We start from the raw sequence: 53,717 nt of genomic DNA, 5'->3' as shown, positions 1-53,717 counted from the left end.
AGGGGGGTTCGGGCCTCGTCGATCAGGATCGAGTCCACCTCGTCGACGATCGCAAAATTAAACGGCCGTTGGACCATGTTCTCGCGCGAATATTTCATATTGTCGCGCAAATAGTCGAACCCCAGCTCGTTGTTCGTCGCGTAGGTAATGTCGGCGTTGTAGGCGTCGCGGCGTTCCTGGTCGGAGAGGTTGGGAACGATGACCCCCACGGTCATTCCGAGGAAACGGTAGATCTGGCCCATCCATCCCGCGTCGCGGCGGGCGAGATAGTCGTTGACGGTAACGACGTGGACACCCTTGCCTTCAAGCGCGTTGAGATAGGTCGCCAGCGTCGCGACGAGCGTCTTTCCTTCACCCGTCTTCATCTCGGCAATTTCACCGCGGTGAAGCGCGATGCCGCCGATCAGCTGCACGTCATAGTGGCGCTGGCCAAGAACACGGATCGCCGCCTCGCGAACGGTCGCGAATGCCTCGGGAAGCAGATCGTCGAGCCGCTCGCCGCTGGCGAGACGCTGCCGGAACCGCTCAGTCTGCCCCCGGAGCTCGTCATCGGTCATTGCGGAAATGTTCGGCTCGAAGCCGTTTACCGCATCGACATATTTGCCAAGCCCGCGAACATAGCGATCGTTGGCCGATCCGAAGATGCTTTTTGCCAGTCCGGCGATCATGGAAATCCCTTAAAAACCCGCGCGTTCAGGATTGGGCGGAAACCTCTCGCCGACGCTCTGGGAAACTGTCGCGGGCGATGTAAGGAGCGCCCTAGCCGTAGTCAATTAAGGCAAGGTAATCGAGATGAGCCAAAGCGGCGGATGCATGTGCGGCGCAGTGCGCTACGAGCTCAGGAGCGAACCGTTCGACTGCGGCTGGTGCCACTGCCGCACCTGTCAGTTGAACAGCGGTGCTCCGGCTATGGTTTTCGCCAGCGTGCCGGACGGAGACCTCGTCTGGACCAAGGGCGCGGACAAGGTGAAATCGGTGCCCTCATCCAGCTTCGGGCATCGTGAATTCTGCGGCGAATGCGGGACGCCCTTCCTGATGAAGGTCGACCACCAGCCCGAAACCGTGGACTTCAGCGTCGTCACACTGGACGATCCTGAAGCGGTACAACCGGGCTTTCACATTTTCTGGGGAAGCAAGATCGGCTGGTTCGAACCCAAAGACGACCTACCGCGGCATGAGAAATTCAGGCCGGAAACCCGGGGACTCAGCGGAACCGAGCCCCCGGGCGAATAAGTTCTTAGAGGTTACCTTCGAGCCACTGCTGGATCTGGCTGCGGGGCGCGGCGCCGACCTTCTGCGCGACGGGCTGGCCGCCCTTGAACAGAAGCATCGTCGGAATACCACGCACGCCATAGCGGCCCGGGATGTCGGGATTTTCGTCGATGTTGAGCTTGGCGACGGTAACCTTGTCGCCAAGGTCGTTCGCAATCTCTTCGAGCGCCGGAGCGATCATCCGGCACGGTCCGCACCATTCCGCCCAGAAATCTACCAGGACGGGCCCCTCGGCCCCCAGCACATCGTTCGCAAAGCTCTGGTCGGTGACGGTCTTGGTGGCCATGGCGGCGATTCTCCGTGTCAAAAGTTAAGAGAGATATGGGCGGTCGTGTGTCGCCTCTCAAGACGGCAGTTCGAACAGTTTCGGCCCGGCGGTATAGAGAAGCGCCGCACGGACCTCCCGGCTTGGAAAGATCACGCGGAGAGCAGCCACATAAGCGTCCATTTGCGCCAGGTGCGCGGCCGGGATCATGCCTTCCCGCTCAGGAACCCGGCCGGTTTTGAAATCGAGGACAGAGACGCGGCTATCCTCGATCAACAGGCGGTCCGCGGTGCCCGCGACGACGCGGCCATCCGGCAGGGTCGCGGCGAGCGGTGCTTCGGCAAGTGAGCCCGGCCCAAAGAGTTGCGAGAAGCGGTCGTCAGAAAGGACGCTGCACACCTGATCAGCGATCTCAAGTCGCTGTGATGCCTCGTCGAGCCCGGCCGAATGCTGAAGCCAATCGAGCGCCCTCTCCCGCCGCTCCTCGGGCGCAACATCCGCCAGACGTTCGAGCAACTGATGGATCAGCGTACCGCGACGAGCTGCATCGCGTGACGCTGGCGTAGGGGGTGGCGAAGGTTCGCGATCCTCGGCCAGTTGTGACGGCGCCAGTGGACGCGGCGGTCGCGGCTCGGCCGGCGCCGGCAATTTGGTCCACTCCGGCAGCGAGAGTGGCGGCTGCTGCGTTCGCGAAGACTTCGCCGCTGTAACCTTCGGCACGATGCTCCCGCGATACTGCCAAACAGCGCCCCAGCGCGGGTCTTCCTGCGCCGCTACGCCCAGCGAAGTCAGCGCATGCTCGACCCGCTTGTGCCAGCTGTTCTCGGGCTGCCCTCGACTGGGCTTGATTCCGGCCACCAGGAGCCGCTCACTCGCTCGCGTCATCGCGACGTAAAGCAGCCGCCAGTGCTCTTCGAGGTCCTTCGCCTTCTCATCCACAGCGATCGCATCGAACGGAGCGACCAGTTCCGCCTTTCTCGGCCGCAGCACGGGCACCTTCTCGCCTTCGACCGGAAGATCGAGAGGCGGGTTGCGCTGACCCAGGTTGGCCGGGTCAGCAGTCGCGTCCGCGAGGATGACATAAGGCGCTTCGAGGCCCTTTGCCCCGTGCACGGTCATCACCCGCACCGCATTGGCGCGCTCCGAGGGGTCCCGCTGGATTTCGACTTCGCCGCGAGAGAACCACGCCTGGAAGCGCTCGAGGGACGGCACTTCGTTGCGTTCGAACTCCAGAGCGGCGGTCATCAGCTCATCGATTGGATCACGAGCCGCGAGCCCGAGGCGGCTGTACAGCTTCCGCCGACCTTGCATCGGGCCGGACAAGATCGTCTCGAGGAAGCGCGAGGGCGGTGTGTAGTCGGCCATCGTCAGCAACTCGCCGAGCAGCGCGTGAGCACTGGAGAAGTCTGCACGTTCGCCGACCCGCTCGCGCAGGGCGCGCCACAGCGGCTTCTTCTCACGACCGTAAGCGAGATCGAAGAGCTGCTGCTGGTCCCATCCGATCAGCGGCGAGACGAGCAGGTTCGCTAGGTTAAGGTCGTCGAGCGGTTGCACGGCAAAGGTCACCGCTGCAAGCAAGTCGCGCACGGCAAAGGGCTTCGACAGGAAGAGTCGATCGATGCCCGCCACCGGAACTCGGCGCTGAAACAATCGCGCAACGATCAGCGAGGCGAGTTCGCCACGGCTACGCACAAGGATCAATATGTCGCCGGCGGTCAGCGGCCTCTTGGTCGAATCGAGCACGGGCGCTTCGTCGATCCACTCCCGAACCTGCTCGGCTATCAGGTCGGCGTATTGTCGGGCGTCTTCGTCGAGCCAGCCCTCCTCGCCCTCGTCGCCATTCTCGTCGCCGTCGAGCGTGAACGGCCTCCAAAGCTCTACGACGCCGGGCCTGCCGGAATGATAAGCGACGTGCGGGGGCGGAAGCTCCGGCAGGCCCATCTCACGGAAACCGACATCCGCAATCACTGCATCGACAGTATCGAGCACTGCCTGCGCCGACCGATAGCTGGCGTTGATAGAGAGGTCGCGGAATTCGGTTGCTGCATCCTCATCGAACAGATTCGACTGCGAACGCTCACGGATTTCCGACCGCATCTTTTCGAACTCGCGCGGATCGGTCCCCTGGAAGCCGTAGATCGCCTGCTTAAAATCCCCGACCATGAAGAGGGTGCGCACGCGCCGCTCAGTCTCGGGCGAGCCACTGAAATATTCCTCGGTCAGCGCGCGGACGATGTCCCATTGCGCCGCGTTCGTGTCCTGCGCTTCATCGACCAGGATGTGGTCGGTGCGCTGATCGAGCTTGTAGCGCACCCACTCACCCATCCCCGGCTGTTCGAGCAGGTGCCGGGTCCAGCGTATTAGGTCGTCGAAGTCGGCGACGCCCGCTGCGCGCTTCGCCCGGGCATAGGCATCGGCGAAGGCTTGTCCCGCGCGAAGCCCTGCCGCCATGTCGGCTCCCAGGCGAGCGCCGTTCTGAATCTGCAGCAGCTCTCCAATGAGGATCGCAAGGCGGCCCGCATGCGATTCATAGTGAGGCTCGGCCTTCGCCTGGCCGGCTGAGATGCGAAGCGTGTCCTTCTCGGTGAGCACGACTTTCCGCAGCGATGGAAGAGCGGCCGCACGCTCGATCGGCGTGAGGTTGAGCCAATTTTCGATCACGTCAGCGTGGCCCAGCCCGGTCTGCGCACCCCAGCGCCGGTTCGCGTCGGCGACGGCACGCAGCAGATCGCAATCGAAGCGATCGTCTCCGCAGTGATGCGCGACGTAATCGTCGAGCGATTCATCAGGCAGGCCCATGAGTGTGCGAAGCTTCGGCTCGATGCTCTGGGCTGAGCCAAGTCCGGCGAGCGCCTCCTGCGCTCTCGCGCAACGCATCAAATAATCGACAGCGGCCGCTTCACCGAGCCTGAGGCTAAGCGTCTGCACATCGCCGATGAGCCGCTCGTTGCCGCTAGCCTCAGCGTCGGCCAGCAAGTTGGCGAGCGTGGTGCGCGCAAGCTCCTGCTCAGCCCTGCCCTCCAGCGGCTGGAATCCCGGCGCGATGCCCGCCTCCGCCGGGAAGGAGGCCAGCAACGTCTGAGCGAAGGCATGGATCGTCTGGATGCGAAGGCCGCCAGGCGCTTCGAGCACCTTAGCGAACAGCCGGCGCGCGCGCTGCATCGTAACCGGGTCGTTCGGCTCGCTGAGCGCGAACAGGTCCTTCTTGAGGTCCGCATCCTTCATTCGCACCCATGCAGCCAGACGTGCACCGATGCGGTTCGCCATCTCCGCCGCGGCAGCCTTGGTGAAGGTAAGGCAGAGGACTGTCTCAGGCGCAGCGCCCGAGAGCAGCAGGCGAAGCACGCGGCCCGTCAGGACCTGCGTCTTCCCTGTCCCCGCCGAAGCCGATAGCGCCGCATGAGCGCGCGGATCGGCAGCTCGCGCCTGGTCGCCCTGAAGCTGGTGGAGCGCCTTGATCCGGTTGGACATCAGGCGGCCGCTTTCATAGAGGTGCGGCCAAGGAGCAAAAGATGACCGACGACAATAACGAGAACGAACAGCGGCGCACGAAGCTGGTGAAGGCCGGCGTTGCCGTCGGGATCGGCTCCGCGGCCATCGTCGCCGCCCTGCTCTACGCCTCGAAGATCAAGAAGAAGCCTCGGCGCTAACCTCATTCGCGGCCGTACCATTCTTCGAGCCGCATCAGCTGATCATAATCGCCATAGGGTGCGTAGGCGGGGTTGAGCTTCGCCGTGAACGGTTCGCTGCCGGTCAGCCACTTCGCCGCCGCTTCACGGAAATTCGCCTCGGCGTGAGCGAGAAACTCGCCAGCGCCCATCTTCTTGTCGGGAATGACGCGCTTGCCGAAGCGATCGCGATCCTTCGTGAGTGACCAATATTCGTGAGCGCGCGGTTCGCCGGTGACGTCGGGAAAGCCGCCAGCACGAGCGATCAAGCCAAGGAGACCAAGCTGAAGTGCGAATCCCGCATCGACGGCTTTCTGCGCCGGTGCCTTGCCCGTCTTATAGTCGACGATCGCGAGACCCTTATTGGGAAGCAGGTCGATGCGGTCGGCCTTGCCATGCACCGTCACCCCATCGATCTTGGTCTCGCCGGTGATCTCCGCCTTGAGGGGCACGCGGCCCTCCTCCCGGTCCTCTTCGACCTGCTCCTCGATCCACTTGATCGCTTCGATCAGCCGCGGCGCCCAGAGTGCGCGAAGCATCGGATGGATGGACTCATTTTGCAGGAGAGCCTGCGCCCGCGGCAGGAGCTTCTCGGGCGCGCAATCGTCCTGACGAAGCCACTCTTCCAGCACCTTGTGGACGGCGGTGCCTTTCCATGCAGCACTGTGGTCGGCGTCGATCGGATCGAGCCTTCGCAGCTCGAGCATCGCCTGCGCATAAAAGGCGAAAGGATCAGCCTTCAGCCGATCCACAGACGTTACGGAGATGCGCCGAGGCCTTTGCTCGGCCGCAGGCTGCGGTCGTGGCCTGTGCGTAGGCTCGGCCACGCCCGGATCGTCCAAGGCGCTGACCAGCCGTTCGAGGCGGGTGTCGCGCGTAATTCCACCGGTCATCGCCTCCAGCCGCAACCAGAAACGCGACGCGACAGTGGGCGAACGCTCGTTCCGCCGAGCCCTGGTCACAAGAACCTGGGGAGCGCCGAGTGCGCTCGCGAAGTCGTGGGCCGATAATCCAGTCCGGAATTCGAGGCCCGGCAGCTTCAGGTTCGCGCGGATCTTCGGCGCGAGCCATGGATCGGGCGCCGGAGCAGCGGGCCATACGCCCTCGTTCAGCCCACCAAGAACAACCAGGTCAGCCTGCTGCAGGCGGGCTTCGAGCAGTCCCCAGATCGAGATTCGCGGATGCCCGCCATAAGGTGGGCGCACACTCTGCTGATCGAGGAGATCACGGAGCACCGGAACCGCGTCCTCGGGAGTCAGCACCATCGCCCTGGCGCCGTCGGCAACCTCCAACTCGGCGAGGAGATCGGCCGCCACCCGGCCTTCGGAACCGCTCCAAACCAGATCACCGGCGAGCTTCGTCGCTGTCGCTCCAAGCTGCCGCGCAAACTCAGAAAGGGTCAACGGACGAGCCAGCAGCTCGCCAACAATCTCTGCATAGGGGCGAACGGATGCCCAAGCCCTTGCGGCCGGGGTCTTGCTGAGATGCTCGTCCAATCCCTCAAGGCCCGCCGCCGGCCGAGGTCCGCGCAAGGCAAGGTCGACCGACCTCACTGCGTCCAGCCAATTGAGGCGATCCTCGCCCCCGCCGCCCACCAGTGGATGCTTCAGCAACGCCAGCAATGGGATTGGCGCGAGTTCCTCGGCAGCAGCTGCAGCGATTGCCAACAACAGGGTGCCCGGAGGCGTCTCAGACAAAGAGCGGCCCGCACTGTCGTCCGCCTCGATGCCCCAACGGCGGAGCAAGGCCGATACACGCCGCGCCAGCATCCGATCGGGCGTGACCAACGCGGCCGTCTTGCCGGGAGTCTCCCTGGCCTCGCGGAGCGCAAGCGCGATGCCCTGCGCCTCGGCGGCAGCATCGGCGAACTCGGCAGCACGCACACCGCTGAGCCGTCGATCCGAAGGCTTGAGCCCGCTCCATTTGTCGCTGAAGTCCGCCGCCGTCATCGCGTTGGCCACGGCACGAGCGCGAACCGCTGGTGATGCTGCGCGGCCCGACGTGGGCCAGACGTCAACCTCGCCGCGTGCAACACCGATGCGGTCCAGCAGGAGCTTCAAATGATATTGCGGATGAGTCTGTTCAGCACGTCCATGTTCGTCGGGGCCGAGCGCTTCCCATTCCTCGTCCGGAAGAGTGTCGGACAGGCTAAGTGCCGGTAGGACTACCATTCCCTCCGGCATGCGCGAAACGCGGTGGAGTAGAGCCGCCACGGCAGGCGCAGTGGTCGTAATACCCGCGGCAATGGTGAACCCCGTCGGTGGGCGTTCGCGCCAGCGCTCGGCAAGGCGCTTCAGGAGACGATTGCGGCGCTCAGCCAGATCGATGTGACCGACCTCGTTCAGCTGGCGTGGCCAGAGCTCCATGATCGCGCGTAGTCGTTCGAGTGACACCTGCCAGTGAATCGCCAGCTCGGGAGCGTCGGCGGCAGCTTCGGCCAGACGCTTCGGATCAACCTGCTCAACGACCAACGTGTCGAGCGTACGCGCGAGATCCTGGGCAAGCCGCAGGGCCTCGGCGCTATTCGTACCTTCGTTCCGGACTAGGTCGGCAAGGATCAGGAGCCGCTGCAACGGTTCAATCGCGGGAGGCACCTGATCGCCGCTGTCGAGCGGCTCCAGCGCCCCTCCGATCCGCTCGTCCAGCTCCGGATCGCCCACCGGGATCAAGCGCGGCAGGAGCAGACCGCTGCCGCTAGCCCGAACGAAGGCCTCCGTGACCGTCCGCACAGCACGATTGTTCGGAAGCAGGATGCGCCCTCGCGCCAGCCCCAGCGGGTCCTTGCCGAAGCGCTGGATCAGGCCGACCGCCAGCGCATCCGCGAAGGAGCGGTGGGACGGGATGGTGAAGACGGTGGGAGCCTGACTCCCGTCAGGCATTCTCTAGCGCCGCTTCCGTCATCGGGATCGACTTCGGCGTGCCGACATCGAACCACAAGCCCTGGTGGACCGCGCCATAGCAACGGCCTTCCTCAATCGCCCGGTCCCACAAGATGTTCGTCGAGAAAGGCCCTTCCGGCGCTTCGCGGAGCAGGCGCTTCGAGACCATCTGGACGCCCGTGAAGACGAACGGCGCGACGTGGCTTCGGTCGCGCCGCCGAAGCTGCCCGGTTCGGGCCATGTGGAAGTCGCCCATGCCCTTGTGGTTCTCGGCGCGTGCCAGCGGAACCAGCAGCAGCAGCGCATCCATCTTCGAATCGTCCCAGTGAGACGCGAGCAGCTTTAGCGTGTCCGCAGGCCCGTCGACCCAGAGATTGTCGCTATTGACCGCCAGAAACGGGTCGCAGTCGATGAGTTGCTCCGCCTGCACCATACCGCCGCCGGTCTCCATCAACAGCCCGCGCTCATCCGAGATCACGACCTCCAGCCCATGCGGGCGCGTGGCTAGATGCGCTTCCACGGCATCAGCGAGATAGTGAACGTTGACGACGACTTTCTTCACGCCAGCCGCTTTGAGCCTCTCAAGGACGTGATCGAGCAGCGGCTTCCCTCCAACCTCGATCAACGGCTTTGGCTTGGTCGCCGTAAGGGGCCGCATGCGCTTCCCGAGGCCAGCAGCCATGACCATGGCCGTATGGGGAACTTCGGCGGGAATCTCCGCCTTTAGGCTGAGAGCCCGCTTCGCTTTGTTCACGCCGCCTGCTTCCACGGTTCGCGCCTGTGCTCAGGCAGGATGTTCGCGTCAAACCAATCCCGCACCGGTTTCAGGTGCGGCTGGGCAAGATCGCGTTCGAGAAGTCCCCACATTCGAGGCTGGAAGCGCCGGTAGCCCGGCTTGTCGTCGCGCTTCCACAGCCTGGTGAAGACACCGAGTATTCGCGTGTTCCGCTGTGCGGCCAGCGACCAATAGGAGCGCTCGAACGCCTCCCCCTGACCCGTTGCGGCGACGTAGCGGTCGATCATGGCGCGCTCGATGTTAGGCGACACGTCACGGCGGGCGTCCTCAAGCACCGACGCAAGGTCGTACGCGGGGTGGCCGGAAAGCGCGTCCTGGAAATCCAGCAAACCGAAATGAGCAACACCTTCCCGATCCCCAACGAGCATGATGTTCTCCGCATGATAATCGCGAAGAACCGTGACGGGGCCAAGCCCGTCGCTCGCAACCGGCTCGAGAACTTGCCTCCAGGCGTCACGATAGGTCTGCACGTGCACGTCAACGCCCACCGTGGGGCAATACCATTCGGTGAAGAGTTCCAGCTCCGTTAGCCACTGTTCCAGGCCATGGACTGGCAGCCCATCCATTGGCCGATGACGGTGCAGCTGAACCAGGACGTCGGTAGCAAGCTCGTACAGCTCACGCTCGCGCTGCGGATCGCTGTCCAGCGTTTCGCGGAGGCGGACATCGCCGAAATCGCCCAGCAGCAGGAGGCCCCGCTCAAGATCTCGAGCCAGAATGTCTGGGGCGCTGAGACCGGTAGAAACCAACCATTCGGCCACGGCAATGAACGGCCGCGGGTCCTCATGAGGCGGCGGCGCATCCATCAGCACCGCGCTCCGATCGCCATTCACGACCCTGAAGTACCGGCGGAACGATGCATCTCCTGCGAGCGGCAGGATCTGCGCTCCCTGCCACCCGCAAGAAGCAAGGAATTCATTGGCATAGGGAGGCGGAGTCATCGGGGAAGCCATCGTCCCTCCCATGACGGGGGCACATTCGCTGTCAAGATTCTGTCGCCATTCTGTCCGAAGTCCAGGGTCAGGTTGAGTGCTTCCGGCCACAGATTGGGCCCAGCCCGCTCGGGCCATTCGACGAGAAGCACCGCGTCGGTTGCGGAATCGAGTCCCAGCTCCTCAATCTCGGACGGGTCCTCGATGCGGTACAGATCGACATGCCAGACCGGCGGGTCCAGGTCTTCGTAGGGCTGGACGATCGCGAAACTTGGGCTCGGCACTTCGCCGGCGTGTCCCCTTGCCGCCAGGAAGCCGCGGGCCAACGCCGTCTTTCCTACGCCGAGCGGTCCTGAGAGAGTGATTACGTCTCCTCCCTTGGCCGCAGTCGCCAAAGCCGCTCCCACGGCGACAGTGTCTTCCTCACTGGACAGGATCATTTCGAACCGCGCGGGATCGTCAGAGTGACGGTCGTGCCCTTATCCTTCTTCGACTGGATCTCGACGGTTCCGCCGTGCGCCTCGATGAACTGGCGCGTCAGCGGGAGACCGAGGCCAAGCGCCGCTTCTCCGCGCACACCCGCTTCAACGACGCGGTCGAATCGGTCGAAGACGCGCGGGAGGTCTTCAGGCGCAATGCCGGAACCGTTGTCGGTGATGCGGATGATCGCCTTTTCCTCGTCCCCTTCGGCAGTCAGTACGATCCTGCCCTTCCGGTCGCTGTAGGCGATCGCGTTGGCGAGCACATGCTCGACGGATTCGCGCAGCCGGCGCGCATCACCGAAAACGTATCCCGCCGAGACAGAAATCTCCGCCTCGAGCTTCTGCGATTTCTCGGCTGCAGCGGCGCGGCCCGCCTCCAGCGCAGCCCGGCACAAGCCGGCCACATCCACACGTTCGTGCTCAAGGGCGATGCCACCCGTGTCGGCCGTCGTGAGATCGAGCACATCGTTGATCAGCTTGGAGAGACGTTCCACGGATTCGAGGATCGCAGCGACGTAGTCCGCGCCCTTGTCCGACAATTTACCGGCGTAACCGCCGCCGAGCAGTTCAGCGAAGCCGCCGATCGACGTCAGCGGCGTCCGCAATTCGTAGCTCATGTTAGCGACGAAGTCGGTCTTCACGCGATCTGCCTCCTCGAGAGCAGCTGCGCGTTCACGTAGCGCTGCCTCGATGCGGGTGGAGGCAGTCACATCGACCATCGTGAAGAGCGCATTTCCGTCCGGCAGCGGAACCGCCGCGAACTGAAAGTGACGACCATCGGTCATCGAGATGCGGCCGTTCGACGACTGGCGCTCATTCGTCGTCTGACGAACCATCTCGCGGATCTGCGCGGCCGCCGTCGGATTGACCAGCTTGCGGGCCATCGCCGGCACAAGCTCATCGACTCGCGGATGCTCGGCGAGCCATTCCTCGTCCAGCTCCCAATCCTCCAGGAAGCGGCGGTTCCAAAGGTATAGCCGTCCATCGCTGGCGAAAACGCTGATCGCTTCGAACAGATTGTCGAAGGTCGCCGCCCGGACGCGAAGGAGCGTATCCCGAGCGGAAGCGAGACGAAGTTGCTCGGTCCGATCCTCTAGGAACAGCCTAAGCCCGCCGTCCGGAAGAGCCTGAGCGACCACGCGGACGTGATCGCCGTCGGGAAGCGTCCACTCCTCCTCCACCACCTCCTCAGCGCTGGTAAACCAGTCGCGGCGCTCATTTCGCCAAGCCGGGAAGTCGCGGACCTCAGGAAGCCGGTGATTGTCGCGCATGCGTTCGAGAATGCGGTCGAACTCTGGCCGCTCGGCCAGCCATTCCGGATCGAGCTGCGACATCACCGCAAACGGACGATTGAAGAAGCTGAGGCTACGATCGGCATCGAACTGCGCCGTTCCCGCGGTCATACGATCCGCGAGCTCCCGCTGCGATTCCATGTGCCGGGCAAGTTCCGTGCGAGCGTCTTCCAGATCCTGCACATCGACGGCGAACCCAGCGACTGCGCCCGTCGATAGGGGCACATTTGTCACCCTGAGCATGCGGCGCTCGCCACGGATGATCGCGGGCTGCATGCGGGATACAATGCGGCCCGTCTCCTGCGCCTTTCGAGCGGTTGCGGCGGCGCTGTGTTCGCCTTCCTCGTCGACCAGCTCGAAGCCCCGTTCGATGACTTCACTCGCGTCGTTCGCTTCGACAGCGTGAACGAAAGAGCTGTTCACCAGGCCGAGCTTGAGGTCAGGGCCACGGTACCACATTGGAAACGGCGCCGCTTCGATCAGATGGGTCAGTGAATTGAGTGCACCCTCCGTCTGACGAAGGCGCAACGCCAGGCGCGACCTTTCCTCCTCGCCGACGCTCGTGTCGAAAAACCAGAGCAGCAAAGTTCCTGCCGGCTCGGAAGAAGGCGCTGGTCCGCCGCGCACCTCAAACACGCGACCCGACGCGATTGCTCGAACCTTGCGCGCAATGCGGCCGGCGGACGCCCGAGCAGCCTCGACGTCCTCGTTCAGCGCTTCGAGATCCTCGCGCGATAGGCCGCTGTCATTGCCCACCAGATCCTTAAGGCGCGCCGGTTGCTCATGAAGACCGAGCTCGCGGACCAGTTGGACATCCGCCTCGATGCGCATGTCCGGACGGATCAGCAGTGGCCTTGCAGGCGTCAGCTCGAGCAGCGTCGCATTTGCACGGGCGGCACCCAGAACGTCCTCGGCAAGCCGGAAGCGACGGGCCGCATGAATCGTGATCGCGACCGCAAGCGCCAGCCAAAGCAGCGCCAGAGCCACGATCCAAATTGTCATTGCGCCAAGAGCGCTCATGAAGCCCGCGAGTTACCCCCTCGGTCAAACTCATACGGCGAAGCGCTCAACAAAAGAAAGGGTGGGAAGCCAGCGACTTCCCACCCTTCGATCAACTCGTATCTGTCGAGCTTAGTAGCGGTAGTGGTCCGGCTTGAACGGGCCCTCGGTCGGAACGCCGATGTAGGACGCCTGCTTCTCGGTCAGCTTCGTCAGCTTGACGCCGAGCTTGTCGAGGTGAAGGCGCGCAACCTTCTCGTCGAGGTGCTTCGGCAGCACGTAGACGTCGTTCTTGTACTGGTCCGAACGGGTCCACAGCTCGATCTGCGCCAGGACCTGGTTGGTGAAGCTAGAGCTCATCACGAAGCTCGGGTGACCCGTGGCGTTGCCGAGGTTCACCAGGCGGCCCTTCGACAGGACGATGATCTTCTTGCCGTCGGGGAACTCGACCTCGTCGACCTGCGGCTTGATCTCCGTCCACTTCATGTTGGCCAGCGCGCCGATCTGGATCTCGCTGTCGAAGTGGCCGATGTTGCAGACGATCGCCATGTTCTTCATCGCCCGCATGTGGTCGAGGGTGATGACGTCGGCATTGCCCGTCGCTGTGACGAAGATGTCGGCCCGCTGGGTCGCCTCTTCCATCGTCACGACCTCGTAACCTTCCATCGCGGCCTGAAGCGCGCAGATCGGGTCGATTTCGGTCACCAACACTCGTGCGCCGCCGTTGCGAAGCGATGCTGCCGAGCCCTTACCGACGTCGCCGTAACCAGCGACGACCGCGACCTTGCCGGCCAGCATGACGTCGGTGCCGCGACGGATCGCGTCGACGAGGCTTTCCTTGCAGCCGTAGAGATTGTCGAACTTCGACTTGGTGACGCTGTCGTTGACGTTGATCGCCGGGAACGGGAGCTTGCCCTGCTTTGCCAGCTCATAAAGGCGGTGGACGCCGGTGGTGGTCTCTTCCGACACGCCCTTGATCGTCTCGACCGTCTTGGTGAGATAGCCCGGACGCTCGGCGAGGAAGCGCTTCAGCGTGGCAACGAAGATTTCCTCTTCCTCGTTCGACGGAGTGAAGAGCGTCTCGCCCTTCTCGACGCGATAGCCCCAAAGCGCAAACATGGTCGCGTCGCCGCCGTCGTCGAGGATCATGTTGGCGGTGGTGTCGGTACCCCAGTCGAAGATGCGGACGACATAGTCCCAATAATCTTCGAGGGTCTCACCCTTAATCGCAAATACCGGAATGTTGCGGGCGGCAATTGCCGCAGCCGCGTGGTCCTGCGTCGAAAAGATGTTGCACGATGCCCAGCGCACTTCGGCGCCTAGCTCGACAAGCGTCTCAATGAGCACTGCCGTCTGAATCGTCATGTGCAGCGAGCCGGTGATGCGAGCGCCCTTGAGCGGCTTGGAAGCGCCGAACTCTTCGCGCAGCGCCATGAGGCCCGGCATCTCGGTCTCAGCGATCTCGATCTCCTTGCGGCCGAAATCGGCCAGGCCGAGGTCCTTCACGACAAAGTCGTTGAAACGGGTTTCAGCCTGCGTCGCCACGTAAGATTCTCCAATTGAATGATGCGCGCTGCGTCGAGCGCTGGTCGCGGGAGCCGTTAGACGTGCCCGCTGCGAAAGGCAAATATAAAGGATTCTTTATATGTCTGCTACTGCCGCCGCTGGATCGGCCCAGTCACGGCACCGCGTTGCGTACCTGGGGCGCAAAGGCGGAGGACATAGCTGGTCGGTTCAATCAGTCCAACGATGGGTATGTAGGGGCTTTGTCCGCCGGCGGGCACGGTCGTCGAAATGGGAGCGTCGGGGCCAGCACCGAGATTGACTCGCGATTGAACTTGCTGGGGGCTTATCTCTGGCCTGACTTTCACGCCGATCGGCGCTGCCACTACCGGCCAAACGCTGACTTGAAAGCGTTGGGGCTCGTTCTTGTAGAGCGGGAGTTTGATTGGGATTCCAACCAAATGCGGTGGCAAGAATGGGCGCTCGTCGCCTTCGCAGATTCGTCCGCCGGAACAGCCCCCGTCGACTATGATGCGATGCCAGAAGACCGTCAGTCCAGACGGCGGAGGCGGAACCGGCGCAGGTGCGGCATTGGGCGACTGGGGTTGCGCCTGTTGCACGGCCCCGCCCGACGAAGGCGGTCCGGCCGACCTCGCATTCGTATCGACGCCAACAGGGCGCATCGGCGGTGGCGGAGACGGCGGCGTCGTCTCACCGTTTTCGAAGCCGCATTCCAACGCGGGGATCTGCATTGTCGCCTCGCCGCCTGGAACAGGGGCCGGAGCGAAAAGCGAAGTGACGTCTTGGCCGTCGAGCTTGGCTCGAAAACTGCCCGGCTTTAAGTGCTGGGAGAAGTGGACCTTGATCTCTGTGACGGGATGGTTCGGATAGGAATCCGGCGACACCACGGTCACCGCCTTCTCGCACGCGACGAGCATCGCAAACCATGGAAGTACGAGCAGTTCCAGCCGCATATGGCTCTCCCACTCAACCCGTAAATTTTATTTGATCCAGGTTAGTGCGTCAATCGAAGCCCGCCAGGCCTCCCGACGAACGCAGCCATCAGCCTTCGACCGTATGCAACTCGCGCCTCAGCAACAGGCCTCCCGGGATCAGCGGGAGCCACAGCGTGAAACCGCGGAACAGCAAGGTCGCGGACAGCGCCGCCTCGAACGGAACGCCGAACAGCCGGAGCATTGCAACGCTCACCGCCTCGAACGAGCCCAGACCCATCGGGATTGGGCCCAGGATCACGGCGATCGACGCGAACATGAAGGCGACATAGCCAGCGCTGAGCGGCGCATGGACGCCAAGTGCCAGCACGCAGGCCTGCATCGTGACGGCGTCGGCCAGGAAGACGAGGCCATTGAGCACCGTCAGCCACGCGATTAGCTGTGGGTCTCGAACGAGCTCTCGCGGCGCTTCACCGACCAGCTTGAAGAAACTTCGCGCCTTCGACCAGCGCGCAACCCAACGCGGCAGCCGTTCCTGACCGCGCCGGTGTAGCCACAAAGTTAGCCACGGAATGCCGATGGCGATGACAAGGAAGACGAGGACCGCCGCCGTCAGGAGCAGGCTCGAGTGGCTCTTCCACCATAAGACAACCAGGACCCACATCGCTCCGAGCGCGTAGGAAATGTAGTAAGCAACGATCTGCAGCAGCAGCGCCGCCACGGCGTTGGGCCGCGGCACGCCGAGGCTCACCAACCGGTCAACGACAAGCACATTCCCGCTGAGCCCGGCAGTCGGCACGACCTGGTCGGCGAAATGCTTCGCGAATGTAAGTCGCAGCAGGTCGCCGCCATCCTCCGGCGTTTGCCCCTTCTTCAGGACCAGCCACCACTGGGCTGCGAGCCCAACATAGGTCCCCACTTGCAACCCGGCCGCGACAAGCAGCCAAAGCGGTTGCGCCCTGGTCAAAAGCTGGCCGAACATCTTGACGTCACCCCAATGAAGGATGGCGATGACCAGCCCACCGATCAGCAATGCGGCGAGGACCCAGCTTCGCCAGCTGGAAATGAATTTCCCGCTTACGGAACTCTCGTCGGTGGTGCCGGTACCGTTGCGCATCCGCGACGAACGCGGAGCTACGGATTACTTTCCCTCAAGCCGCGCCGGTTTCGCTCGCCAGCAGGCGCGGGTCGATACCTTCCGCCTTGAACGACTCCGCCCAGCGCTCATCGGTTGGGGTGTCGAACAGGATCTTCTGCTCACCCTTGGCGGCGAACCAGCCGTGGCGAGTCATTTCTTCGTCGAGCTGCCCCTCGCCCCAACCTGCATAGCCTAGGGCAGCAATCCATTGCGATGGCCCGCGGCCTTCCGCGATCGCTCGAAGGACGTCGATGGTCCCCGTCATCGCGAAAATCTCGCCATTGTCTCCGTTGACGTGAAGCGTGTCCTGGCCACCCCAATCGTTTGAATGCAGCACGAACCCCCTGCCTGGCTCGACCGGGCCGCCATGGTGGACGGCGCAATCGGGCGCCTCACCCGGTTCGATCTCCAGCTGACGCAGCAAGCCGCGAAAAGTGATCCCGGCCCGCTTGTGCCCAACCCCGATGCCAATCGCTCCATTTTCATCGTGGACGCACATGGCGATGACCGCACGTTCGAAACGAGGGTCAGCCATTCCGGGCATCGCGAGAAGCAGCTTGCCCGACAGGAAACTCGGTTGTTCAACCACGGTGCGACAATGAGCCGCTGGCGCGCGACGGGCAAGGCTTGAGGCGGCAGTACGCCGAGCCTATCTGCCGTTTCATCTTCACGCGACGGAGAATGATATGACCATCCAAGTCGGCGAACGCCTCCCTGACGTCCCTCTCGCCATCGCAAGCGCCGATGGCCCGAAGCCGACCACCAGCAGCGAATATTTCGCCGGCAAGCGCGTAGCCCTCTTCGCAGTCCCGGGTGCATTCACGCCGACCTGCTCCGCTCGCCACCTGCCCTCCTACGTGGACAAGGCTGGCGAGTTGAAGGGCCAGGGCGTTGACGAGATCGCCTGCATCTCCGTCAACGATCCGTTCGTTATGGCGGCTTGGGGAAAGGCCGACGGTTCTGAGGACATCACCATGATCGCCGACGGCAATGGCGCTTTCGCGGAGGCCGTCGGGCTTGAGATGGACGGCAGCAAGTTCGGCATGGGCAAACGCTCGCAGCGTTACTCGATGATCGTCAACGACGGCGTCGTCGAACAGCTCAACGTGGAGGCTCCGGGCGAGTATCGGGCGTCGAGCGCCGAATACATGCTGGATCAGCTCGCGACCGCCTGACGGTTCGCCGCTGGCCCGTCTCTCCTCACCGCTGATCGCCAAGAAAGTGGCGAAACAGCGAAGGCGCTCAATCGTTTAATTGGATCGAGAGCGTAATCACAAATGAGGAGGAATAAGATGGCACGTGGCAACAATCGTGGTGGAAGTAACCGCGGCGGACGCAACAACAATCCGTCGGGCAAGAACCAGTACAGCAGCGACTGGTCGGGCGGCGTCATGGACATGGCGCGCGATCGTCCGGTGGCCGCTGCAGCAGTCGCAGCCGGCGCGGCTGCGGCGGGCCTGTTCCTGTGGACGAGGCGTTCGCAGATCACCAATCAGCTGAGCAGCCTCAGCGATCAGATTGGCCAGTGGACCGAAGGAATGGGCTCAGGCAGCGACTGGAGCTCGGGTGACGATACCGGCGGCTTCACGACCTCAAGCCAGAGCAGCGGCCAGCAGCGCGGTCAGAGCGAAACCGGTGGTGGCAACGCCAGCCTCGGCGCCAGCAGCGGCGGTGGCGGGTCGCGCGGCAGCACCAGCGGCCGCGGTCGCGCGAAGTCGACGGCTGCGACGCAGCAATAGCTCCTTTTTCCGAATGTCACGCAGGGGCGCCTTCGGGCGCCCCTTTTTCTTATGTTGCCAGGAAGTTCGCGATCGCCTCGCCAAGCTGGGGCTTCGTGACCGAACTCATATGTGTCCCCGGGATTTCAACGAAGACCGCATTGGGAAGGACGTTGGCGAGTTCTTCGGCCGAGCCGTTGTCGTCATCCTCGCTTCCACAAACGACAAGCGTCGGCATGGTGAAGGCCTCGAGCCACGTGAGGAACGCATCCTCGAAGCTTTCGAGCAGTAAGCCGGCGGCGACGCGATCCACCTTCTGACTCTTCATGAATTGGATCGACAGCCAGTGCGGGTCGCCGCGCTGGACCTGATCGAACATGGCGATCGCCTCGACAAAGAAGGTCTTACGCCGCTTCCAGTTCCTCAAGCCCTCAAGCCCCGCGCCGCCGAGAATGGCGCGCCGCGGCCTCATACCTTCCCCAACTGCCTCCACGGTCGTGCGCGCGCCGAGCGAAAACCCCCCAAGATCGAAGTCGACGAGGCCCAACAGTCCGACCAATTCACGCACATCCCGCGCGAGAATGCCCGGCGGATAATGCTCCGGCCCGTGCGGCCTCCCGCTCAATCCGTGGGCACGTAGGTCAGGCATGATCACCCGGAACCCTCGCGAGGCGATCAGTGCGGCATGGCCGAACCGGATCCAGTTCATGTTCGCGTCGGAGAAGAGGCCGTGGAGCAGGATCACCGGCCTGCCCTCGCCCAGCTCGTGATAGGCCAGCTGAACCCCGTCGGAAGCCGTCCAGTAATGAACCTCGGGCTCGCTCATCCCGGAAAGCTGCCCGTCTTTTCGACCCACTTGTCGACCAGCTTTTGATGCTCGTCCGTGCGGATTTCAGGAAGGCCTTCGGTGTTGAGCCATGCTCGGTGCATGCTCTCCGCTCCGAAATGATGCTTGGGCTTGAAGCGCGATGGATCGTCGAAGCTCGCAATCGTCAGATCCATATTCTCGCTGCCGTCCTTGAACTTGAAGCCGAAGGACGTCCCGCATTCGCGGCAGTAAGGCCGTACCGCGATGGGTGAGCTGTCGTACCAATCGGGCTCGTGCTCCCACTTCACATCGGCTTGCTTCACGCCCTTGAAGGCGATCGAAATCGAACCGGTTGAACGCTGGCACATTCGGCAGTGACACAGATAGGCATCATCGTTGTCGACGCTGACGCTGTAGCGAACCCGGCCGCATGCGCAGCCGCCGGACATTTCCTCAGCCATTATTGCTGTCCGGCAGGCGCCGGGGGCAGGGAGACGTGCTCGTGCACGATCTTCCAGCTGCCATCCTTCTGGCGCTGGAAAACATCGGTGAAGCGCGCGCTGATGGTCGGTCGAGCCGTTCCTGCGGCAACGGTGAACATCTCGGTGCCGGAGCTGATGAAGGCGTCCGGCCCGACGATCTGAATCTGGCGATCAGGCACGTGATAATCGCCCGGCTTCATGCTGACGAAAGTCTGCGCCCAGCCCGTTTGCACCTTTCGATCGGTGCTAAGCTGCGGATGCGTCGCGTCGAACATGACCGCGCCATTGGCATATTGCGCCATGACTGCGTTCACATCGCCCTTGGTGAAGTTCGCTTCAGTCTGCTCGGCGATCTTCTGCGCCTCGGCCTGTGTGACCGGTGCATGATCCGCCTGGCCGCTGGTAGAAAACTTGCACCCGCCAAGCGCCGCCAAGGCCAGAACCCATAAGCCAATGCGCATAAACAGCCCTCCAATGCAGGGGCTCGACTGCTAGACCGTCAGGCGGCCTTCTTCAAATGCTTGCGGCCCAGAAGCTCGGCGATCTGGACGGCATTGAGCGCGGCACCCTTGCGGAGGTTGTCGCTCACGACCCACAAGCTGAGGCCATTCTCAACCGTCGGATCCTCGCGGACACGGCTGACGTAGGTTGCGTATTCGCCGACCGCTTCAATCGGCGTGACGTAACCGCCATCCTCACGCTTATCGACGAGCATGACCCCGGGGGCCTCGCGCAGGATATTCTGCGCTTCCTCGGCGGAGATCTCGTTCTCGAACTCGATGTTCACCGCTTCCGAGTGGCCGACGAAGACCGGCACACGAACGCAGGTCGCGGTCAGCTTGATCGATGGGTCGAGGATCTTCTTGGTCTCGACCACCATCTTCCACTCTTCCTTGGTCGAGCCGTCGTCGAGGAAGACGTCGATATGCGGAATGACGTTGAACGCGATCTGCTTGGTATAGTGCGACGGCTCGTTCGCATCGCCGACGAAGATATTGCGCGACTGCTCGAACAGCTCGTCCATGCCCGCTTTGCCGGAACCTGAGACCGACTGATAGGTCGCGACAACCACGCGCTTGATCTTTGCGGCATCGTGCAGCGGCTTGAGAGCCACCACGAGCTGCGCAGTAGAGCAGTTCGGATTCGCGATGATGTTCTTCTTGCGATAGCCCGCAAGTGCCTCCGCATTCACTTCGGGGACGATCAGCGGAACGTCCGGATCCATGCGGAAGAGGGAGCTGTTGTCGATGACCGTGCAACCCGCTGCAGCTGCGCGCGGTGCATGAACCTTCGAGACGCTGGAGCCGGCAGCGAACAAGGCGATGTCCCAGCCTGCGAAATCGAAGTGCTCGAGGTTACGGACCTTCAGGGTTTCGTCAGTATCACCGAACTCGATGACGTCACCCGTGGATCTCGCAGACGCGACGGCAGCGACCTCGTCGAGCGGGAACTGGCGCTCGGCAAGGATATTGAGCATCTCGCGCCCGACATTGCCCGTCGCTCCGACGACCGCGACCCGGTAACCCATTTCATCTCTCCAGCTTTGAATTGCGGCCTCTAACCGAAGCGGCGCGCCAATACGATATGGCGAGTAGGTGGCGCGTGGCCAAGGGCCTCACCGACTCGCTCCGCATATGTTATGAAAGCTCCAGGCGCCCGGCGCCTGTTGCGCCGGACGGCACGCTCGATGGAGGTGTCATGGCGACCAACACAGTAGCGCGGGGATCCACGCGACGTCAGATCCCCATCAGGACAATTACGAATGACGATCTGCGCTTTGCGCTACGTCAGGGGCTGGACGATTTCCTCACAATGCGCGGCGATATCCTGATCGCCGGCCTGATCTACACGTTCATCGGCGTCGCGGCGGTCGTGATGACGACCAATCGGCCGCTGATGCCATACTTCTTCCCGGTCGTTGCCGGCGTCGGCCTTCTCGGCCCGATCGCGGCCGTGGGTTTCTACGAGCTCGCCCGGCGGAGAGATAAGGGACATCAGTCTAACTGGTCTCACTTCTTCGACGTGGTCAAACGACCATCAGCGGACGACATGAGCGTCGTTGCAGCGCTGCTGCTCGTGATCTTTCTCGGATGGCTGCTTGCGGCGGGCGCGCTTTACGCCTTGCTCTTCGGTCTAGCGACGCCGACCTCGATCGGCGGCTTCATCACCGAAGTCTTCACCACACCCAAGGGGTGGGCGCTGATTATTCTCGGCGCGATCGTCGGCGCAGCCTTCGGCTGGCTGGTCCTGTCGCTCAGCGTCGCGTCCATCCCCCTGATGGTCGACTGCGATGTCACCGCAGGAGAAGCGGTGTCCGCCTCCTGGCGCGCGTCGCAGGCCAACCGTGGCCTCATGCTACGCTGGGGCCTGATCGTGACCGGCCTGCTAATCCTCGGCTCAGCGCCTCTGTTTGTTGGCCTTGCCTTCGTCCTGCCCTGGCTGGGCTATTCGACGTGGCACCTCTACACGCGGCTGATCGATCGGGACGCGATCCCGGCGAAGCGCTTCGACTAGTCGCCGGCCTTCCCGAGAACCTTCTCGTTCAGGAAGCGCTCGATCGTTTTCTGTACGTGCGCCTGGCGCCCCTCGCCCGCGGGGCGATGGGTCTGTCCAACGTAGAACATCATGTCGAACGGCTTGTCCGCCGCTTGAAGCTTGTCGGCCAGAAGCGTTGAGTTCTGGAAGACGACGTTGTCGTCAGACATGCCGTGGATCAGCAGGAACGGCTCCTTGATGTTCAGCGCAGCCTCGAGCGCGTCCGATGATTGATAAGGTTTCGGATCAGTCGCAGGATTGCCGAGGTACCGCTCCGTGTACTGGGTGTCGTAGAGTTCCCACTTCGTCACCGGTGCGCCAACGACACCAGCGGCGTAGAGGCCCTTTGGCGCCTGCTCGAGCATCTTGAGACTCATGTAGCCGCCGTAAGACCAGCCGAACGTCGCGATCTTCTTCGGATCGACATAGGCTTGCTTCTGCAGCCAGCGCGCAGCAGTCGCCTGATCCTCGACCTCGACGGTCCCCATCGCGTGATAGATCTGGTCTTCGAACGCGCGCCCGCGATTGGGCGAGCCACGATTGTCGATCTGGAAATAGATCCAGCCCTTGCTCACCCAATATTGCGCCATCGGGCTCATCCACCCGCGCTTCACCTGCTGCGAGCCGGGCCCGCCATAATGTTCGAAGAAGACCGGATATTTGCGGCCTGCCTTCAGCGGCGGCGTGATCATCTCATAATAGAGCGTGCTGCCGTCGGCCGCCTTCAACGTCCCGAACTGCACCGGCCGATGTGCGGCGAGATACGGCGCATAAGGGTGAGACGCATCGAGCTTGTTCTGCTCAACCCAGGCGACGCGAGCGCCATTGGCATCGGCGAGATAGACTTGCGGCGGCTGATCGGGCGACGAGCGCGAGACGAGGATGCGCTTGCCGCTTTTGTCCATGTCGCCGGCATTCCAATAGCCGGTCTCGGTCAACCGCTTCGGCTCGCCGGGATTGAGATAGTCGATCGAATAGACGTGCTGCTCCAGCACTCCATCCTTGTTGGCGGTGAAGAAGAGCCGATGGCTCGCCTCGTCGACACCGATCAGGCCAGTCATCGACCAGTCGCCGTGCGTCAGCGGGGTCCATTGGCCGTTCGCATAGCGATAGAGGTGGTGGAAACCGCTTCGCTCGGAGCCCCAGATCAGGCTGCCGTCCTTGAGCGCCTTGAAGTCGTCGTTGAGATTGACCCAGGTCTTCGCTGTCTCATCGAAAAGGGCACGGCTTGCGCCAGTCGCCGGATCGGCCGCCAGCAGGTCGAGGCGCTTCTGGTCACGACTTTCGCGTTGGACGTAGAGCGTGCGACCATCCTTCGACCAGTCGACGCGCGCGAGATAGATGTCGGGATTGGAGCCGAGGTCGACCTTGGTGCGCTTGCCGCTCACCGGATCGATCACCCAAAGCATAACGGCGACGTTCGGCGTTCCAGCAGCGGGATAGCGTTGGTCGAAGATCTTGGTGCCATTCGCACCGATTGCGGCGCGCGTGACCACCGCAACCTTCGCCTCGTCATAGCATTCAACGGCCACGCGACCGTCGCTCGGCGCCCACCAGTGCCCCGTCTTGCGGTCCATCTCCTCCTGCGCGACGAATTCGGCCGTACCGCAGGTAATTGTGTCCTTGCCTTCAGTGGTCAGCGGACGCTCGGCGCCCGTGGTCAGATCGAGTGCGTAGAGGTTCTGATCGCGAACGAAGCTCACATACCGGCCGCCTTCCGACACGTGCGCGTCGATCTCGGTGCCAGGCGTGTTCGTCAAACGGCGGATCGCACCTGTGGAAACATCCGCGAGGTAGAGATCGCCATCCACCGGGGCGAGCACAGACTTGCCGTCGGGCGCCCATTCATATTCGACAATGCCCTTGGATCCGCCGACGCGGGCGCGCTCGCGCCGCATCTTTTCCGCCTCGGAAATTTCGCCGCCGCCGATCTTGGTCGAATCGACCAGCATCCGCAGCTGTCCAGTCGAGGTGTCCATCGCCCACAGGTCGAAGCGCTCGCGATCCGTAGCGCGCGGCTTGAGCATCGTCGCGTAACGCCCGTCGGGCGAAAGCTTGAGGACTCGCGGCGTCGCGCCCGAAATCGGCGGGCTCGCGAAGATCCGCTCGATGGTCAGCTTTTTCTGAGGAACTCCGGGTGGCGGAGCGGCGGCAATGAGAAGCGGCAACGCAGCCGCAAGAAAGAAACGCATGCCGCTTCGTAGCGGCTGCGTTCCTTCCTGCAACTGCTGTCGTGAAGCTTAGGCTTCGGTGTTCTCGGCGCGCTGCGCTTCGGTCTCGGCGCCCTGGCCGCCGGTCACGTCACGGCGGACGTCACGGCGCTCGGCGATACGAGCCGACTTACCGGTGCGGCCACGCAGATAGTAGAGCTTGGCGCGGCGGACATCGCCACGGCGCACGACCTCGATCTTGTCAATAATCGGCGAATAGAGCGGGAAGACGCGCTCGACGCCTTCGCCGAAGCTGATCTTGCGGACGGTGAAGCTCGAACCGACGCCCTTGTTGGCGCGGGCGATGCAGACGCCTTCGAACGCCTGGACGCGGGTGCGGTCGCCTTCGATGACCTTCACGCCGACACGGAGCGTGTCACCGGGACGGAATTCGGGAACTTGGCGGTCAGCGGTCAGCGCTTCGATGGCTTCGCGCTCAAGAGTCTCGATCAGATTCATGTCTTCGTCTTCTCTATTCTGTCACGCCGCGCGCCAGAGGGCGGTGCCTGCGATGCGCCCCCGTGGCGCTCGATCAGGTCCGGCCGCCGTAGCCGTGTATCTTCGACTGCCCGTTCGTGTCGCCACGCGGCAATCTTCGCATGATCCCCCGATCGCAGCACTTCGGGGATCGTGCGCCCTTCCCATGTAACAGGCCGGGTATAGTGCGGATATTCGAGGAGCCCCTCATCGAAGCTCTCCTCCTCTCCGCTGGAGGCCGCGCCCATTACCCCGGGAAGCAGTCTCACGCAAGCGTCGAGCAGGACCATCGCGCCAAGCTCTCCGCCCGAGAGCACATAATCGCCGATCGAGACCGGTTCGAGCGGCCGAGCTTCGAAGATTCGCTCGTCGAACCCCTCGAAGCGACCGCAGAGCAAAATGACACCCTCGCCAGCCGCCAATTCGCGTACCCGCTCCTGCGTGAGCGGGGCGCCTCGCGGCGTGAGTGCGAGCATCGGCCGGCCATCCGCGACATGATCGATCGCCGCCGCAAGCACGTCAGGCCGGAGCACCATCCCCGCCCCGCCCCCCGCCGGCGTGTCGTCCACGCTGCGATGCTTGTCGGTAGCGAAGTCGCGGATGTTCGTGGCGTCGAGGCTCCAGGTTCCTTCCTGGAGCGCCTTCCCTGCAAGGCTCAAGCCCAGCGGCCCGGGAAACATGTCCGGGTACAGAGTCAGGACAGAAGCTCGGAAGCTCATCTTTGCTTCCTGCGGCTCGTCAGCGTCGCTCCGACTAGACCACCGATCCATGCCAGCAGCGTGAACCCGCCGCCGATCCAGACCAGGGCGTTGATCGCGAGATCTTCCAGGTGCTGGCTCTGACCGTGGTTCGACGTCGAGACAAACAAGATGCCGAACAGGGTCGCGACCATGGTGATTGCGGGAAGTATCGACGCGGCCGTCAGGCGCTTGCGGCGCTCGCTCCACTCCGGGCGGATGGTGAAGAGCAACGACACGAGCGCCGAGCCCATGAACACTGAGATCGCGAAGCCGATAAGGACGAAGGTCCAATCCATGGCGGCGGGCTAGTCGGGAACCGCCGTTGCGGCAATCCATTGGGCAGCGAATGGACGAACCCATTCTCGATTGCCTGATCATAGGCGGAGGGCCCGCCGGCCTGACGGCCGCGATCTATCTCGCCCGCTTTCACCTCGACATCCTTGTCGTGGACGCAGGAAAAAGCCGCGCTTCCTGGATTCCCTGCACGCGCAACGTCTCCGGCTTTCCGGACGGGATCGAAGGAACGGAGCTGCTGGAACGGATGCGCCAGCAGGCGTGCAAATATGGCGCGAAGGTCGAAACCGAATTTGTGACCAAGCTCGAACGCGACGAAGAGAGGGGATTTTTCACCGCGACCTGGGGCTCGGGGCAGGCAATTGCGCGCTCAGTTCTGCTCGCCACAGGTGTAACGAACAGGCGCCCTCCGATGGACGAGGAGCTTCACGACGAGGCGTTGGCGCGCGGGCTCGTGCGCTACTGCCCTATTTGCGACGGCTATGAGGTTACCGACAAGAAGGTCGGCGTCATTGGGAGCGATAGCCACGGCGTGGCCGAGGCCTTGTTCATCCGCAGCTTCACTGCGGACGTGACGCTGATTGCCCCGGACAAGGCGCTCAGCCTCAAGCCAGAAGATCAGGAAAGGCTGCACGCCGCGGGCATCGATTGCGTCGATGGTCCCGCTCAGGCGGTTGCGATCCCGGACGGCTGCATCGTCGTCGACACAGCCGAAGGGCATTACACCTTCGACAGCATCTATCCGGCGCTTGGGAGCGATACCCACACGCAGCTCGCGGAGATGGTCGGCGCCGATCTGAGCAAGGATACGTGCGTCAAGGTCGACACGCACCAGCGCACCAATATCCCCGGCCTGTACGCCGCAGGCGACGTCGTCATCGGGCTTGACCAGATCAGCCATGCCATGGGCGAAGGCGGGGTCGCAGCGACGACTATCCGCAATGATCTGAACGCCAAAGACCCTTATTGGCGTGAGCCCCTTCAGGAAAGGCAGGAGGCCGGAAGCGGCTCGTAATATGTGTATTGCATATGTAATACACTAACTGATACGCATGCCTCGAAAGGGTCCTGCATGCGTATCATCCCTGTTCTCGCACTCTCACTCGTCATCGCCGGCTGCGGTTCGTCAGCTCCCGAAACCGTCACGCAAGGTCCGCGCGTCAACGCCTCGCTCAAAGCAACCTGGTCGACCGCTGCGCCGGCCCGCCAAGCCGCCTTCAGCCGCGACGGCAAGCTAGCGGCATTCAGCGACGCTTCCGGAGCGATCACGATCCGGGACGTGCAAAGCTGGCGCATCGTGGATCGACTGCGGCACGAAGGCGGCGCCATTACCCTCGCCTTCAGCAAGGATGGCTCGCGCCTCTACAGTGGCGGTTACGACGGCAACGTCCGCGAATGGGACCTGCCGCGTCATGGAGTTTCGCGCATCTTCAAAGGTCACGGAGCTACAATCTGGACCCTCGACATATCACCGGACGGAAGGCGGCTTGCGGCAGCCGGAGAAGACGCCGTCATTCGAATCTGGGATCTGGCCGACGCGTCGACACCGAAAGAACTTCGGGGCCACGGCCGGAATGTCTGGGAAGTCCGCTTCAGCCCCGACGGCAGTCGCCTGGCCAGTGCCAGTTTCGACGATTCAGTTCGCCTTTGGGACGCGAACGACGGCCGCAACCTGAAGATTCTCAATGGCCACAAGCAGGCGGTGGTCGGACTGGACTTCAGTCCCGACGGTCAGCTGCTGGTCAGTGGCGGTGACGATTCCACGATCCGCTATTGGCGCGCTTCCGACGGTGCGCCGCTGAGGACGATCGATAACGGTCATCACGTCGACAAGATTGCATTCAGCCCCGACGGCCAATGGATCGCCAGCGGCGGGCACCCACACGGTCTCGTGGGCGAGCTTTGGCACGAACTTACCGGCGGTGGCGCCGAAGGCGACGCGGTTCGCATCTGGAGGGCGAAGGACGGCGCACCGGTTGCAGGGCTACCCCATCCAGACGATGTCTACTGGGTCGCGTTCAGTCGCGACGGACAATGGCTGGTCACCTCTGGAGAAGACGACCGCTTTCGCCTTTGGCGACTGCAGAAAATCTCCGGCTAAGCGAGGAATTCCGGATCGAGTACGATCCGACCTTCCTCCAAGTCCGCGATTCCCTCTCGGAAGGGAATGAGCGAGCGTCGCCCATCGCCGATCTCGATTTCCAACAGGTCTCCCGCGCCGTAATTCTCGATGGCGACGACTGATCCGATCTGGCTTCCCTCCCGATCGAACGCCCCCAGGCCAATCACGTCCGCGTGATAATATTCGCCTTCCTCGAGCGCTGGCAGCTCCAACCGATCGATTTCAACCAGTGAGCCGCGTAGCGCCTCCGACGCGCTTCGGTCGGTCACGCCTGCGAACTTGGCGACTGCGGTTTTCCCGCTATCGCGAACAAAAAGGAGGCGCCTCTCGACGCCTCCCACAAACAGCTTCTTGTGCCGCGACAGGCTCTCCGCACTGTCGCTGAAGAGCTTCAAGCGGACTTCGCCCTTCACTCCATGAGCTCCGGCGACCGCAGCGAGGGCGATCCTACGCTCGCTACGGTCGCCTGAAACTGCCAAGCTTAAGCCTTCTCGGCCGCGCCTTCGGCGGGCTCTTCGGCCGACTCGCCGTCAGCCGAAGCCTCGACGGCTTCCGGCGAACCTTCGGTCGGCGGAGCGACGTCGTCGGCGCCTTCGGCCGGAGCCTCGGCGGACTCGCCTTCGGCAGCAGCTGCTTCGGCCGGGGCTTCTTCAACCGGCGGAGTCTGCTCGGCGATTTCCTCGACGACCTGCTCGGCCTCAGGGGTCGGCTCGGCGGTCGCAGCCTCGACTTCCGCGGCGATCACGGCTTCGGCTTCTTCCTGCGGAGCAGCAGCGGCCTCGGCGGCCTCCGCTTCCTTGGTGGCGCGGGCTTCGGCGCGCTCCTTGGCCTTCTCGCCCGGCTCGGCCTTCTGCGGATTGTTGCGAGCGGCGCGCTCACGGATGCCAGCGGCATCGAGGAAGCGCAGGACGCGGTCCGAGGGCTGGGCGCCAACGCTCAGCCAGTGCGAAATCCGGTCCGTGTCGAGCTTCACGCGCTCCGGCGAATCCTTCGCCAGTAGCGGATTGTAGGTGCCCACCTTCTCGATGAAGCGGCCGTCACGCGCGTTGCGGCTGTCCGCCACAACGATGCGGTAATACGGGCGCTTCTTGGAGCCGCCCCGCGAAAGACGAATTGCAACTGCCATTATAACTTCCTTTCGTAAATCACTCTATTTCTTTGAGAACTTGTCAAAACCCGGAGGCAGGTTGAACGGCGACGCGCCGCCCAGTCCCGGCAGGCTGCCTGCGCCTCCGCCAAGGTTCGGCATGCCACCCGGCGGAAGCGCACCTGGAGGCGCAAGGCCGCCCAGCGCGCCTTCGAGGCCGCCCTTGCTGAACATTGCCGCCAGCTTGCCGAGGCCGCCCATCTTCTTGAGACGCTTCATGGCCGTCGACATTTCCTGATGCATCTTCAGGAGCTTGTTGATCTCCTGAACCGTCGTGCCGCTACCCTTCGCCACCCGGATCTTACGCTTGGCATTGATGATCTCGGGCTTGGCGCGCTCCTTCGCCGTCATCGACGAGAGCATCGCTTCCATGTGCACCAGCGCCTTGTCGTCCTGAGCCTTGTCGATCGCGCCCTTCATGCCCTTGAGGCCCGGCATCATGCCGGCGAGCGCGCCGATGCCGCCCATGCGCTGCATCTGACGAAGCTGAGCCCAGAGATCGTCGAGGTCGAACTTGCCCTTGGCCATTTTGGCCGCGAGCTTCTCCGCTTCCTCGACCTGAATGGTTTCGGCGGCGCGCTCGACCAGGCTGACGACGTCGCCCATGCCGAGGATGCGGCCGGCGACACGCTCCGGATGGAAGGCTTCGAGCTTGTCGAGCGCCTCGCCGACGCCGGCGAACTTGATCGGCTTGCCCGTGACCGCACGCATCGACAGCGCCGCACCACCGCGCGCGTCGCCATCCATGCGGGTAAGGATCACGCCGCTGAGATCGACCTCGCCGGCAAAACCCTTGGCGACGTTCACCGCGTCCTGACCTGTCAAGGAGTCGACCACGAGCAACGTCTCAGCGGGGTTCGATGCGGCAGCGACCGCCTTCATCTCGCCCATCAGCTGGTCGTCGACGTGCAGACGGCCCGCCGTATCGAGCATCACGACGTCGTAGCCCTGGAGCTTGGCCGACTGCACCGCGCGCTTGGCGATATCCACCGGCTGCTGGCCTGGGACGATCGGCAGCGTGTCGACGTTTACCTGGCGGCCGAGCACCGCGAGCTGCTCCTGCGCCGCTGGACGAGCCACGTCGAGCGAGGCCATCAGCACCTTCTTGCGCTCGCGCTCCGTCAGCCGCTTTGCGAGCTTGGCGGTCGTGGTCGTCTTACCCGAACCCTGCAGACCGACCATCATGATGACGGCCGGCGGGGTCACAGTGAGGTTCAGTTCGGCAGTCTCAGCGCCCAGCGTCTCGACGAGGGCGTCATGGACGTATTTGACGACCATCTGCCCCGGCGTGACCGAGCGCAGCACTTCCTGCCCGACGGCCTGCTCAGTGACTTTGTCGACGAAGTCACGCGCGACCGGGAGCGCAACGTCTGCTTCGAGCAGCGCCACACGCACCTCGCGCATGGCCGCACGAACGTCGGCCTCCGTGAGCGCGCCGCGCCCACGAAGTCGGTCAAAAACGCTGCCGAGCCGATCGCTCAACGTGTCGAACATTCAAATCTCCTCAACGATGCTTCGCGCCCATATGGGATGCGAAACGCAAAATACGCCGGCGGACGAAACCTCGTCGGCCGGCGCGCACCCGTAAGCGCAGCATCGATGTATTGTCGAAAACGACGAGCGGGCGCATAGCCGTATCACGGTCGAGAGGCAACCCGCGTGAGGGGCAAGATGACCAAAGGCGCCATGCGCACCCCGGAACTGTCCTACGAGCCGACCGGCCAGCCTAGCCTGTCAGCCCTCGCCTTCGAGCCCCATACCAGATCTTTGTTCCTTCAGGCTGGGCTGGAGCCGGGCATGCGGGTGCTGGACGCGTGGAGCGGGCCTGGCGACGTATCGCTGATCGTTCGCGAAATCGTCGGACCATATGGCCAGGTGATCGGCTTCGACCAAGCGGCCGCGCCCGTAGAATATTCGACGAGCCGTGTTGCCTCGCGCGGATACGCAAACGTGAACTTCATTCAGGCCGAGGTCGACAAGCTGCCCTTCAGCCAGGAATTCGACGCGATCGTCGGCCGCGTCGTGCTGATGTATCGTCCGGATCCGATAAGGGACCTGACATCGCTGGCCCGATGCCTCAAGCCTGGCGGACTCGCAGTGTTCCAGGAGACCGACCTGCTGACCGGCAAGACCGTCCCACCTTCTTCCATCGTCGAAGAGGTTCGCGACTGGATGCTCGAGGCGTTCGCCCAAGCCGGCATCCACATGGAGATGGGGCACATGCTCTATCAGACCTTCAAGGCGGCTGGCCTCAGCGCACCCCAGATGGAAATCGACGGCTTCATCGGCGGCGTCGAAGACATTTCGCCCGCACTCTTCACGAATGTCGTAAGAAACCTGCTGCCGCAACTGGAAGCGATGGGTGTCGCTACGGCGGATGAAATCCAGATCGACACGCTCGAGGAGCGGATGCGCGCCGACCTGGCTAAGAGCGGTGGAGTCATGTCGACCCCGCTTCTCATCGGCGCTTGGGGGCGGTTGCCGGTGCCTGCATGACCCAAGAGACCAGCGAGGTCATCCTCGGCCACCCGCAAAGCGAGTTCGAAGCCTTCAGCGTTCTCTCACGCACGTTCCACACCTTCACGCGCCAGCAGTTCGCGGAGGCCGGCATCACCGAAGGAATGAGCGTTCTCGAGATCGGCAGCGGCGGCGACGTCGCGCTGATCGCAGGCGAGTTCGTCGGCCGTTCCGGATCGGTCCTCGGCATCGAACAGTCCGCCGAAGCAGTCGAATATGCAGAGCACCACGCTGCGGTACGGGGCATGAGCAACGTGAAGTTCCTGCAGGCCAACATCGAAGAGGATTTGCCGTTCGATACGCAGTTCGACGCGTTGGTCGGCCGGATCGTTCTCATGTTCCTGCCCTCTCCGGCGGTCACCCTCAGGCGCCTCGCTAAACATGTGAAGCCCGGCGGCCTGGTGATCTTTCAGGAACCCGACATGTCCTGGGCCAAGTCGGTCCCGCACGTCCCGGCTGTCGAGCAAGCTGCCAACTGGATGCGCGAGGTGTTCAAAGCTTCAGGCGCAAACAGCGAATTCGGCCCGAAGCTTCATTCCGTTTTCCAATCGGCCGGACTTCCGGCGCCGCAGATGCGGGTCGATGGCAAGATCTATGGCAGTGAGGGAGAAGGCCCCGCGCTGCTCACCGAGACCATCCGCGCCATGCTTCCCGCGATTGAGCAGCTGGGGCTCGCGACAGCCGAACAAGTCGACATCAAGACGCTCGAAGATCGGGTCCGCGTCGAGCTCGGTGAAGCCGATGCCTCGATGTCTAGCCCGCTGCTGGTCAGCGCCTGGGCGAAACTACCGGACTAGAACTTCGGCTTGCCCTTGGGCTTGCGCGGGCGCTGTCCGCCTCCGGGACCCCCGCCCGGACCGCGCGGCCCACGATTGTCGCCCTCGCTGGGTGGACCCCGCCGAGGTCCTCGCGGCGGACCGCGACGGTCACCTGAGGGCGGCCGCTGGCGCTCGGGAACGCGGTCCATCGGGCGCGACTGCTGCATCTGCTGGCGCGGCCCGACCGCATAGCCTTCCTTCAGCAGCTGCGTGAAAGCGGCACGCGTGCTTTCGGCGATGGCGTCCTGCAACTCCTTCGGCAGGTCGGCGAAGGTCACGTTCGGGTGGATCGCCTGCACGTCCCGCAGCAGCTGATTGGGCAGCCCTCCAGACGCGCGCTTCAGCGCCGCGATGCCGTCGAGCACCGCCGAGAAGAGAATCGATTGCATTACGTCGTTGGCGGCTCTCGCCATTGATCTTTCACCCTCGCTTGTGGACTTGCGCCCGACCGCTCCTTAAGTCCCCGCGGCACATGAGCGTTTCAGGTCCCAGCGCGCAGCTTGCCGTCCTCTACGAGCACCCGCAGTGGTTTCAACCCCTGTTCGCGGCCCTTGAGCGGCGTGGCGTGGCCTACGAAGCCATCCAGCTCTCCGGACACAGCTTCGATCCCGAGGACCGCCAGCCCCCCGCACCGCTGATCCTGAGCCGCGTGGCCCAGTCCAGTTTCCTGCGCGAGCCCGAGCATGCAATCTTCTACGCAGCGGCCCTTCTGGACCACTGGAGCCGCAACGGTGCGCGTGTGCTCAACGGCGCTGAAGTTCTGGCGATCGATTCATCCAAAGCACGACAGCTCTCGCTGATCAATTCACTCGGTTATGCCGTTCCGAAGACCCGCGTGGTCCACCGTGTCCGTGACCTCGCGAAGGTAGCCGACGGATTCAGCTACCCGCTCATCGTGAAGGCGAACATCGGCGGGTCGGGAGCAGGCATCGTTCGCTATTCTTCGCGCGACGAGCTTCTCGCGTCCATCGAGCTAGGGACGGCGCCTCGGTCCATCGACGGCGTGCTGCTGATCCAGGACTATGTGCCCGCACGTGATGGGACGATCACGCGGATCGAGACGCTCGGTGGCCGCTTCCTCTACGCGATCGAAGTGGAAACCGGCGGCGACACATTCGACCTCTGCCCCGCCGACGCATGCGTCGCGCAACCAGGCCGCAACGCGGTGCAGATGACAGCGGTCACTCCGCCCGACGAAATCGTCCGTGCTGCAGAACGTATCGCTCAGGCGACCGGATTGGACGTCGGCGGAGTGGAGGTGCTCATCGACGACCGTGACGGCGTTCCGCGCTTCTATGACATCAATGCCATGTCCAATTTCGTGGCCGATCCCCTGAACGTACTCGGCTGGGATCCGCACGATCGGCTCGTCGACTTCCTTCAATCGGCAATGAAAGGCAGGATCGCGGCATGAGGTTCGGCTATTGGATGCCCGTCTTCGGGGGCTGGCTGCGCAACATTCCCAACGAGGGGATGGAAGCGAGCTGGGACTATGTTCGCCGCCTCACCCAGCGGAGCGAGGAAACAGGCTGGGACCTGACCCTCATCGCCGAGCTGAACCTCAACGATATCAAGGGTGTCGACCAGCCCGCTCTCGACGCGTGGTCGACCGCTGCGGCGCTCGCTGCGGTGGCGTCGAAGATCGAGCTGATGGTTGCCGTCCGGCCCAATTTCCACCAGCCCGCGCTGTTCGCGAAGGAAGCGGCGAACATCGACAATATCTCCGGCGGGCGGCTTGCGCTGAACGTCGTTTCTTCCTGGTGGGCAGACGAAGCCACGCAATACGGGCTTCAGTTCGACCAGCACGACGACCGCTATGCGCGTACGACCGAGTGGCTGCAGGTCGTCGACGGGCTATGGACTGAGGATCGCTTCAGCTTCGACGGCGAGCGTTACAAGCTGAGCAACGCCATCTGCGAACCCAAGCCGGTGCGCAAGCCGCGGCCCACGATCTACGCCGGCGGTGAGAGCGAGGCAGCCAAGAGCATGATCGCCACGCTGTGCGACGCTTATGTCATGCATGGCGATCCGGTCGACGCAATCCGCCCGAAGATCGATGACATGGAGGAGCGCCGCGCGCGCACCGGAAAGGCGCGGATGCAATATGGCATGGCCGCCTTTGCCATCGTTCGCGACAGCGAAGCCGAAGCAAAGCGCGAGCTGGAACGCATCACGCAGATGCCGCCCGCACCGCCCAAGGGCTTCGACAATTTCGACCAGTGGCTCTCCGGCACGCAGCTGGAACGTGAGCTCAAGCTTCAGGAATATTCTGTTTCTAACAGAGGCTTGAGGCCAAATCTTATCGGTACGCCTGAACAGCTGCAGGAGCGAATCGAGGAGTACGAAGCGGCTGGCCTGGACCTGCTGTTGCTTCAGATGAGCCCCCAGGCCGAGGAAATGGATCGTTTCGCTGCACAGGTGATCGCACCCATGCGGGCTGACGCGCCGGAGCTGGTTCCAGCCAAGTGAAGCGCCACTTCCACAAGATGCATGGCCTCGGGAACGACTTCGTCATCGTCGATGCCCGCACGGAACCGTTCGACGTCACGCCTGCGCTCGCCCGGGCCATCGCAGATCGTCGAACAGGCGTCGGCTGCGACCAGCTGATCGTGCTGGAGCCCAGCGATACGGCCGACCTCCGCATGCGCATCTGGAACAGCGACGGCGGCGAGGTCGAAAGCTGCGGCAACGCAACCCGCTGTGTCATCCAGCTCACGGGCGCCAAGAGCATCGATAGCGATGGCGGCCGACTGGAAGGCCAGGATTTCGGTGCAGAGGTCGAGGTCAGCTTGGGAGAGCCGCGGTTTGGCTGGGACCAGATCCCACTCGCCTATCCGATGGACACCGCAGCCTTACCGATGGCGTGGGACGGACTTGAACACCCGATGGCAGTGAACGTGGGTAACCCTCACGTGGTCTTTTTCGTGCCGGACGCGGGAGAAGTACGGCTTCAGGAGGTCGGCCCGCAGATCGAGAATGATCCTGCCTTCCCCGACCGGATCAACGTCAACGTCGCGACCTATGTCGACGGTCGTCTTAAGCTTCGAACGTTCGAACGGGGCGCCGGCGAGACCCTTGCCTGCGGAACTGGAGCTTGCGCCACCGCCGTCGCTGCGATCGCGTCCAGGCGGGCTCAGTCGCCAGTTACGGTGGACATGACGGGTGGTAGCCTGAGCATCAGCTGGGAGCCCGGGCAGCCCATCCGAATGCGTGGCGGCGCCACGCACGTGTTCGAAGGCGAGCTCGACCTCGAGGCGCTGCAATGAGCGTCAAGACGATCACGCTCGGCTGCCGTCTCAACTTCGCTGAGAGCGAGACGATTGCGCGTCTCGCGCCTGCGGATGAGGATTGGGTCGTCGTCAATAGCTGCGCGGTGACCAACGAAGCAGTGCGGCAAACCCGCCAGGCGATCCGCCGCGCACATCGCAAACAGCCGGGCGCCAAGATCCTCGTGACGGGGTGCGCTGCTGAACTCGAACCAACCACGTTTGAGGCGATGGAAGGCGTATCACGAGTCCTCGGAAACTCGCGCAAGCTCAGTGCCTTCGCAGCAAATGACGTCATGCCGCCAGTTCCCGCGGGATTGCTCGCCAAGGTCAAAAGCTTTGTCGCCGTTCAGACTGGCTGCGACCACCGCTGCACCTTCTGTTCGATCTGGCAGGCACGAGGCGAAAGCCGTTCGCTCCCATTCGAAGCCATTCGCGATGCCGTGGCCCGCGAGATTGACCGGGGCGCGAAAGAAATCATCCTCACCGGCGTCGACATCACCGACTATGAAGGCGGGCTCGGGTCCCTCTGCCAGCGCCTCCTGGCGGCCGAGCCGCGGCTGAAGCGCCTTCGACTGTCCTCGCTTGACAGCATCGAGATCGATGGCGCGCTGCACGAACTGATCGCCGGCGAGCCCCGATTGATGCCGCACTTCCATCTGTCGCTTCAGGCTGGGGACGACATGATCCTCAAGCGCATGAAGCGCCGCCACAGCCGGGCCGAGGCCGTGCGCACCGTGCAGCGCATCAAGACAGCTCGCCCCGATGCGACGATCGGCGCCGACATCATCGCCGGATTTCCTACCGAAACTGAAGACATGGCATTGAACACGTTGAAACTATTGGACGATTGCGACATCGTCACAGCCCACATTTTCCCCTTCTCACCACGGCCAAGCACACCGGCAGCCCGCATGCCCCAAGTCGAGCGTGAGCTCGTGAAGGCACGCGCCGCACGCCTGCGCGACGCTGCGGCAATACGTCGCGGCCACTGGCTCGACAGCTTCGTCGGCACTACTCAACCGGTGCTCGTTGAGGGTGAGAACCAAGGCCACACCGACAATTTCGCGCCAGTCGCCGTCCAGGGCGCCGACCGTGGGCAAACCGGCCCTGCGCGCATCACAGGCCGAACCTCGGATCAGCTGACGGCGGTCTGGGCATGAGTTGGCTCGATCGCCTGCGCGGCGGCTTCAGCAAGACCGCCGAACGGGTTGCAGACAATCTGACCGGCCTCACTAGCAAGGCGGCGCTCGATACCGCGACGCTCGACGACATCGAGGAAGCGCTGATCGCGTCCGACCTCGGTCCCGAAGCGTCGCGCCGCATCCGTGAAGCTATCGCCCGTCAGACGTTCGAAAGGCTGGACGAACGAGGCCTTCGCACAATCCTTGCCGAGGAGATCGAGAAGATCCTGGCGCCGGTCGCCAAGCCGCTGGAAATCTGGGGTTTCCCTCGCCCTCACGTGATCCTGGTGATCGGCGTGAACGGCTCGGGCAAGACCACGACCATCGGCAAGCTTGGTCAGTGGCTCAAGGAACAGGACTATGGCGTCCTGCTCGCCGCCGGCGACACGTTCCGTGCCGCTGCCATCGAGCAATTGAAGATTTGGGGCGACCGCATCGGCGCTCCCGTGATCTCGGGCAAGGAAGGCGGTGACGCGGCCGGCATCGTCTTCGACGGCGTTAAGCAGGCCACTGCGCAAGGAATCGACGTTCTGCTCGTCGACACCGCCGGCCGCCTCCAGAACAAGAGCCACCTGATGGAGGAGCTCTCCAAAATTCGCCGCGTCCTCGGCCGCCTCAATCCTGAAGCGCCTCAGGACGTCCTCCTCGTTCTGGATGCCACGACGGGGCAGAACGCCCTTGCGCAGGTCGAGGTGTTTCGCGAGAGCGCGGGTGTGACGGGGCTCATCATGACCAAGCTCGATGGGACGGCTCGTGGCGGCATCCTCGTCGCGGCGGCCGAGAAGTTCGGGCTCCCGATTCACGCGATCGGCGTAGGCGAAAAGGCCGACGACCTTCGCCCGTTCGATCCGCGTGCAGTCGCCCGGGCCATTGCGGGACTTCCGCCCGAATGACGGAGAAGTCAGAGCCGCAGGGCGGCGCCAAGCTGTTGATCGACCTCGGACCGTTGCTGGTCTTTTTCCTGGTCAACTTCTTCGGCCCCGGTTCTCCCTTGGTCCGCGCGCTTGAAGCGACCCTTGCATTCATGGTGGCGATGGTCGCGGCGATGCTCTTTTCTGCAATCCGTTACCGCAAGATCTCACCGCTACTTTGGTTTTCAGGCCTAATGGTCGTGATCCTTGGAGGCCTGACGCTCTATCTTCATGACCGCACGTTCATCCAGATGAAGCCCACCGTCTATTACGGTTTGGTCTCAGGCTTGCTGTTCTTTGGACTGCTCACCGATCGACCTCTTTTGCAGAGGGTCCTGGGATCTACCTATCCTGGACTGGATCAGTCCGGATGGAACAAGCTCACGCGCAACTGGGCATTCTTCTTCGCTTTCATGGCAATCCTCAACGAAGCCGTATGGCGCAACACGTCATGGGACTTCTGGATCGGCTTCAAGCTTTGGGGTGCCCTGCCCCTCACCTTCATCTTTGCTGCAGCCAACATCCCAATGCTGCTTAAGCATGGCCTGATGACGGAAGATGCGATGCCAGCTGAGCCGGGACCGATCGATTGAGCGACCCTGTCCTCTCCATTCGAGCACTGCGCAAGGAATATGGGACCGGCGTTCAGGCGTTGAAGTCCGTCGATCTCGACATCAATCGCGGCGAGATCTTCGCGCTGTTGGGTCCCAATGGTGCGGGCAAGACGACCCTCATCAACATCATCTGCGGCATCGTCACTCCAACGAGTGGCGAGGTTCTGGTCGACGGCAGGAATTGGCAGACGGATTTCCGTTATGCGCGCGAGCGGATCGGCTTGGTTCCTCAGGAACTGACCACCGAAGCCTTCGAGCCTGTGCAGCGAACGGTGACCTTCTCACGAGGCCTGTTCGGCAAGCCCCGCAACGACGCCAAGATCGAGGATCTGCTCAAGCGCCTCTCCCTATGGGACAAGCGCAAGACCATCATGATGCAGCTCTCAGGCGGCATGAAGCGACGGGTGATGATCGCCAAGGCGCTCAGCCACGAGCCCGCGATCCTGTTCCTCGACGAGCCGACGGCGGGCGTCGACGTCGAGCTACGCCGCGACATGTGGGACCTGGTCCGCAAGCTTCGCGACGACGGCACCACGATTATCCTCACAACGCACTACATCGAAGAAGCCGAGGAAATGGCCGACCGGGTCGGCGTGATCAGCCACGGCGAGCTGATCGCGGTGGACGAGAAGCGCTCGCTCATGACGCAGCTCGGCAAGAAAACGCTCGACATAATGCTGGCCGACCCGCTGACGGCCGTTCCAGCAGAGCTGTCAGAATGGGATCTTCGCCTTGAAAACGAAGGTCACGTCCTTTGCTACGAGTTCGACAGCAATGCCGAGCGCACCGGGATCGCATCGCTGATGCGGCGGCTCGGGGAGCTCGGGATTGCCTACAAGGACCTGTCCACCCACCAATCGAGCCTCGAGGACATCTTCGTCGAGCTTGTCCACAGACCAAGAGCCCCGGAATGAACTGGCACGGGATCGCGGCAATCTACCGCTTTGAAATGGCTCGTTGGGGCCGGACGCTCTGGCAAAGCCTGATCACGCCGGTGATCACGACGGCGCTCTATTTCGTCGTATTCGGCGCCGCGATCGGCAGCCGAATGACCGACATGGACGGGGTAAGCTTCGGAAGCTTCATCGTGCCGGGCCTGACGCTCCTGTCCGTATTCATGCAGTCGATATTCAACGCCAGCTTCGGCATTTATTTTCCGAAGTTTACCGGGACCATTTACGAACTTCTCTCAGCTCCAATCTCCAGTTTCGAAGCGGTTCTCGCTTATGTCGGCGCGGCAACGACCAAGTCGGTCATCCTCGCGCTTGTAACCATTGCAACCGCGGTCCTGTTCGTCCCGCTTCGCATTGACCATCCCATCGCCATGGTCTTGTTCCTGCTAGGGATCTCAGCCGGCTTTTGCCTGTTCGGCTTTGCCATCGGTGTCTGGGCGAAAAACTTCGAGCAGCTTCAAATCATTCCGATGCTCATCATCACGCCACTCACCTTCCTGGGCGGGGCGTTTTACTCGGTCAAGGCGCTGGCAGAGCCATGGCGAACCATCACGACGTTCAATCCTGTCGTGCACCTGATCAGCGGCTTCCGGTGGAGCTTCTACTCAGTCGCGGACGTGCCGGTGTGGTCGAGTGTTGCCGTTACCCTGGCGATCATCGCCATTTGCATGGCGGTGATCGCGTGGATGTTCCGGACGGGTTACCGGCTCAAGCAGTAAGCTCAGGAGATTTCGCGTCTGAGCCCTGCTGGTTGGCGCGCTCGAAGCCCTGCCCGTCGAGGTTCTGGGCAACGAAGTCCCAGTTGACGATGTTCGAGAGCACGCTGCTCGCGAAGCGCGGCCGCTCGTTGCGATAGTCGATGTAATAGGCATGTTCCCACACATCGAGCGTGAAGAGCGGGACCATCCCGTCGTGAACGATCGGCGTGTCTGCATCGTGAAGCGAGGTGATCTTGAGCTGGTCGCGATCGAGGACAAGCCACGCCCAGCCGTTGGAGAAGTGATTGACCGCTTCCTCCTGCAGCTTTTGCAGAAGCGCCTCTTCGCTGCCGAACCCATCCTGGATCAGCTGCGCAAGGCGCCCGTCGGGCTTCTGCCCGTTCGACGGTGCGAGGCATTGCCAGAAAAAGCTGTGGTTCCACAGCTGCGCGGAGTTGTTGAAGAGCTTGTTGTTCCCGGATGACTTGGCGTCGCGCACAACGTCGAGGAGTGAGGCGCCGCTGAGCTGCTGCTGATCGGCGATCAGCTCGTTGGTCTTGTTGACGTAAGCGCGATGGTGCTTGCCCCAATGATATTCGAGGGTCTCCGCCGACATGACCGGTGCAAGGGCATCTTTGGCGAACGGAAGTTCGGGAAGCTGGAAGGGCATTTTCAGGGCAACTCCTTGAAGTGCCGGGGAAACGCCGCACACACGACGAGTCTCCGTTTGTGGCCCCCGCCCCAATGCCGCCTCACATGCTTGCGGATGGCGGAAAATCAACCCTAGAAACGACTGCGCAACGATCGTTTGCGACGAAGGGGGAGTTTAAATGGGGAAGTTCTTCGAGAACCTCGGGTTGGTGTTGATCGCCGGCATCGCATTGGCGGTGCTGATCGCGGTCTTTCCGGATTCAGGTTATCGCGCGCCGACCGGCGATTTGCTGAACGGCCTACTGCAGTGGCTGCACGTCTTCTTCGGCATCACCTGGATCGGCCTGCTCTATTATTTCAATTTCGTGCAGATCCCGACCATGCCGAAGGTGCCTGCAGAGCTGAAGCCTGGCGTCTCGAAATACATCGCGCCGAGCGCGCTTTTCTATTTCCGCTGGGGCGCCGCGTTCACGGTGCTGAGCGGGCTCCTGCTGGCTTGGTCCTATGGTGAGCTGGTCGAAGCCCTAACGCTGCAGCCCTCGGCACGGCTGATCGGCATCGGCATGTGGCTGGCGCTGATCATGGCCTTCAATGTCTGGGCGATCATTTGGCCGAACCAGAAGAAGGCACTCGGAATCGTTCAGGCCGACGACGTATCCAAAGCCAAGGCAGCCCGGACCGCTATGATCTTCTCAAGGACCAACACCTTGCTGTCGATCCCGATGCTGTTGGCAATGACCAACGCACACTAGTCGCAGGCGGCCGTAGGGCCGCCTACACTAGTTTGACGCAGTCCAGGTCGTTAGCGGCTAACGACCTTGTAGCGCGCCAGCTCGTTGGCCGGATCGGCCCAGCCTGGCTCCAGGCGCTGTGCTGCCTGAAGGTCCTGATAGGCGGCGCGAAGCTGACCCTGCTGCTCGTTGGCGAGGCCACGGACCAGATAAGCCACTGCCGGACGCTTGGGGCCATATTGCAACGACTGGCTGGCCAGATTTGCGGCCTCCGCACCATGACCGGCCTTCCATTGCTGGATTGCCTTGCCGAGGAGCGCTTCCGGCTGATGGGGATTGAGCGACAGGGCCTCGTCGAAGTCACGGCCTGCTTCCGGTGCTCGATCGGCCAGCAGAAGAAGGATTCCGCGATTGACCAGGTTCGCTGCCCGCTCATCGCCGCCCGTGGTGGTCTCGGACGCGATTGCGGTGTTGCAGGTCATAAGCCCGCTTGGAGACCGCTGGAGCGAAGCCGCGTCAAAGCAGGCGTTCGTAAACGGCCGGTTGTAGTTGATAGAAGTAGCTGAAGCGGGTGCCGTGCCCAGAAGACCCAACGACAAACCCGTAAGGACGATCATCGTCTTCATCACATCTCTCCCAGACCTTAGTTGGCGAGATGCTTGTCCTTTTATCACGATGCCAAGTGGCAGACACGGGTTTTCGGCAAACCGACAGACGGTCAGCCAGCCGCCTCCGCGTCGAGCAATTTGTGGCGTTTCAAGGCATGCCGAAGCTGGTCGTAGCTAAGGCTGAGCGCAGTCGCTGTGGCCCGCTGATTGAAGCGATTGCGGCGCAGCGCGTCTTCCAGGAGCTGGCGCTCATAGGCGGAGACTGACGCACGGAAGTCGTTGGTGGTGGGCGAGAACTCACCCGATGCCGCAGGCACTGGCGCGGCAGCAGGCATATCCTCCTGCACCGCAAGCTCCGTGAGATCAGGCGGGATCTGCCCCATGGCAGCAGCCCCGGGGGCCCAGGGCGAGCTGAACGGGTCAAAGACGATTTCGTCGACGGGGCGCTCAGGATCTTCGTGTCGGTAGACCGCTCTCTCGACCACATTGCGAAGTTCGCGCACATTCCCGGGCCACGGATAGACTTCGAGTTGAGCAACCGCCCGGGGGCTAAAGCCAGGCCAATTCGGCCAATCCAGTTCGACGGCCATGCGCCGGCCGAAATGCTCGGCGAGCAAGGGTATGTCTCCCTGCCGGGCGCGGAGGGGCGGAAGGGTAAGCACCTCGAAGGAGAGGCGATCGAGCAAATCCGCTCTAAACTTCCCGTTCTCGACCTGACGCGGAAGATGCTCGTTGGTGGCCGCCACGATGCGGACGTCCACGGAGATCGGCTTCGACGCGCCGATGCGGGTTATTTCGCCATATTCGACGGCGCGCAGCAGGCGATCCTGCGCCGGCATCGACAGCGTACCAAGCTCGTCCAGGAATAGCGTCCCACCGTCCGCCTCTTCGAAGCGACCGTGGCGCGTCTTCGCGGCACCGGTGAAGCTTCCCGCCTCATGTCCGAACAGCTCGGCTTCGATGAGATTTTCGGGAAGCGCCGCGCAGTTCATGATAATGAGCGGCCCAGCCCAACGCGACGACAAGTGGTGGAGACGTTCGGCGATCAGCTCCTTGCCCGTTCCGCGCTCGCCGATGACGAGCACGGGCCGGTTGAGCGGCGCGGCGCGGCTGGCGCGCTCAACCGCGTCGAGGAAGGCCAAACTCTGGCCAATGAATTGGTCAGCCCGCTCCATACTCTTTTCGCTACAAAATCTGCCCGACTATTGGTGGCAAATCCCACCATTTGGCAAGGAATTTCACTGCAAAATCGGGCGAAAAATCGGCGAATTGCTGGAATTTTGGGTATTCTATGATTTTGGCACACCCCCTGCATAGTTGTTGGCAGGTTTAGGGCCCTAATGTTTGAATTTCGGAGTGACTGAATGAGCATCTTTTCCCGAACACGGGACATCTTTGCTGCGAACATCACTGAGATGCTCGACCGGTCGGAAGACCCGGCGAAGATGATCCGCATGGTCATCCTCGAAATGGAGGAGACCTTGGTCGAGGTTCGTGCCTCGGCCGCCCGTTGCATCGCTGACGGCAAGGAAATGCGCCGTGCCCTATCGCGGCTCGACGAACTTCAGACGAGCTGGACCGAGAAGGCCGAGCTCGCGCTCAGCAAGGATCGCGAGGATCTCGCGAAGGCTGCGTTGATCGAGCGCCAGAAGGCAGCCGACATGGCTGAAGGCCTGCGCGGCGAGATCGGAACGATCGACGGAACGCTGAAGGGTTATGAAGCGGATATCGCCAAGCTGCAGGGCAAGCTGCGCGAGGCGCGCGCCCGCCAGAACGCCATTGCGACGCGCTTCGAGAGTGCGGTCACGCGCGCCCGCGCTCGCGAGTTGCTCAACGGCAACCGCACCGAGGACGCTTTCTCGAAGTTCGAACTTCTGGAGCGCCGCGCCGACTTCGCTGAAGGCCGAGCGGACGCCCTTGGAATGACTGGGCCGAAGAGCCTGGAAGAAGAGATTGCAGAACTGAAGGCCGCGGAGTCGGTCGACAAGGAGCTGGAGGCGATGAAGGCCGCGCTCCGGGCAAAGGGGAAGTAAGTTGGACTTAACTGCTGTTGTCATCGTCCCGATCCTGTTCATCGGGCTCCCGTGGCTGATCTTCCACTACATCACGAAGTGGAAAACCGCTGCCACGCTCACCTCGGGTGATGAAAAGCTTCTCGATGAGCTTCATGACGCGGCCCGCCGCCTCGACGACCGGCTGTGCACGATTGAGCGGATCATGACCGCCGAGAACCCGAATTGGCGGCAGCAGTGCCTGCCTGGCCGCGACCGCGACGACCAACGTCTTCTGGCTGATGGTGAAATCAAATGAGTGACGACCGCTATCCAGTACCCGAGCAGCGCTACGACAGCGGACGGGACTATGTCTCGACCCAGCCCGCAAGCCGCACGCGCTTTTACCGCGACAAGGAAAACGGAAAGATGTTCGGCATTTGCGCCGGCATCGCCGACTACACCGGGTTCGACGTCAATCTGGTCCGGGTTTGCTTCCTCGCAGCCGTTTTCATGAGCGGCGGTGGCGTTCTACCCTTCTACTTCATCGCGGCCATGGTAACGCCGACCAAGCCTCGCTCCTTCGCGATGGAAACCCGCGAGGAGAACAAGTTCTGGCAGGGCGTCCGGGCCTCGCCGACCCGTGCGGCCCGCGACATCAGCTCCCGCTTCAAGGATATGGACCGCCGCCTGGCGGACATCGAAAGCTACGTAACGACTGAAAACCGTTCGCTCGCCCGCGAGATCGAACAACTGCGCTGATCCCAACAAATGGGGGTTTGAGATGGTGCAACAGGATATTGCCGAGCAGGTCATCATTCCGAACCTGCCGTGGATGATCGGAGGAGGCCTGTTACTCGGCCTCGTGGCAATCCTAGGTTGGGTGTTCACGACCTGGCTCCGGGTCCGCCACGGCTACCCGCTCGAGAACTCCTGGGGCAAGACCGTGGAGCCGGTCATTGCCAAGGAATCCACCGAGCGGATCAAGCTGCTCACCAGCGAAAATGCGCAGCTCCGCGCTGAGCTTGGCTCCGTGAAGGATCGGCTCGACACGCTCGAGCGGATCGCGACCGACAAGCCGTCGAAGCTCGTCAAGGAAATCGATGCGCTGATGGATCGGCCGGCCTGAGCACTAAGCCAAAAAGGGAACTTCGCTCATGGATACGAATGCAGTCACCGATATCGTGAAGGTGCTGACCTTGGTTCTACCACTCGTAGCCGTCGTGGTTGCCGTCGCAATGGCCGGCGTCCTCCTCAACAACTGGCTGCGGATTAAGCATGGGTATCCGCTGGATGGCGCGTGGGGCCAGGCCATCTATCCCAAGAAGGATCAGGAAACGGGGGAGCGCATCAAGCTGCTCACCACCGAAAATGCGCAGCTTCGCGCTGAGCTCGGCTCGATCAAGGACCGCCTCGAAACACTCGAAAGAATTGCAACCGATCGTCCGTCGAAGCTCGCCAAAGAGATCGACGCGCTCACGATCGACAAGGGAGGGAATGCGTAATGGGTCCCGCTGAAGTCTTCATCGCGCTGATCATCGTCGGCCTACCCGTCATCCTGCTCATGATTATCGCCAATCGCTACTTCCGCTTGCGCGAGAAGAAGCTTGAGGTTGAAGCATCGCTCGCTGCAGAGAAGGCCGCGCAATACGCCTCGCGAACCCACGAGCTCGAAGATCGCGTGCGCGTCCTTGAGCAGATCGTCACCGACAACGGAGCGCAGACGGCGGCCCAGATCGAGGCATTGCGCGCTCCCCGCCGGGTGCCGGCGTCCATCGAGAAGAAAGAACAGGCTCAATGAATTCAGGCGACATCTTCGGCGTTGTAGTGACCGCGATCATCGCCGTCTCAACGCTCCTCCTCCTGATGGGCAGGCGCTACTTCGCCTTCAAGGAGAAGAAGCTCGAAGCTGAAACCGCGCTCGCCGCAGAAAAAGCCGCGCAATATGCGGTTGCCAATACTGAACTGGAGGCGCGCGTCCGGGTACTTGAGCAGATCGTCACCGATCACGGAGCGCAGACGGCAGCGCAGATCGAAGCGCTGCGCATCCCGCGCCTCCCAAAGAAATCCCGCCAAGTCCAGCAAGAGCCGCTCGCCTAAGCCCACGGCCAGCGACGCAAGGAGACCGACATGGACACCTCACTGCTGATTTTCTTCGCGATCGTGGTCGGCATCCCTTGCGCGGGTGGCATTGCCATGGCGGCATTCTCTCGCTGGCTGCAGCACAAGGAGAAGATGGGTCAGCTGATCGCCGAGCAGACAGCTGAGAAGGCGGCTCAATATGCGACCCACGTCGATCGGCTGGAGTCGCGACTGCGGGTGGTTGAGCAAATCGTGACCGACAGCGGTACGGAGACTGCTGCCCAAATCGAAGCGCTTCGCGAAAAGGGGCGGATCACCCGCGCCACTCCTCACCAGGACGGCATGGCTGGTTGAATCGCAAACTGCCGAAACGATATATCTGAGCGCTAAAGAAGGGGTCTGCTGGAAATGGACAATGTCGCAAGCTGGATCTGGGTGCTGATCCCGCTAGCCGCAATCGGCATCGCGCCGTTCAAGATGTGGCTGAAGATCAAGGAAAAGCAGATCGAGGCGCAGTCGACGCTGGCTGCGGAGAAGAGCGCTCAATACGCCCAGCACATGGAGCGGGTCGAAGCCAGGCTTCGCGTCCTGGAGCAGATTGCGACCGATAGCGGCGTTCAAACGGCGGCTCAGATCGAGGCGCTCCGCGACCGCGAACGCATTCCTTCGGGAGAAAAGACCCAATGAACGGCGGCGAGATGATGGTCGTTTTGATCGTGGTGGTCGTGATGATCGCCTCGATCGTTAAATCGAGGGCCAAGTTCCAACATCATGGTGAGAGTGACGACGGGCCCTCCCGCGTCGAGAACCAGCGTCTCCGCGATGAGGTCCTGGAACTCAAGGAGCGCATCAAGGTTCTCGAGCGGATCACCGTCGAGAAAGAGAATAGCCTAGCGAAGGAAATCGAGTCGCTCCGCGACCGATAGAGGTCTAGTGGGCGCGCATGGCCGGGCTCCCTCCCCTCAGCGACGTTCTCGAAGAATATCAGCTGGTCGATGCTGAAGATCGTTATCGCCTTTTGATCGACCTCGGGCGGCAGCTTGAGCCGATGCCTGACGCTCTCAAGACTGATGCTACTAAGGTCCGTGGCTGCTCGGCGTCAGTGTGGGTCTATCCGACGTTCGATAGCGGCCGGCTTCATTTCCTTGCAGACAGCAATGCAGCGATCACCAAGGGTATCGTCGCACTGATCCTGTCGGCGGTTCAGGACAAGCCTGCTGCCGAGGTCGCCAAGATGGACATCCCCAAGGCGCTCGATCCCTTCGAGCTCAGGAAGCACCTCAGCGCCAACCGCACGCAAGGCGTCCCCAACATGATCGCGCTCGTCCAGAGCACCGCAAATCGCTACGCTGCAACGGCCTGATTAGAATGTGGAAAGCTGATGCAGGTTATGCGAGCATCCACGAACTAATGGCCGGGAACAACGATGGAAAATGATTCGATACGATCGAGCGGGACCAACACGCTCGTCGACATCTGGATCGAAGGGAAAATGCGCGGGATTTGCGTCTCCCACGCAGCCATAGGCGCCTATGTGGGATTCGACCGTGCCAGCGGAATGAATGACGATGACCGGCGGGAATTCGTTAGAACCCATCTACCGCTCGTCCTTGCCGCAGCCAAGGAGCGGCTCCGTGAGAACGATCCGGGTGCGAACGTCGTCATTATCGACACGGGCCACCTGGAGCGGGCGGACGGAGCCTCCACCGACCGCCGAAAATCCGATCGGCGCAAGGTCGACCGGCGGAAGGTCAAAGTGCCGCGGGGAAATCAGCCCGAGCGCCGCCGTGGAGACCGCCGTCAGGGTGAGCGGCGCACGAAGCCGCCAAGCCCCGAAAGCCTCTAAGCAGCTTTTCCGTTCTTCCGGTCTTCGGCTTTTTTCAACACGTCGTAAGCGGCCTGCACCTGCTTGAAGCGCTTCGCTGCTTCCTCGTCGCCCGGATTGGCATCAGGGTGGGTTTCTTTGACCAGTCGGCGATGCGCAGCCTTGACCGCCGTGAAGTCCGCGTCGCCGTCGAGCTCGAGCGCATCGAGAGCGCGCATCTCATCGCGACTGCGAGTGCCGTCTCCCGGCCCGCCCCAGGTCCAATGCGCCGATTTGCGGAAGGCCGACGCCCCGCTCTCCTCGTCCGCTGCCCGCCGCGCCGCTTCTTCAGCGCTGAGGCCCGCAAAGTAATTCCAATTCTTGTTGTACTCGGCCGCGTGGGTTTCGCAGAAGTACCAGCGCTCCGGGCTATTCGGCGACTTCGGAGCTGGCCGGTCGCCGATCTCGCTGCATCCCTCGCGGTCGCACAGCCTTATCTTGGCCGCATGACGACCCTTGTCGCCGTAGGACCGCCAGCGCGGGAACCCCCAATCGTCCGATCTCTTCTGCCGAGCCATAACTTCCTGCAGTTTAGGGGGTGCCCGCCAGCTTGGCGAGCCGCCGAATCAATGATTTCGCCAGAGGGCCTGTAAGCCGGGTTCTGTCCGTCGCGCCTTGCGGCGTGACTGTGCGGCCATTCCTCTAGGAGACGGGTTGCCCCGCCTCTCAAGCAACCAACCCGGGCACCGAGCCGGAACCAGGCTCATGTGGCGCCCCTATTCGGTCTTGCACCCGGTGGGGTTTACCGTGCCGGCCCTGTTGCCAGGACCGCGGTGCGCTCTTGCCGCACCCTTTCGACCTTGCCTGGCCGAAGCCAAGCGGTGTCCTTTCTGTGGCACTATCCCTAGGCCGCCCTTGCCGAAGCTAACGACGACCCGCCGGGCGTTACCCGGCACCGTGGTTCCATGGAGCCCGGACTTTCCTCGCCTTGCTTGCGCAAGCCGCGGCCGCCCGACCCTCTGGCAACACGCGATATAGGCGAGCGAGAAGGCCGTTGCGAGTCAGCGTATCGGTTGAGCGTCCCGACCTGCCCACGCATTCAAATTAAGAACGTCATCGAGCAAGGCAGCAGCAGTAACTTCTGCCCCGGCACCCGGCCCCTGTATGACCAGCGGCTGGGTTGAATAGCGGTCAGACCAGATCGCAACGCGATTGTCGGTCCCTCGACCGCCGGAAAGGGGATCGTTACTGCTCAGGATCTCGAGGCCGACGCGCGCGCAACCATCCTGGAGCCGAGCCACGAAGCGAAGGGTACCCCCTTGTGTACGAGCTGCCTCTAGTTTTCTTTGAAGCGGCGCATCGAGCAGAGCGAGTTTCTCCAGGGCCTCGGCGCGCGTTAGTCCAGCTAGCGATGAAGGCACCAGCGACGCAACGTCAACGCAACTGCTCTCAAGGGGGAAACCTGCTGCCCTCGCGAGGATCAGGATTTTCCGGCGCACATCTTCGCCTGACAAATCCTCTCGTGGGTCCGGCTCGGTATAACCCTTCGCATGGGCCTCGCGGACCAGCGCCGAGAAGGGCTGGGTTCCGTCGAACCGGTCGAACAGCCAAGCAAGCGAGCCGGACATGACTCCCGCGATGGCATGGATGCGATCGCCGCCTTCCTGCAACTCACGCAGCGACCTCAGGAGCGGCAGGCCCGCTCCGACGGTCGCGCGATCTCCGAACCCTGTTCCACGACGCTCGCAGGCCGCCTGGATCTCCTGCCACAAGGACAATGAGCTGCCAGCTGCGATCTTGCATGCCGTAGCGACATGGATGCCGGCGTCGAGCAACGCAGGGTGGTTCGCCGCAACGTCCCCATCGGCGGTGGCGTCGATCAGGATGCGGACACCTCGGTCGCCCAGCGCGGAGAGCACCTTCGATGGCGGTGGGGCTGCGCCGGATCGGGGGGCGTTCGCTAGCGCTGCCGCGCAGTGCGCTGGATCGAGCCCATCCGGATCCTGCAGCCATGCCCGTGTGTTGGCGGCGAATACGAGGTTTAGACGTCCGCCGAAAGGAGTTCCGCGCCATTCGCTAAGGCGCTGAAGAACGGCAAGGCCGACAGTTCCGCTGCCAAGTAGCGCAACTTTCGCAGGTGAAGCGCTAAGGGCATGGGCGCCGTCGATTCTGATAGCTTGTGCGAACATCAACAGGCTTCCTTGAGAATGTTGGACGCGGCCCGATCGAGGCCGGCGAGAAGGTCGGCGATGAGATCGTCGGTATGCTCGATACCGACCGAGAGGCGGAGCAGGCCTGAAGTGATCCCAGCGACCTGCCTTGCTGCCTCGTCCATGGCGGCATGAGTCATCGTCGCCGGATGAGCGACGAGACTTTCCACGCCGCCCAGAGACTCAGCGAGCGAGAAGCATTCGAGGCCATCAACGAAGCGCCGGACTGCTTCTTCGCCACCCGCGAGCTCGAATGAGATGAGAGCGCCGAACCCGTCTTGTTGCTTAGTGGCGATCCCGTGTCCGGGATGCCCAGTGCAGCCCGGATAGTGAAGCTTCGAGACGGCGCGATGTTGGCCCAGGATTTCGGCGATCTGAGTCGTATTCTCCTGGTGAACTCGGAGGCGCGCGTCGAGCGTTCGAAGACCGCGGAGCGTGAGGAAAGAGTCGAACGGCGCGCCTACGACGCCGAGCGCGTTGCCCCACCAGGCCAACTGTTCGAGGACCGCTGAGTCGGCCGCGATAACCGCTCCCCCAACGACATCGCTGTGACCGTTGATGAACTTGGTGGTCGAATGAACCACGATATCGGCGCCATGCTCGATCGGGCGCTGCAGCACTGGTGAGAGGAACGTATTATCAGCGACGACGAGTGCGCCAACTGCCTTCGCGGCCTTCGCCACCTCTTGGATGTCGGTGATTCGGAGAAGTGGATTGGATGGTGTCTCGATCCAGACCAAAGCAGGCTTGCTGCGAAGCGCCTCTCGCGCTGCATTCAGGTCGGTGAAGTCGACCACCTCCAGCTCGAAGGCGCCCTTGGCCGCTAGCGCTTTGAACAGGCGCCAGCTTCCGCCGTAGCAATCGTGAGGGACGAGCACCCGGTCAGTTGGCTTCGTCAGCGCCTGGAGCACCAGCGTGATGGCCGACATCCCCGTGGAAGTAATCACCCCCCCGACGCCGCCTTCGATGCTCGCGATTGCAGTGGCGAGCTGATCGCGCGTCGGATTCCCGGTGCGGCTGTAATCGTAGGCGCGCTTCTTCCCGAACTCCTCGAACGTGAAGTTCGCGGAAAGCACGAGTGGAGGAGTTACAGCTCCGAAGGCTGAGTCGCAGTCGATGCCCGCGCGCACGGCACGGGTTGAAAGGTTGGTCATTGTGATGCCTCCAGAGAGTTCAGGAAAGTTCGGATGATCGTCGCGATCGCGGTTTCTTCCTTCAGGAAGGCGTCGTGACCGTAGATCGATTGGATGCAGATGAAGCGGCTGCCCGCGACGCCGTTCGCAAGCGCTTCGACGTCTGACGCGGGCACCAATTGGTCGCTGTCGACCGCTACGAACGTAGACGGGACGGCGACTGCGCCGGGTTCGATCCGATGGAGATCAATCGATTCAGAAAGCCGACGATAGGCAGCAGCGCTCGTGCGCACGCTGTGCTTTTGCCCCATGTGATCGAGGTAAGGCTGGGCACTCGCACGAGCCTTGTTTCCCTCGATCGCAGAAGGTGCTGCGAAGCGTCCCGCAAACTCTTCCGGTGTGCGGTAAGTGAGAATCGCCATTTTCCGAGCCAGTGCGACCCCGGCTTCTGGCGAGCCCAGTCGCTCGCCGAGCTCAACCGCCTCGCGCTGCAGTGCGCGCTGAGCACTGGTGAAAGGATGAGAACGGTGAGCTGCGCTGATCGCAAGCAGTGCTAGAATGCGTTCGGGCGCTATCGCCGCGCAGTGCATGCCGACCATCGCGCCATAGCTTGCGCCGACGAAGGACGCGCGACCGGAAATGCCGAGCTCGTCCAGCGTCGCGAGTATGGCTCGAGCCTGGTCCGACGAGTCGATGGGGCAATCCAGAGCGCCGTCAGCGCCAAGCCAGTCAATCGAAAGCAGGCGGTAAAAAGCAAGGCTAGAAGACTGGCTTTGCCACCAACCGTCCGCCGGATCGCTTGCGTTAGCCAGTGCGTGGCGATCTGCGGAGATCCCGCCGGCCGCGATGACCAGAGGTGCATCTTCGGGCCCGGTCAGCTCGTATCGGATCTGCAGGTCAGTGCGACCCGAATGAACAAGATCGATCGTCGCGCGGACTTCGCCTCGCGTACCGCCCGATGCTTCTGTCTTTATCCTTGTCGAAACCGTCACGCCCCAGCCCTGCTTCCTCCGTCGAGGCTTGCGGGGTGGCGGACAGCGCGGGCGTCAGTTCTCATGCGAACTCGCCTCAACCATCTGCCGGTGGACCTCAGGTCCCCGCAGGACTTGGCACCTTTGAAGTGGGCTGTCGCTCACTCCCGGTTGCCCCGGCTTCAAAGGGCCTGTCCCTCAGCCGGTCTCGATGGATGTCTCGCGAAATGGCTTGCGGCGGGGTTCGTGTCAATCCGTCAGGGAAATAGGTGGGAATGCCAAAATAGGAATGGCAGCTAATTAAGCCTGACCTCCTCTCACTGCGGCCGAGGTAACAGCAAAGCGAGCAGTTTGGCACGGCATTCGCCGTCGATGATTCCGTCGATCAAGTCAGGACGGAACCTGCGCTGGAAAGCAATGACCGCCTTTTGCTCATCGGTGACATCGTAGCCGAAGCGTTCGAGCGCGAGCAGGAAGCCCGCGTCTGTCCAATAGGGATCGATCAGGTCGCGCGTGGGGCTTGGCAAGGCAAGCCGCCGCTTGGCCAAAGCGGCCCAAGGAAAAAGCTCGCCGGGATCCTCCTTGCGCGACGGGGCCACGTCGGAGTGGCCAACGACGTCTCCGCGTCCGATGCCGTGCCGCTCCTTGATGTCGGCGACTAGCGGGATCAGCGACGCGATCTGCTCATCTGGAAAGGCTCGATACCCAAACTCATGGCCAGGATTGACGATCTCGATCCCGACGCTCGCAGAATTGACGTCCGTGATCCCGCGCCAGCGCGACTTTCCTGAGTGCCATGCGCGCTTCGTTTCATCGACGAGGCGATAGACCGACCCGTCTTCGTCGACGAGGTAATGACAAGAGACCTTCGCTTCCGGCGAGGTAAGGCGGTCCAAGGCCCCCTGGCAATCCGGCATACCCGTATAGTGAAGCACGATCATCGAAACCGGCAGCACGCGCTCGTCGAAATTGGGCGAAGGAAGTTCGATGAAGTCGAGCACGCCCTAAAGGCGCACAGCTATGGCTGTACGGTCAACCCCCGGTCGCAACGCGGCGGTCTGGTCCGGATCTTTTTTCCACGCAGCTCCCGTCCCCAACGAGCCGGTAAAGACCGCGCGCATTGATGTCCGCGCCCAGCTTGTTGGTCTGCCCAATCACCGTCTCGCCCGCCCCGAGCATGAGCCAGCCGTCCTCCGCCATCGAGGATGCAAGGCGCTCGAAGGCCAGCGTCTTCTTCTCTGGGTTCAGGTAGAGCAGTACGTTGCGGCACAGCACGATATCGAAGCCACCCGGATGTGGCGGCGGTTCGAGCAGATTGTGCACCTGGAAGCGGATCGGCTTGCGCAGCGCCTCAACCGAACGCCAGCCGTCCGGGCATTCCTCGAACCATTTGATCATCTGGTTGATCCCGAGCCCCCGCTGCACCTCGAACTGTGTGTAGATTCCGGTACGGGCGCGATCGACGCATGAGTTCGACACATCGGTGCCCAGGATGTCGATGGTCCAACCCGCCCACTTCTGCGGCTCTTCGGCGAACAGCATCGCAAGCGAATAAGTCTCCTGCCCCGTCGAGCAACCCGCGGACCAGATGCGCAGCCGCTTACTTGCATGCCGCCGCTTTGCCAGCTCAGGCAACGCATGCCGCTGGAGCAAATCGAACGGCGAGCGATCGCGGAAGAAGTAGGTCTCATTGTTGAGCAACGCTTCGACGACCTGCTGCGACAAGCTTGGTTCCTTTCCCATAACGAGAATGGTGATCAGCTCATCAAGGGTCGCGATGCCGCGCTCGCGAAGAAGCGATGAGAGTGCAGTCTCGATGCGCCAGCGACGGCTCATCGTCAGTTGCTGGCCGGTACGCGCCTC

63 protein-coding genes, 1 other RNA gene and 1 riboswitch (2 of these 65 running past the window's edge) are annotated in these 53,717 nt (G+C 62.7%); of the genes, 30 read left to right on the top strand and 34 right to left on the bottom strand.

From position 1 onward, the window contains the following. On the bottom strand, window positions 1-668 hold the start of the coding sequence (secA, locus tag AC4GYV_RS05360) for a preprotein translocase subunit SecA (protein WP_491099627.1). Its footprint begins 2,065 nt before the window's first position; 668 of the gene's 2,733 nt are visible here — the first part of the coding sequence; its start codon is at window positions 666-668; the stop codon falls past the left edge of the window. 124 nt (window positions 669-792) lie between these two features. Here secA and AC4GYV_RS05355 point away from each other — a divergent pair, with 124 nt between their 5' ends. Further along, complete coding sequence (locus tag AC4GYV_RS05355) at window positions 793-1,233, top strand: GFA family protein (protein ID WP_491099626.1); 441 nt, start codon at window positions 793-795, stop codon at window positions 1,231-1,233. Window positions 1,234-1,237: 4 nt separating this feature from the next. On the opposite strand, the gene trxA is transcribed toward AC4GYV_RS05355, so the two are convergent. Both trxA and addA read right to left on the bottom strand, forming a co-directional pair. After that, entirely contained in the window at window positions 1,238-1,558 is a 321-nt protein-coding gene (gene trxA / locus AC4GYV_RS05350) for a thioredoxin (RefSeq protein WP_491099625.1), read from the bottom strand. A gap of 57 nt (window positions 1,559-1,615) precedes the next feature. Then, window positions 1,616-5,008 carry a double-strand break repair helicase AddA gene (gene addA, locus AC4GYV_RS05345; RefSeq protein ID WP_491099624.1) on the bottom strand — a complete coding sequence of 1,131 codons (3,393 nt, stop codon included), beginning with the start codon at window positions 5,006-5,008 and terminating at the stop codon, window positions 1,616-1,618. 41 nt (window positions 5,009-5,049) lie between these two features. On the opposite strand from addA, the gene AC4GYV_RS05340 reads away from it, so the two are divergent. Continuing rightward, a complete protein-coding gene (locus tag AC4GYV_RS05340) occupies window positions 5,050-5,187 on the top strand; it encodes a hypothetical protein (protein ID WP_491099623.1) in 138 nt (45 codons plus the stop codon). A gap of 2 nt (window positions 5,188-5,189) precedes the next feature. Here the strand turns inward: AC4GYV_RS05340 and addB are convergent, their stop codons facing one another. From addB to AC4GYV_RS05295, 9 genes are all read right to left on the bottom strand, one after another. Beyond that, on the bottom strand, window positions 5,190-8,084 hold the full coding sequence (addB, locus tag AC4GYV_RS05335) for a double-strand break repair protein AddB (protein WP_491099622.1): 2,895 nt from the start codon (window positions 8,082-8,084) through the stop codon (window positions 5,190-5,192). Beyond that, a complete protein-coding gene (locus tag AC4GYV_RS05330) occupies window positions 8,077-8,838 on the bottom strand; it encodes a nucleotidyltransferase family protein (protein ID WP_491099620.1) in 762 nt (253 codons plus the stop codon). The genes addB and AC4GYV_RS05330 overlap by 8 nt, the downstream gene beginning before the upstream one ends. Next, window positions 8,835-9,821 carry an aminoglycoside phosphotransferase family protein gene (locus AC4GYV_RS05325; RefSeq protein WP_491099619.1) on the bottom strand — a complete coding sequence of 329 codons (987 nt, stop codon included), beginning with the start codon at window positions 9,819-9,821 and terminating at the stop codon, window positions 8,835-8,837. The genes AC4GYV_RS05330 and AC4GYV_RS05325 overlap by 4 nt, the downstream gene beginning before the upstream one ends. Then, complete coding sequence (gene tsaE / locus AC4GYV_RS05320; RefSeq protein WP_491099618.1) at window positions 9,818-10,252, bottom strand: tRNA (adenosine(37)-N6)-threonylcarbamoyltransferase complex ATPase subunit type 1 TsaE; 435 nt, start codon at window positions 10,250-10,252, stop codon at window positions 9,818-9,820. Before tsaE ends, AC4GYV_RS05325 begins: the two co-directional genes overlap by 4 nt. Further along, on the bottom strand, window positions 10,249-12,588 hold the full coding sequence (locus AC4GYV_RS05315; protein ID WP_491099617.1) for a PAS domain-containing sensor histidine kinase: 2,340 nt from the start codon (window positions 12,586-12,588) through the stop codon (window positions 10,249-10,251). The genes tsaE and AC4GYV_RS05315 overlap by 4 nt, the downstream gene beginning before the upstream one ends. Before the next feature lie 129 nt (window positions 12,589-12,717). After that, a complete protein-coding gene (gene ahcY / locus AC4GYV_RS05310) occupies window positions 12,718-14,130 on the bottom strand; it encodes an adenosylhomocysteinase (RefSeq protein ID WP_491099616.1) in 1,413 nt (470 codons plus the stop codon). 107 nt (window positions 14,131-14,237) lie between these two features. Next, window positions 14,238-15,062, bottom strand: coding sequence for a hypothetical protein (locus AC4GYV_RS05305; RefSeq protein ID WP_491099615.1), 825 nt, complete (start codon window positions 15,060-15,062; stop codon window positions 14,238-14,240). An 88-nt stretch (window positions 15,063-15,150) separates the two neighbouring features. After that, window positions 15,151-16,158, bottom strand: coding sequence for a lysylphosphatidylglycerol synthase transmembrane domain-containing protein (locus AC4GYV_RS05300; protein WP_491099614.1), 1,008 nt, complete (start codon window positions 16,156-16,158; stop codon window positions 15,151-15,153). 34 nt (window positions 16,159-16,192) lie between these two features. Further along, the gene (locus AC4GYV_RS05295) at window positions 16,193-16,723 is read right to left on the bottom strand and encodes a YqgE/AlgH family protein (RefSeq protein WP_491100392.1); all 531 of its coding nucleotides are present in this window, start codon (window positions 16,721-16,723) and stop codon (window positions 16,193-16,195) included. A gap of 142 nt (window positions 16,724-16,865) precedes the next feature. Here AC4GYV_RS05295 and AC4GYV_RS05290 point away from each other — a divergent pair, with 142 nt between their 5' ends. Further along, the gene (locus AC4GYV_RS05290) at window positions 16,866-17,354 is read left to right on the top strand and encodes a peroxiredoxin (protein ID WP_491099613.1); all 489 of its coding nucleotides are present in this window, start codon (window positions 16,866-16,868) and stop codon (window positions 17,352-17,354) included. Window positions 17,355-17,471: 117 nt separating this feature from the next. Further along, window positions 17,472-17,918: a hypothetical protein gene (locus AC4GYV_RS05285; protein WP_491099612.1), complete on the top strand. Its 447-nt coding sequence runs from the start codon at window positions 17,472-17,474 to the stop codon at window positions 17,916-17,918. 49 nt (window positions 17,919-17,967) lie between these two features. On the opposite strand, the gene AC4GYV_RS05280 is transcribed toward AC4GYV_RS05285, so the two are convergent. Genes AC4GYV_RS05280 through AC4GYV_RS05265 form a run of 4 tightly spaced genes read right to left on the bottom strand, consistent with a single transcriptional unit; the run spans window position 17,968 to window position 20,715 of the window. Next, complete coding sequence (locus AC4GYV_RS05280) at window positions 17,968-18,723, bottom strand: alpha/beta fold hydrolase (RefSeq protein WP_491099610.1); 756 nt, start codon at window positions 18,721-18,723, stop codon at window positions 17,968-17,970. Beyond that, window positions 18,720-19,166: a GFA family protein gene (locus tag AC4GYV_RS05275; protein ID WP_491099609.1), complete on the bottom strand. Its 447-nt coding sequence runs from the start codon at window positions 19,164-19,166 to the stop codon at window positions 18,720-18,722. The genes AC4GYV_RS05280 and AC4GYV_RS05275 overlap by 4 nt, the downstream gene beginning before the upstream one ends. Further along, window positions 19,166-19,648, bottom strand: a complete 483-nt coding sequence (locus AC4GYV_RS05270; RefSeq protein WP_491099608.1) for a YybH family protein — start codon at window positions 19,646-19,648, stop codon at window positions 19,166-19,168. The genes AC4GYV_RS05275 and AC4GYV_RS05270 overlap by 1 nt, the downstream gene beginning before the upstream one ends. Window positions 19,649-19,686: 38 nt before the next feature. After that, window positions 19,687-20,715, bottom strand: a complete 1,029-nt coding sequence (locus AC4GYV_RS05265) for an aspartate-semialdehyde dehydrogenase (RefSeq protein ID WP_491099607.1) — start codon at window positions 20,713-20,715, stop codon at window positions 19,687-19,689. Between the two features lie 56 nt (window positions 20,716-20,771). Here AC4GYV_RS05265 and AC4GYV_RS05260 point away from each other — a divergent pair, with 56 nt between their 5' ends. Further along, complete coding sequence (locus AC4GYV_RS05260; RefSeq protein WP_491099606.1) at window positions 20,772-21,701, top strand: DUF2189 domain-containing protein; 930 nt, start codon at window positions 20,772-20,774, stop codon at window positions 21,699-21,701. Here the strand turns inward: AC4GYV_RS05260 and AC4GYV_RS05255 are convergent. The 4 genes from AC4GYV_RS05255 to AC4GYV_RS05240 are packed head-to-tail and all read right to left on the bottom strand — an operon-like array spanning window position 21,698 to window position 25,445. After that, window positions 21,698-23,914: a S9 family peptidase gene (locus AC4GYV_RS05255; RefSeq protein WP_491099605.1), complete on the bottom strand. Its 2,217-nt coding sequence runs from the start codon at window positions 23,912-23,914 to the stop codon at window positions 21,698-21,700. The genes AC4GYV_RS05260 and AC4GYV_RS05255 overlap by 4 nt on opposite strands. Window positions 23,915-23,962: 48 nt before the next feature. Continuing rightward, entirely contained in the window at window positions 23,963-24,391 is a 429-nt protein-coding gene (gene rplS / locus AC4GYV_RS05250) for a 50S ribosomal protein L19 (RefSeq protein ID WP_491099604.1), read from the bottom strand. Then, window positions 24,388-25,128 carry a tRNA (guanosine(37)-N1)-methyltransferase TrmD gene (trmD, locus tag AC4GYV_RS05245; RefSeq protein ID WP_491099603.1) on the bottom strand — a complete coding sequence of 247 codons (741 nt, stop codon included), beginning with the start codon at window positions 25,126-25,128 and terminating at the stop codon, window positions 24,388-24,390. The genes rplS and trmD overlap by 4 nt, the downstream gene beginning before the upstream one ends. Beyond that, window positions 25,125-25,445 carry a hypothetical protein gene (locus AC4GYV_RS05240; RefSeq protein ID WP_491099602.1) on the bottom strand — a complete coding sequence of 107 codons (321 nt, stop codon included), beginning with the start codon at window positions 25,443-25,445 and terminating at the stop codon, window positions 25,125-25,127. The genes trmD and AC4GYV_RS05240 overlap by 4 nt, the downstream gene beginning before the upstream one ends. A gap of 50 nt (window positions 25,446-25,495) precedes the next feature. Between AC4GYV_RS05240 and AC4GYV_RS05235 the strand changes: the two genes are divergently transcribed. After that, window positions 25,496-26,458, top strand: a complete 963-nt coding sequence (locus AC4GYV_RS05235; protein ID WP_491099601.1) for an NAD(P)/FAD-dependent oxidoreductase — start codon at window positions 25,496-25,498, stop codon at window positions 26,456-26,458. A gap of 57 nt (window positions 26,459-26,515) precedes the next feature. After that, window positions 26,516-27,544: a WD40 repeat domain-containing protein gene (locus AC4GYV_RS05230; RefSeq protein ID WP_491099600.1), complete on the top strand. Its 1,029-nt coding sequence runs from the start codon at window positions 26,516-26,518 to the stop codon at window positions 27,542-27,544. On the opposite strand, the gene rimM is transcribed toward AC4GYV_RS05230, so the two are convergent. From rimM to ffh, 3 genes are read right to left on the bottom strand one after another with little or no spacing between them, the layout of a single operon-like run. After that, window positions 27,541-28,044, bottom strand: a complete 504-nt coding sequence (rimM, locus tag AC4GYV_RS05225) for a ribosome maturation factor RimM (protein WP_491099599.1) — start codon at window positions 28,042-28,044, stop codon at window positions 27,541-27,543. The genes AC4GYV_RS05230 and rimM overlap by 4 nt on opposite strands. Before the next feature lie 2 nt (window positions 28,045-28,046). Then, window positions 28,047-28,691, bottom strand: a complete 645-nt coding sequence (gene rpsP / locus AC4GYV_RS05220) for a 30S ribosomal protein S16 (protein WP_491099598.1) — start codon at window positions 28,689-28,691, stop codon at window positions 28,047-28,049. 24 nt (window positions 28,692-28,715) lie between these two features. After that, complete coding sequence (ffh, locus tag AC4GYV_RS05215; protein ID WP_491099597.1) at window positions 28,716-30,206, bottom strand: signal recognition particle protein; 1,491 nt, start codon at window positions 30,204-30,206, stop codon at window positions 28,716-28,718. Window positions 30,207-30,383: 177 nt separating this feature from the next. Here ffh and AC4GYV_RS05210 point away from each other — a divergent pair, with 177 nt between their 5' ends. Continuing rightward, window positions 30,384-31,208: a class I SAM-dependent methyltransferase gene (locus tag AC4GYV_RS05210; RefSeq protein ID WP_491099596.1), complete on the top strand. Its 825-nt coding sequence runs from the start codon at window positions 30,384-30,386 to the stop codon at window positions 31,206-31,208. Further along, a complete protein-coding gene (locus AC4GYV_RS05205) occupies window positions 31,205-32,026 on the top strand; it encodes a class I SAM-dependent methyltransferase (protein ID WP_491099595.1) in 822 nt (273 codons plus the stop codon). The genes AC4GYV_RS05210 and AC4GYV_RS05205 overlap by 4 nt, the downstream gene beginning before the upstream one ends. On the opposite strand, the gene AC4GYV_RS05200 is transcribed toward AC4GYV_RS05205, so the two are convergent. Next, complete coding sequence (locus AC4GYV_RS05200; RefSeq protein ID WP_491099594.1) at window positions 32,023-32,436, bottom strand: hypothetical protein; 414 nt, start codon at window positions 32,434-32,436, stop codon at window positions 32,023-32,025. The two genes, AC4GYV_RS05205 and AC4GYV_RS05200, sit on opposite strands and share 4 nt — an antisense overlap. 83 nt (window positions 32,437-32,519) lie before the next feature. Here AC4GYV_RS05200 and AC4GYV_RS05195 point away from each other — a divergent pair, with 83 nt between their 5' ends. From AC4GYV_RS05195 to AC4GYV_RS05160, 8 genes are read left to right on the top strand one after another with little or no spacing between them, the layout of a single operon-like run. Continuing rightward, entirely contained in the window at window positions 32,520-33,461 is a 942-nt protein-coding gene (locus AC4GYV_RS05195) for an ATP-grasp domain-containing protein (protein WP_491099593.1), read from the top strand. Beyond that, a complete protein-coding gene (locus AC4GYV_RS05190; RefSeq protein ID WP_491099592.1) occupies window positions 33,458-34,516 on the top strand; it encodes an LLM class flavin-dependent oxidoreductase in 1,059 nt (352 codons plus the stop codon). Before AC4GYV_RS05195 ends, AC4GYV_RS05190 begins: the two co-directional genes overlap by 4 nt. Then, the gene (gene dapF, locus AC4GYV_RS05185; RefSeq protein ID WP_491099591.1) at window positions 34,513-35,313 is read left to right on the top strand and encodes a diaminopimelate epimerase; all 801 of its coding nucleotides are present in this window, start codon (window positions 34,513-34,515) and stop codon (window positions 35,311-35,313) included. Before AC4GYV_RS05190 ends, dapF begins: the two co-directional genes overlap by 4 nt. Continuing rightward, window positions 35,310-36,476, top strand: a complete 1,167-nt coding sequence (locus AC4GYV_RS05180; protein WP_491099590.1) for a MiaB/RimO family radical SAM methylthiotransferase — start codon at window positions 35,310-35,312, stop codon at window positions 36,474-36,476. Before dapF ends, AC4GYV_RS05180 begins: the two co-directional genes overlap by 4 nt. Further along, window positions 36,473-37,390 (top strand): signal recognition particle-docking protein FtsY, encoded by a 918-nt coding sequence (gene ftsY, locus AC4GYV_RS05175; protein ID WP_491099589.1) that lies wholly within the window; start codon window positions 36,473-36,475, stop codon window positions 37,388-37,390. Before AC4GYV_RS05180 ends, ftsY begins: the two co-directional genes overlap by 4 nt. Then, window positions 37,387-38,001, top strand: a complete 615-nt coding sequence (locus tag AC4GYV_RS05170) for a septation protein A (RefSeq protein ID WP_491099588.1) — start codon at window positions 37,387-37,389, stop codon at window positions 37,999-38,001. The genes ftsY and AC4GYV_RS05170 overlap by 4 nt, the downstream gene beginning before the upstream one ends. Beyond that, window positions 37,998-38,936, top strand: a complete 939-nt coding sequence (locus tag AC4GYV_RS05165; RefSeq protein WP_491099587.1) for an ABC transporter ATP-binding protein — start codon at window positions 37,998-38,000, stop codon at window positions 38,934-38,936. The genes AC4GYV_RS05170 and AC4GYV_RS05165 overlap by 4 nt, the downstream gene beginning before the upstream one ends. Further along, on the top strand, window positions 38,933-39,694 hold the full coding sequence (locus AC4GYV_RS05160; protein ID WP_491099586.1) for an ABC transporter permease: 762 nt from the start codon (window positions 38,933-38,935) through the stop codon (window positions 39,692-39,694). Before AC4GYV_RS05165 ends, AC4GYV_RS05160 begins: the two co-directional genes overlap by 4 nt. Here the strand turns inward: AC4GYV_RS05160 and AC4GYV_RS05155 are convergent. Further along, window positions 39,684-40,343: a superoxide dismutase gene (locus AC4GYV_RS05155; RefSeq protein ID WP_491099585.1), complete on the bottom strand. Its 660-nt coding sequence runs from the start codon at window positions 40,341-40,343 to the stop codon at window positions 39,684-39,686. The genes AC4GYV_RS05160 and AC4GYV_RS05155 overlap by 11 nt on opposite strands. A 160-nt stretch (window positions 40,344-40,503) precedes the next feature. Between AC4GYV_RS05155 and AC4GYV_RS05150 the strand changes: the two genes are divergently transcribed. Then, the gene (locus AC4GYV_RS05150) at window positions 40,504-41,076 is read left to right on the top strand and encodes a urate hydroxylase PuuD (RefSeq protein WP_491099584.1); all 573 of its coding nucleotides are present in this window, start codon (window positions 40,504-40,506) and stop codon (window positions 41,074-41,076) included. Window positions 41,077-41,126: 50 nt separating this feature from the next. On the opposite strand, the gene AC4GYV_RS05145 is transcribed toward AC4GYV_RS05150, so the two are convergent. Then, window positions 41,127-41,681, bottom strand: coding sequence for a tetratricopeptide repeat protein (locus AC4GYV_RS05145; RefSeq protein WP_491099583.1), 555 nt, complete (start codon window positions 41,679-41,681; stop codon window positions 41,127-41,129). A gap of 92 nt (window positions 41,682-41,773) precedes the next feature. Further along, window positions 41,774-42,838, bottom strand: a complete 1,065-nt coding sequence (gene pspF, locus AC4GYV_RS05140) for a phage shock protein operon transcriptional activator (protein ID WP_491099582.1) — start codon at window positions 42,836-42,838, stop codon at window positions 41,774-41,776. A 189-nt stretch (window positions 42,839-43,027) separates the two neighbouring features. On the opposite strand from pspF, the gene pspA reads away from it, so the two are divergent. The 12 genes from pspA (at window position 43,028) to AC4GYV_RS05080 (ending at window position 47,582) form a co-directional block, all read left to right on the top strand. Next, window positions 43,028-43,696: a phage shock protein PspA gene (gene pspA, locus AC4GYV_RS05135; protein ID WP_491099581.1), complete on the top strand. Its 669-nt coding sequence runs from the start codon at window positions 43,028-43,030 to the stop codon at window positions 43,694-43,696. Window position 43,697: 1 nt separating this feature from the next. Beyond that, window positions 43,698-43,973 (top strand): envelope stress response membrane protein PspB, encoded by a 276-nt coding sequence (pspB, locus tag AC4GYV_RS05130; RefSeq protein WP_491099580.1) that lies wholly within the window; start codon window positions 43,698-43,700, stop codon window positions 43,971-43,973. Beyond that, the gene (gene pspC, locus AC4GYV_RS05125; RefSeq protein WP_491099579.1) at window positions 43,970-44,416 is read left to right on the top strand and encodes an envelope stress response membrane protein PspC; all 447 of its coding nucleotides are present in this window, start codon (window positions 43,970-43,972) and stop codon (window positions 44,414-44,416) included. The genes pspB and pspC overlap by 4 nt, the downstream gene beginning before the upstream one ends. 22 nt (window positions 44,417-44,438) lie before the next feature. Beyond that, entirely contained in the window at window positions 44,439-44,783 is a 345-nt protein-coding gene (locus tag AC4GYV_RS05120) for a hypothetical protein (protein ID WP_491099578.1), read from the top strand. A 28-nt stretch (window positions 44,784-44,811) separates the two neighbouring features. Next, on the top strand, window positions 44,812-45,159 hold the full coding sequence (locus tag AC4GYV_RS05115; RefSeq protein WP_491099577.1) for a hypothetical protein: 348 nt from the start codon (window positions 44,812-44,814) through the stop codon (window positions 45,157-45,159). Next, entirely contained in the window at window positions 45,159-45,455 is a 297-nt protein-coding gene (locus tag AC4GYV_RS05110; protein WP_491099576.1) for a hypothetical protein, read from the top strand. The genes AC4GYV_RS05115 and AC4GYV_RS05110 overlap by 1 nt, the downstream gene beginning before the upstream one ends. Continuing rightward, window positions 45,452-45,754, top strand: a complete 303-nt coding sequence (locus AC4GYV_RS05105; RefSeq protein ID WP_491099575.1) for a hypothetical protein — start codon at window positions 45,452-45,454, stop codon at window positions 45,752-45,754. Before AC4GYV_RS05110 ends, AC4GYV_RS05105 begins: the two co-directional genes overlap by 4 nt. A 30-nt stretch (window positions 45,755-45,784) precedes the next feature. Beyond that, window positions 45,785-46,090, top strand: coding sequence for a hypothetical protein (locus AC4GYV_RS05100; RefSeq protein ID WP_491099574.1), 306 nt, complete (start codon window positions 45,785-45,787; stop codon window positions 46,088-46,090). A gap of 54 nt (window positions 46,091-46,144) precedes the next feature. Next, window positions 46,145-46,423 carry a hypothetical protein gene (locus AC4GYV_RS05095; RefSeq protein ID WP_491099573.1) on the top strand — a complete coding sequence of 93 codons (279 nt, stop codon included), beginning with the start codon at window positions 46,145-46,147 and terminating at the stop codon, window positions 46,421-46,423. Then, complete coding sequence (locus AC4GYV_RS05090) at window positions 46,420-46,662, top strand: hypothetical protein (RefSeq protein WP_491099572.1); 243 nt, start codon at window positions 46,420-46,422, stop codon at window positions 46,660-46,662. Before AC4GYV_RS05095 ends, AC4GYV_RS05090 begins: the two co-directional genes overlap by 4 nt. Window positions 46,663-46,679: 17 nt before the next feature. Further along, window positions 46,680-47,099, top strand: coding sequence for a SufE family protein (locus AC4GYV_RS05085; protein ID WP_491099571.1), 420 nt, complete (start codon window positions 46,680-46,682; stop codon window positions 47,097-47,099). Window positions 47,100-47,162: 63 nt separating this feature from the next. Continuing rightward, window positions 47,163-47,582: a hypothetical protein gene (locus AC4GYV_RS05080; protein WP_491099570.1), complete on the top strand. Its 420-nt coding sequence runs from the start codon at window positions 47,163-47,165 to the stop codon at window positions 47,580-47,582. On the opposite strand, the gene AC4GYV_RS05075 is transcribed toward AC4GYV_RS05080, so the two are convergent. The 7 genes from AC4GYV_RS05075 to AC4GYV_RS05045 form a co-directional block, all read right to left on the bottom strand. Next, complete coding sequence (locus AC4GYV_RS05075; RefSeq protein WP_491099569.1) at window positions 47,579-48,118, bottom strand: J domain-containing protein; 540 nt, start codon at window positions 48,116-48,118, stop codon at window positions 47,579-47,581. The two genes, AC4GYV_RS05080 and AC4GYV_RS05075, sit on opposite strands and share 4 nt — an antisense overlap. Window positions 48,119-48,174: 56 nt before the next feature. Continuing rightward, an RNA gene (gene rnpB, locus AC4GYV_RS05070) (RNase P RNA component class A) lies at window positions 48,175-48,563 on the bottom strand. A gap of 38 nt (window positions 48,564-48,601) precedes the next feature. Further along, window positions 48,602-49,729, bottom strand: coding sequence for a homoserine dehydrogenase family protein (locus AC4GYV_RS05065; RefSeq protein WP_491099568.1), 1,128 nt, complete (start codon window positions 49,727-49,729; stop codon window positions 48,602-48,604). Continuing rightward, window positions 49,729-50,904: a cystathionine gamma-synthase gene (gene metB / locus AC4GYV_RS05060; RefSeq protein ID WP_491099567.1), complete on the bottom strand. Its 1,176-nt coding sequence runs from the start codon at window positions 50,902-50,904 to the stop codon at window positions 49,729-49,731. The genes AC4GYV_RS05065 and metB overlap by 1 nt, the downstream gene beginning before the upstream one ends. Next, window positions 50,901-51,875 (bottom strand): homoserine O-succinyltransferase MetX, encoded by a 975-nt coding sequence (metX, locus tag AC4GYV_RS05055; protein ID WP_491099566.1) that lies wholly within the window; start codon window positions 51,873-51,875, stop codon window positions 50,901-50,903. The genes metB and metX overlap by 4 nt, the downstream gene beginning before the upstream one ends. A 77-nt stretch (window positions 51,876-51,952) precedes the next feature. Beyond that, window positions 51,953-52,072, bottom strand: a riboswitch (SAM riboswitch). 99 nt (window positions 52,073-52,171) lie between these two features. Further along, window positions 52,172-52,795: an N-acetylmuramoyl-L-alanine amidase gene (locus tag AC4GYV_RS05050; protein WP_491100391.1), complete on the bottom strand. Its 624-nt coding sequence runs from the start codon at window positions 52,793-52,795 to the stop codon at window positions 52,172-52,174. A 91-nt stretch (window positions 52,796-52,886) separates the two neighbouring features. Continuing rightward, window positions 52,887-53,717, bottom strand: the 3' portion of a protein-coding gene (locus tag AC4GYV_RS05045; RefSeq protein WP_491099565.1) for a CheR family methyltransferase. The gene runs 45 nt beyond the window's last position; only the last 831 of its 876 coding nucleotides appear in the window; the start codon falls outside the window, past its right edge; its stop codon occupies window positions 52,887-52,889.

Source organism: Sphingomonas sp. SP4 (assembly GCF_058313375.1).
This window is presented reverse-complemented; position numbering and strand designations above follow the sequence as displayed.

Coding starts and splice junctions, on each gene's coding strand:
- AC4GYV_RS05355 (WP_491099626.1), top strand. CDS start 793: ATGAGCCAAAGCGGCGGATGCATGTGCGGCGCAGTGCGCTACGAGCTC.
- trxA (WP_491099625.1), bottom strand. CDS start 1,558: ATGGCCACCAAGACCGTCACCGACCAGAGCTTTGCGAACGATGTGCTG.
- addA (WP_491099624.1), bottom strand. CDS start 5,008: ATGTCCAACCGGATCAAGGCGCTCCACCAGCTTCAGGGCGACCAGGCG.
- AC4GYV_RS05340 (WP_491099623.1), top strand. CDS start 5,050: ATGACCGACGACAATAACGAGAACGAACAGCGGCGCACGAAGCTGGTG.
- addB (WP_491099622.1), bottom strand. CDS start 8,084: ATGCCTGACGGGAGTCAGGCTCCCACCGTCTTCACCATCCCGTCCCAC.
- AC4GYV_RS05325 (WP_491099619.1), bottom strand. CDS start 9,821: ATGACTCCGCCTCCCTATGCCAATGAATTCCTTGCTTCTTGCGGGTGG.
- tsaE (WP_491099618.1), bottom strand. CDS start 10,252: ATGATCCTGTCCAGTGAGGAAGACACTGTCGCCGTGGGAGCGGCTTTG.
- AC4GYV_RS05315 (WP_491099617.1), bottom strand. CDS start 12,588: ATGACAATTTGGATCGTGGCTCTGGCGCTGCTTTGGCTGGCGCTTGCG.
- AC4GYV_RS05305 (WP_491099615.1), bottom strand. CDS start 15,062: ATGCGGCTGGAACTGCTCGTACTTCCATGGTTTGCGATGCTCGTCGCG.
- AC4GYV_RS05300 (WP_491099614.1), bottom strand. CDS start 16,158: ATGCGCAACGGTACCGGCACCACCGACGAGAGTTCCGTAAGCGGGAAA.
- AC4GYV_RS05295 (WP_491100392.1), bottom strand. CDS start 16,723: ATGCCCGGAATGGCTGACCCTCGTTTCGAACGTGCGGTCATCGCCATG.
- AC4GYV_RS05290 (WP_491099613.1), top strand. CDS start 16,866: ATGACCATCCAAGTCGGCGAACGCCTCCCTGACGTCCCTCTCGCCATC.
- AC4GYV_RS05285 (WP_491099612.1), top strand. CDS start 17,472: ATGGCACGTGGCAACAATCGTGGTGGAAGTAACCGCGGCGGACGCAAC.
- AC4GYV_RS05280 (WP_491099610.1), bottom strand. CDS start 18,723: ATGAGCGAGCCCGAGGTTCATTACTGGACGGCTTCCGACGGGGTTCAG.
- AC4GYV_RS05275 (WP_491099609.1), bottom strand. CDS start 19,166: ATGGCTGAGGAAATGTCCGGCGGCTGCGCATGCGGCCGGGTTCGCTAC.
- AC4GYV_RS05270 (WP_491099608.1), bottom strand. CDS start 19,648: ATGCGCATTGGCTTATGGGTTCTGGCCTTGGCGGCGCTTGGCGGGTGC.
- AC4GYV_RS05265 (WP_491099607.1), bottom strand. CDS start 20,715: ATGGGTTACCGGGTCGCGGTCGTCGGAGCGACGGGCAATGTCGGGCGC.
- AC4GYV_RS05260 (WP_491099606.1), top strand. CDS start 20,772: ATGGCGAGTAGGTGGCGCGTGGCCAAGGGCCTCACCGACTCGCTCCGC.
- AC4GYV_RS05255 (WP_491099605.1), bottom strand. CDS start 23,914: ATGCGTTTCTTTCTTGCGGCTGCGTTGCCGCTTCTCATTGCCGCCGCT.
- rplS (WP_491099604.1), bottom strand. CDS start 24,391: ATGAATCTGATCGAGACTCTTGAGCGCGAAGCCATCGAAGCGCTGACC.
- trmD (WP_491099603.1), bottom strand. CDS start 25,128: ATGAGCTTCCGAGCTTCTGTCCTGACTCTGTACCCGGACATGTTTCCC.
- AC4GYV_RS05240 (WP_491099602.1), bottom strand. CDS start 25,445: ATGGATTGGACCTTCGTCCTTATCGGCTTCGCGATCTCAGTGTTCATG.
- AC4GYV_RS05235 (WP_491099601.1), top strand. CDS start 25,496: ATGGACGAACCCATTCTCGATTGCCTGATCATAGGCGGAGGGCCCGCC.
- AC4GYV_RS05230 (WP_491099600.1), top strand. CDS start 26,516: ATGCGTATCATCCCTGTTCTCGCACTCTCACTCGTCATCGCCGGCTGC.
- rpsP (WP_491099598.1), bottom strand. CDS start 28,691: ATGGCAGTTGCAATTCGTCTTTCGCGGGGCGGCTCCAAGAAGCGCCCG.
- ffh (WP_491099597.1), bottom strand. CDS start 30,206: ATGTTCGACACGTTGAGCGATCGGCTCGGCAGCGTTTTTGACCGACTT.
- AC4GYV_RS05210 (WP_491099596.1), top strand. CDS start 30,384: ATGACCAAAGGCGCCATGCGCACCCCGGAACTGTCCTACGAGCCGACC.
- AC4GYV_RS05205 (WP_491099595.1), top strand. CDS start 31,205: ATGACCCAAGAGACCAGCGAGGTCATCCTCGGCCACCCGCAAAGCGAG.
- AC4GYV_RS05200 (WP_491099594.1), bottom strand. CDS start 32,436: ATGCAATCGATTCTCTTCTCGGCGGTGCTCGACGGCATCGCGGCGCTG.
- AC4GYV_RS05195 (WP_491099593.1), top strand. CDS start 32,520: ATGAGCGTTTCAGGTCCCAGCGCGCAGCTTGCCGTCCTCTACGAGCAC.
- AC4GYV_RS05190 (WP_491099592.1), top strand. CDS start 33,458: ATGAGGTTCGGCTATTGGATGCCCGTCTTCGGGGGCTGGCTGCGCAAC.
- AC4GYV_RS05180 (WP_491099590.1), top strand. CDS start 35,310: ATGAGCGTCAAGACGATCACGCTCGGCTGCCGTCTCAACTTCGCTGAG.
- ftsY (WP_491099589.1), top strand. CDS start 36,473: ATGAGTTGGCTCGATCGCCTGCGCGGCGGCTTCAGCAAGACCGCCGAA.
- AC4GYV_RS05170 (WP_491099588.1), top strand. CDS start 37,387: ATGACGGAGAAGTCAGAGCCGCAGGGCGGCGCCAAGCTGTTGATCGAC.
- AC4GYV_RS05160 (WP_491099586.1), top strand. CDS start 38,933: ATGAACTGGCACGGGATCGCGGCAATCTACCGCTTTGAAATGGCTCGT.
- AC4GYV_RS05155 (WP_491099585.1), bottom strand. CDS start 40,343: ATGCCCTTCCAGCTTCCCGAACTTCCGTTCGCCAAAGATGCCCTTGCA.
- AC4GYV_RS05150 (WP_491099584.1), top strand. CDS start 40,504: ATGGGGAAGTTCTTCGAGAACCTCGGGTTGGTGTTGATCGCCGGCATC.
- AC4GYV_RS05145 (WP_491099583.1), bottom strand. CDS start 41,681: ATGAAGACGATGATCGTCCTTACGGGTTTGTCGTTGGGTCTTCTGGGC.
- pspF (WP_491099582.1), bottom strand. CDS start 42,838: ATGGAGCGGGCTGACCAATTCATTGGCCAGAGTTTGGCCTTCCTCGAC.
- pspA (WP_491099581.1), top strand. CDS start 43,028: ATGAGCATCTTTTCCCGAACACGGGACATCTTTGCTGCGAACATCACT.
- pspC (WP_491099579.1), top strand. CDS start 43,970: ATGAGTGACGACCGCTATCCAGTACCCGAGCAGCGCTACGACAGCGGA.
- AC4GYV_RS05120 (WP_491099578.1), top strand. CDS start 44,439: ATGGTGCAACAGGATATTGCCGAGCAGGTCATCATTCCGAACCTGCCG.
- AC4GYV_RS05115 (WP_491099577.1), top strand. CDS start 44,812: ATGGATACGAATGCAGTCACCGATATCGTGAAGGTGCTGACCTTGGTT.
- AC4GYV_RS05110 (WP_491099576.1), top strand. CDS start 45,159: ATGGGTCCCGCTGAAGTCTTCATCGCGCTGATCATCGTCGGCCTACCC.
- AC4GYV_RS05105 (WP_491099575.1), top strand. CDS start 45,452: ATGAATTCAGGCGACATCTTCGGCGTTGTAGTGACCGCGATCATCGCC.
- AC4GYV_RS05100 (WP_491099574.1), top strand. CDS start 45,785: ATGGACACCTCACTGCTGATTTTCTTCGCGATCGTGGTCGGCATCCCT.
- AC4GYV_RS05095 (WP_491099573.1), top strand. CDS start 46,145: ATGGACAATGTCGCAAGCTGGATCTGGGTGCTGATCCCGCTAGCCGCA.
- AC4GYV_RS05090 (WP_491099572.1), top strand. CDS start 46,420: ATGAACGGCGGCGAGATGATGGTCGTTTTGATCGTGGTGGTCGTGATG.
- AC4GYV_RS05085 (WP_491099571.1), top strand. CDS start 46,680: ATGGCCGGGCTCCCTCCCCTCAGCGACGTTCTCGAAGAATATCAGCTG.
- AC4GYV_RS05080 (WP_491099570.1), top strand. CDS start 47,163: ATGGAAAATGATTCGATACGATCGAGCGGGACCAACACGCTCGTCGAC.
- AC4GYV_RS05075 (WP_491099569.1), bottom strand. CDS start 48,118: ATGGCTCGGCAGAAGAGATCGGACGATTGGGGGTTCCCGCGCTGGCGG.
- AC4GYV_RS05065 (WP_491099568.1), bottom strand. CDS start 49,729: ATGTTCGCACAAGCTATCAGAATCGACGGCGCCCATGCCCTTAGCGCT.
- metB (WP_491099567.1), bottom strand. CDS start 50,904: ATGACCAACCTTTCAACCCGTGCCGTGCGCGCGGGCATCGACTGCGAC.
- AC4GYV_RS05050 (WP_491100391.1), bottom strand. CDS start 52,795: ATGATCGTGCTTCACTATACGGGTATGCCGGATTGCCAGGGGGCCTTG.